The 49,706-nt window shown below is 28.0% G+C and carries 51 protein-coding genes, 3 tRNA genes, 1 other RNA gene and 1 pseudogene; 18 read left to right on the top strand and 38 right to left on the bottom strand.

Annotated features, from left to right (window positions below):
• Window positions 1-268: 268 nt before the first annotated feature.
• Window positions 269-367: pseudogene (locus tag I2A75_RS18200) on the bottom strand (ribosomal protein L7/L12); the annotation flags it as partial.
• Complete coding sequence (locus tag I2A75_RS15245; RefSeq protein WP_195266091.1) at window positions 355-516, bottom strand: hypothetical protein; 162 nt, start codon at window positions 514-516, stop codon at window positions 355-357. The pseudogene I2A75_RS18200 and the gene I2A75_RS15245, both read right to left, overlap by 13 nt.
• A 182-nt stretch (window positions 517-698) precedes the next feature.
• On the opposite strand from I2A75_RS15245, the gene I2A75_RS15240 reads away from it, so the two are divergent.
• The 5 genes from I2A75_RS15240 (at window position 699) to I2A75_RS15220 (ending at window position 3,413) form a co-directional block, all read left to right on the top strand.
• Complete coding sequence (locus tag I2A75_RS15240) at window positions 699-1,244, top strand: thymidylate synthase (protein ID WP_243242189.1); 546 nt, start codon at window positions 699-701, stop codon at window positions 1,242-1,244.
• 115 nt (window positions 1,245-1,359) lie between these two features.
• Complete coding sequence (locus I2A75_RS15235) at window positions 1,360-1,503, top strand: GIY-YIG nuclease family protein (RefSeq protein ID WP_195266089.1); 144 nt, start codon at window positions 1,360-1,362, stop codon at window positions 1,501-1,503.
• Window positions 1,484-2,374: an NUMOD3 domain-containing DNA-binding protein gene (locus I2A75_RS15230; protein WP_195266087.1), complete on the top strand. Its 891-nt coding sequence runs from the start codon at window positions 1,484-1,486 to the stop codon at window positions 2,372-2,374. The genes I2A75_RS15235 and I2A75_RS15230 overlap by 20 nt, the downstream gene beginning before the upstream one ends.
• Before the next feature lie 239 nt (window positions 2,375-2,613).
• The gene (locus I2A75_RS15225) at window positions 2,614-2,928 is read left to right on the top strand and encodes a thymidylate synthase (RefSeq protein ID WP_243242188.1); all 315 of its coding nucleotides are present in this window, start codon (window positions 2,614-2,616) and stop codon (window positions 2,926-2,928) included.
• A gap of 2 nt (window positions 2,929-2,930) precedes the next feature.
• Window positions 2,931-3,413, top strand: a complete 483-nt coding sequence (locus I2A75_RS15220; protein WP_195266085.1) for a dihydrofolate reductase — start codon at window positions 2,931-2,933, stop codon at window positions 3,411-3,413.
• Between the two features lie 261 nt (window positions 3,414-3,674).
• Here the strand turns inward: I2A75_RS15220 and ffs are convergent.
• The 7 genes from ffs to I2A75_RS15185 form a co-directional block, all read right to left on the bottom strand.
• Window positions 3,675-3,936, bottom strand: an RNA gene (gene ffs / locus I2A75_RS15215) — signal recognition particle sRNA large type.
• A 3-nt stretch (window positions 3,937-3,939) separates the two neighbouring features.
• Window positions 3,940-4,029, bottom strand: a tRNA-Ser gene (locus I2A75_RS15210).
• 98 nt (window positions 4,030-4,127) lie between these two features.
• Window positions 4,128-4,895 carry a prolipoprotein diacylglyceryl transferase gene (gene lgt, locus I2A75_RS15205; protein WP_195266083.1) on the bottom strand — a complete coding sequence of 256 codons (768 nt, stop codon included), beginning with the start codon at window positions 4,893-4,895 and terminating at the stop codon, window positions 4,128-4,130.
• 97 nt (window positions 4,896-4,992) lie between these two features.
• Entirely contained in the window at window positions 4,993-5,436 is a 444-nt protein-coding gene (locus I2A75_RS15200) for a nucleoside deaminase (RefSeq protein WP_195266081.1), read from the bottom strand.
• Window positions 5,437-5,521: 85 nt separating this feature from the next.
• Window positions 5,522-6,766 carry a hemolysin family protein gene (locus I2A75_RS15195; RefSeq protein ID WP_195266079.1) on the bottom strand — a complete coding sequence of 415 codons (1,245 nt, stop codon included), beginning with the start codon at window positions 6,764-6,766 and terminating at the stop codon, window positions 5,522-5,524.
• A 457-nt stretch (window positions 6,767-7,223) separates the two neighbouring features.
• Window positions 7,224-7,298: transfer RNA gene (locus I2A75_RS15190), tRNA-Arg, on the bottom strand.
• Window positions 7,299-7,380: 82 nt separating this feature from the next.
• Window positions 7,381-8,205, bottom strand: coding sequence for a staygreen family protein (locus I2A75_RS15185; protein WP_347707769.1), 825 nt, complete (start codon window positions 8,203-8,205; stop codon window positions 7,381-7,383).
• 280 nt (window positions 8,206-8,485) lie between these two features.
• On the opposite strand from I2A75_RS15185, the gene I2A75_RS15180 reads away from it, so the two are divergent.
• Window positions 8,486-9,211: a lysophospholipid acyltransferase family protein gene (locus I2A75_RS15180; RefSeq protein ID WP_195266075.1), complete on the top strand. Its 726-nt coding sequence runs from the start codon at window positions 8,486-8,488 to the stop codon at window positions 9,209-9,211.
• Between the two features lie 307 nt (window positions 9,212-9,518).
• Here the strand turns inward: I2A75_RS15180 and I2A75_RS15175 are convergent, their stop codons facing one another.
• From I2A75_RS15175 to I2A75_RS15165, 3 genes are all read right to left on the bottom strand, one after another.
• Complete coding sequence (locus I2A75_RS15175; RefSeq protein ID WP_195266073.1) at window positions 9,519-10,889, bottom strand: MATE family efflux transporter; 1,371 nt, start codon at window positions 10,887-10,889, stop codon at window positions 9,519-9,521.
• 139 nt (window positions 10,890-11,028) lie between these two features.
• On the bottom strand, window positions 11,029-12,135 hold the full coding sequence (locus tag I2A75_RS15170; protein WP_195266071.1) for a Fic family protein: 1,107 nt from the start codon (window positions 12,133-12,135) through the stop codon (window positions 11,029-11,031).
• Window positions 12,136-12,365: 230 nt separating this feature from the next.
• Complete coding sequence (locus I2A75_RS15165) at window positions 12,366-12,872, bottom strand: methylated-DNA--[protein]-cysteine S-methyltransferase (protein ID WP_195266069.1); 507 nt, start codon at window positions 12,870-12,872, stop codon at window positions 12,366-12,368.
• 286 nt (window positions 12,873-13,158) lie between these two features.
• On the opposite strand from I2A75_RS15165, the gene I2A75_RS15160 reads away from it, so the two are divergent.
• Window positions 13,159-14,739 (top strand): DEAD/DEAH box helicase, encoded by a 1,581-nt coding sequence (locus I2A75_RS15160; protein WP_195266067.1) that lies wholly within the window; start codon window positions 13,159-13,161, stop codon window positions 14,737-14,739.
• A gap of 56 nt (window positions 14,740-14,795) precedes the next feature.
• On the opposite strand, the gene I2A75_RS15155 is transcribed toward I2A75_RS15160, so the two are convergent.
• The gene (locus tag I2A75_RS15155) at window positions 14,796-15,098 is read right to left on the bottom strand and encodes a hypothetical protein (RefSeq protein WP_195266065.1); all 303 of its coding nucleotides are present in this window, start codon (window positions 15,096-15,098) and stop codon (window positions 14,796-14,798) included.
• A 129-nt stretch (window positions 15,099-15,227) separates the two neighbouring features.
• On the opposite strand from I2A75_RS15155, the gene rd reads away from it, so the two are divergent.
• A complete protein-coding gene (gene rd, locus I2A75_RS15150) occupies window positions 15,228-15,392 on the top strand; it encodes a rubredoxin (protein WP_195266063.1) in 165 nt (54 codons plus the stop codon).
• Window positions 15,393-15,425: 33 nt separating this feature from the next.
• Here the strand turns inward: rd and I2A75_RS15145 are convergent, their stop codons facing one another.
• The 5 genes from I2A75_RS15145 to I2A75_RS15125 form a co-directional block, all read right to left on the bottom strand.
• On the bottom strand, window positions 15,426-16,904 hold the full coding sequence (locus I2A75_RS15145; RefSeq protein ID WP_195266061.1) for an N-6 DNA methylase: 1,479 nt from the start codon (window positions 16,902-16,904) through the stop codon (window positions 15,426-15,428).
• A 127-nt stretch (window positions 16,905-17,031) separates the two neighbouring features.
• Window positions 17,032-18,450, bottom strand: a complete 1,419-nt coding sequence (locus tag I2A75_RS15140; protein WP_195266059.1) for a potassium/proton antiporter — start codon at window positions 18,448-18,450, stop codon at window positions 17,032-17,034.
• A gap of 233 nt (window positions 18,451-18,683) precedes the next feature.
• Window positions 18,684-19,808 carry a LysM peptidoglycan-binding domain-containing protein gene (locus I2A75_RS15135; protein ID WP_195266057.1) on the bottom strand — a complete coding sequence of 375 codons (1,125 nt, stop codon included), beginning with the start codon at window positions 19,806-19,808 and terminating at the stop codon, window positions 18,684-18,686.
• Between the two features lie 174 nt (window positions 19,809-19,982).
• Window positions 19,983-21,542: a peptidoglycan-binding protein gene (locus I2A75_RS15130; RefSeq protein ID WP_195266055.1), complete on the bottom strand. Its 1,560-nt coding sequence runs from the start codon at window positions 21,540-21,542 to the stop codon at window positions 19,983-19,985.
• A gap of 96 nt (window positions 21,543-21,638) precedes the next feature.
• The gene (locus I2A75_RS15125; protein ID WP_195266044.1) at window positions 21,639-22,325 is read right to left on the bottom strand and encodes a PHP domain-containing protein; all 687 of its coding nucleotides are present in this window, start codon (window positions 22,323-22,325) and stop codon (window positions 21,639-21,641) included.
• A 150-nt stretch (window positions 22,326-22,475) separates the two neighbouring features.
• Here I2A75_RS15125 and I2A75_RS15120 point away from each other — a divergent pair, with 150 nt between their 5' ends.
• The gene (locus I2A75_RS15120; RefSeq protein WP_195266042.1) at window positions 22,476-23,234 is read left to right on the top strand and encodes a 3'-5' exonuclease; all 759 of its coding nucleotides are present in this window, start codon (window positions 22,476-22,478) and stop codon (window positions 23,232-23,234) included.
• 56 nt (window positions 23,235-23,290) lie between these two features.
• Here I2A75_RS15120 and I2A75_RS18195 read toward each other — a convergent pair whose 3' ends face one another.
• The 4 genes from I2A75_RS18195 to chbG form a co-directional block, all read right to left on the bottom strand.
• Window positions 23,291-24,091, bottom strand: coding sequence for a MurR/RpiR family transcriptional regulator (locus I2A75_RS18195; protein ID WP_195266040.1), 801 nt, complete (start codon window positions 24,089-24,091; stop codon window positions 23,291-23,293).
• Window positions 24,092-24,204: 113 nt separating this feature from the next.
• A complete protein-coding gene (locus tag I2A75_RS15110; RefSeq protein WP_283158576.1) occupies window positions 24,205-24,858 on the bottom strand; it encodes an N-acetylmannosamine-6-phosphate 2-epimerase in 654 nt (217 codons plus the stop codon).
• A 5-nt stretch (window positions 24,859-24,863) separates the two neighbouring features.
• A complete protein-coding gene (locus I2A75_RS15105) occupies window positions 24,864-26,354 on the bottom strand; it encodes a PTS transporter subunit EIIC (protein WP_195266038.1) in 1,491 nt (496 codons plus the stop codon).
• A 238-nt stretch (window positions 26,355-26,592) separates the two neighbouring features.
• Window positions 26,593-27,330 carry a chitin disaccharide deacetylase gene (gene chbG / locus I2A75_RS15100; RefSeq protein ID WP_195266036.1) on the bottom strand — a complete coding sequence of 246 codons (738 nt, stop codon included), beginning with the start codon at window positions 27,328-27,330 and terminating at the stop codon, window positions 26,593-26,595.
• 220 nt (window positions 27,331-27,550) lie between these two features.
• On the opposite strand from chbG, the gene I2A75_RS15095 reads away from it, so the two are divergent.
• Window positions 27,551-29,941 carry a GxGYxYP domain-containing protein gene (locus I2A75_RS15095; RefSeq protein WP_195266034.1) on the top strand — a complete coding sequence of 797 codons (2,391 nt, stop codon included), beginning with the start codon at window positions 27,551-27,553 and terminating at the stop codon, window positions 29,939-29,941.
• Window positions 29,942-30,193: 252 nt separating this feature from the next.
• On the opposite strand, the gene I2A75_RS15090 is transcribed toward I2A75_RS15095, so the two are convergent.
• A complete protein-coding gene (locus I2A75_RS15090; protein ID WP_195266032.1) occupies window positions 30,194-30,952 on the bottom strand; it encodes a MerR family transcriptional regulator in 759 nt (252 codons plus the stop codon).
• 256 nt (window positions 30,953-31,208) lie between these two features.
• Between I2A75_RS15090 and I2A75_RS15085 the strand changes: the two genes are divergently transcribed.
• Window positions 31,209-31,646 carry a globin domain-containing protein gene (locus I2A75_RS15085; RefSeq protein WP_195266030.1) on the top strand — a complete coding sequence of 146 codons (438 nt, stop codon included), beginning with the start codon at window positions 31,209-31,211 and terminating at the stop codon, window positions 31,644-31,646.
• 108 nt (window positions 31,647-31,754) lie between these two features.
• Here I2A75_RS15085 and I2A75_RS15080 read toward each other — a convergent pair whose 3' ends face one another.
• Entirely contained in the window at window positions 31,755-32,459 is a 705-nt protein-coding gene (locus I2A75_RS15080; RefSeq protein WP_195266028.1) for a YjgB family protein, read from the bottom strand.
• A gap of 433 nt (window positions 32,460-32,892) precedes the next feature.
• Here I2A75_RS15080 and cdd point away from each other — a divergent pair, with 433 nt between their 5' ends.
• A complete protein-coding gene (gene cdd, locus I2A75_RS15075; RefSeq protein ID WP_195266026.1) occupies window positions 32,893-33,312 on the top strand; it encodes a cytidine deaminase in 420 nt (139 codons plus the stop codon).
• A gap of 267 nt (window positions 33,313-33,579) precedes the next feature.
• Here the strand turns inward: cdd and I2A75_RS15070 are convergent, their stop codons facing one another.
• From I2A75_RS15070 to I2A75_RS15015, 12 genes are all read right to left on the bottom strand, one after another.
• The gene (locus I2A75_RS15070; protein ID WP_195266025.1) at window positions 33,580-33,852 is read right to left on the bottom strand and encodes a CD3324 family protein; all 273 of its coding nucleotides are present in this window, start codon (window positions 33,850-33,852) and stop codon (window positions 33,580-33,582) included.
• Between the two features lie 155 nt (window positions 33,853-34,007).
• Window positions 34,008-34,754, bottom strand: a complete 747-nt coding sequence (locus tag I2A75_RS15065; RefSeq protein WP_195266023.1) for a hypothetical protein — start codon at window positions 34,752-34,754, stop codon at window positions 34,008-34,010.
• Window positions 34,755-35,097: 343 nt separating this feature from the next.
• Window positions 35,098-35,649 (bottom strand): PepSY domain-containing protein, encoded by a 552-nt coding sequence (locus tag I2A75_RS15060; RefSeq protein ID WP_195266021.1) that lies wholly within the window; start codon window positions 35,647-35,649, stop codon window positions 35,098-35,100.
• 502 nt (window positions 35,650-36,151) lie between these two features.
• Window positions 36,152-37,147, bottom strand: coding sequence for an inorganic phosphate transporter (locus I2A75_RS15055; protein ID WP_195266019.1), 996 nt, complete (start codon window positions 37,145-37,147; stop codon window positions 36,152-36,154).
• Between the two features lie 11 nt (window positions 37,148-37,158).
• Window positions 37,159-37,776, bottom strand: a complete 618-nt coding sequence (locus I2A75_RS15050; protein ID WP_195266017.1) for a DUF47 family protein — start codon at window positions 37,774-37,776, stop codon at window positions 37,159-37,161.
• A 213-nt stretch (window positions 37,777-37,989) separates the two neighbouring features.
• A complete protein-coding gene (gene rlmH / locus I2A75_RS15045) occupies window positions 37,990-38,469 on the bottom strand; it encodes a 23S rRNA (pseudouridine(1915)-N(3))-methyltransferase RlmH (RefSeq protein WP_195266015.1) in 480 nt (159 codons plus the stop codon).
• 30 nt (window positions 38,470-38,499) lie between these two features.
• Window positions 38,500-39,138 carry an Hsp20 family protein gene (locus tag I2A75_RS15040; protein ID WP_243242186.1) on the bottom strand — a complete coding sequence of 213 codons (639 nt, stop codon included), beginning with the start codon at window positions 39,136-39,138 and terminating at the stop codon, window positions 38,500-38,502.
• A gap of 196 nt (window positions 39,139-39,334) precedes the next feature.
• Window positions 39,335-39,976 (bottom strand): lactate utilization protein, encoded by a 642-nt coding sequence (locus I2A75_RS15035; RefSeq protein WP_195266011.1) that lies wholly within the window; start codon window positions 39,974-39,976, stop codon window positions 39,335-39,337.
• 151 nt (window positions 39,977-40,127) lie between these two features.
• A complete protein-coding gene (locus I2A75_RS15030; protein ID WP_195266009.1) occupies window positions 40,128-40,625 on the bottom strand; it encodes an SEC-C metal-binding domain-containing protein in 498 nt (165 codons plus the stop codon).
• A gap of 44 nt (window positions 40,626-40,669) precedes the next feature.
• Entirely contained in the window at window positions 40,670-40,831 is a 162-nt protein-coding gene (locus I2A75_RS15025; RefSeq protein ID WP_195266007.1) for a CxxH/CxxC protein, read from the bottom strand.
• Between the two features lie 24 nt (window positions 40,832-40,855).
• Window positions 40,856-41,647: an MBL fold metallo-hydrolase gene (locus tag I2A75_RS15020; RefSeq protein ID WP_195266005.1), complete on the bottom strand. Its 792-nt coding sequence runs from the start codon at window positions 41,645-41,647 to the stop codon at window positions 40,856-40,858.
• A 22-nt stretch (window positions 41,648-41,669) separates the two neighbouring features.
• Window positions 41,670-42,929: a UDP-N-acetylglucosamine 1-carboxyvinyltransferase gene (locus tag I2A75_RS15015; RefSeq protein WP_195266003.1), complete on the bottom strand. Its 1,260-nt coding sequence runs from the start codon at window positions 42,927-42,929 to the stop codon at window positions 41,670-41,672.
• Window positions 42,930-43,247: 318 nt separating this feature from the next.
• On the opposite strand from I2A75_RS15015, the gene I2A75_RS15010 reads away from it, so the two are divergent.
• From I2A75_RS15010 to I2A75_RS14995, 4 genes are all read left to right on the top strand, one after another.
• Window positions 43,248-43,790, top strand: a complete 543-nt coding sequence (locus I2A75_RS15010) for a hypothetical protein (protein ID WP_195265994.1) — start codon at window positions 43,248-43,250, stop codon at window positions 43,788-43,790.
• Between the two features lie 159 nt (window positions 43,791-43,949).
• A complete protein-coding gene (locus I2A75_RS15005) occupies window positions 43,950-44,399 on the top strand; it encodes a dUTP diphosphatase (RefSeq protein WP_195265992.1) in 450 nt (149 codons plus the stop codon).
• 89 nt (window positions 44,400-44,488) lie between these two features.
• Window positions 44,489-44,920: a DMT family transporter gene (locus I2A75_RS15000; RefSeq protein ID WP_195265990.1), complete on the top strand. Its 432-nt coding sequence runs from the start codon at window positions 44,489-44,491 to the stop codon at window positions 44,918-44,920.
• Window positions 44,921-45,012: 92 nt separating this feature from the next.
• On the top strand, window positions 45,013-46,206 hold the full coding sequence (locus I2A75_RS14995; RefSeq protein ID WP_195265988.1) for a S8 family serine peptidase: 1,194 nt from the start codon (window positions 45,013-45,015) through the stop codon (window positions 46,204-46,206).
• A 54-nt stretch (window positions 46,207-46,260) separates the two neighbouring features.
• Here the strand turns inward: I2A75_RS14995 and I2A75_RS14990 are convergent, their stop codons facing one another.
• Window positions 46,261-47,364, bottom strand: coding sequence for a peptidoglycan DD-metalloendopeptidase family protein (locus I2A75_RS14990; RefSeq protein ID WP_195265986.1), 1,104 nt, complete (start codon window positions 47,362-47,364; stop codon window positions 46,261-46,263).
• A gap of 164 nt (window positions 47,365-47,528) precedes the next feature.
• On the opposite strand from I2A75_RS14990, the gene I2A75_RS14985 reads away from it, so the two are divergent.
• Both I2A75_RS14985 and I2A75_RS14980 read left to right on the top strand, forming a co-directional pair.
• On the top strand, window positions 47,529-48,533 hold the full coding sequence (locus I2A75_RS14985; RefSeq protein WP_195265984.1) for a DnaD domain protein: 1,005 nt from the start codon (window positions 47,529-47,531) through the stop codon (window positions 48,531-48,533).
• A complete protein-coding gene (locus I2A75_RS14980; protein WP_195266093.1) occupies window positions 48,526-49,500 on the top strand; it encodes an ATP-binding protein in 975 nt (324 codons plus the stop codon). The genes I2A75_RS14985 and I2A75_RS14980 overlap by 8 nt, the downstream gene beginning before the upstream one ends.
• Window positions 49,501-49,630: 130 nt before the next feature.
• On the opposite strand, the gene I2A75_RS14975 is transcribed toward I2A75_RS14980, so the two are convergent.
• A tRNA-Thr gene (locus I2A75_RS14975) sits at window positions 49,631-49,705 on the bottom strand.
• Between the last annotated feature and the right edge of the window lies 1 nt (window position 49,706).

Below are 49,706 nucleotides of genomic sequence, written 5' to 3'. Positions count from 1 at the left end.
AAATTAATTATATCAGATACTTTGCAAGACTAACTTCTGTTTAAGTAAAAAAACGGAAGTTACTTTTTCAATTTACACTTATTTTATAATTATTATAATATTAATTCCTTTATTAGTAAAATTTAAAATTTATTTACTTTATAGTGTATTTATCTCTATATCTTTAAATTGCAAAAAGAACCCAAGATAAACTTGAGTTCCTAAATAATTTCTATATTATTTTTTATATAAATTTATTTTCATTACACAGAATCTATTTCTCACATAAATTATCAATATATTCTTTTGATTCCTTAAGTCCTAATCCAGTATGTTCTCTATATCTTTTAATAGCTTTTATTTTTCCTCTTCTTTCTAAAATAATATCCTTAGTTCATCATCAATATTAGAATAATTTTCTATTCCTAAATGCTTAATTACTTTATCTAACTTTTTATTTATTTGTATTACTTCTTCTCTCAATTGTGAAACATAAGTCATTAACGATGCAATAATTACTAATAAAATACAAGTCATAATATCCCCCATATTTATCACCTCTCTTTAAATTTTCACATTTAAAATACCCATATATAATTATACGCCTATTTCCATATTGTGTAATTTAAATGCTGTAATTTATTTTTTATATAACTTTCCTTATGATATAATATACCTGTTCATCCCATGGGGTGAAATTAAGATATAGAGGTGAACCTATGACAACAAATTTTATATCAAAGGCAGATAAGTTATTTAAAGAGACATTAAATGATATTCTTACAAATGGAGTAAGCACAGAAGGTCATAAAGTAAGGCCTAAATATAAAGATGGCACTCCAGCACACACAATATATATAAATCAAGTTGTAGAAAAGTACGATATATCTAAAGGTGAATTCCCTGTTACTACACTAAGACCAGTTGCATGGAAATCAGCAATAAAGGAAATTCTATGGATATATCAAAAAGCTTCAAATGAACTATCAGTGCTAGAAGAAATGGGCATCACTTGGTGGGGCGATTGGGAAGTTAATGGTACAGGAACAATTGGTCAAAGATATGGTGCTACTGTAAAAAAATATGATTTGATGAACAAATTGTTAAATGGCTTAAAAAATGAGCCATATACTAGAAGACATATTATAGATTTATATCAATATGCAGACTTCGAAGAAACACCAGGTTTAAATCCTTGCGCCTTTCTTACTGTTTGGTCTGTTAGAGATGAATATCTAGATATGACCCTTACTCAGCGTTATTAGAGCGCCTGTATATAGTAATACATACAGCAAACCTATCTAAACAGGGAAACTCTTAATATTAAGACAATCCTGTGCTAAAATGCCTATTCTTCTTTAAAAAGGAGATTAATAAAAAATGAATTACATTTATGAAATCAGAAATATAATAACTAATAAAAGATATATAGGAAGAACTAATAATCCTAGGAAAAGAAAGACATTTTCAAGATTTAAGAAAAGGCATTCATCATTGTTATTATTTGCAAAGAAGTTATCATAAGTATAATGAAGAAAATTTTATATTTACAATATTACATGAGATAAAAGATTTCAAGGAAGTATGTGAATTAGAGCTATCTTATCTAAATTCAGATGAAGCGCTATATAACATAAGCAAAGAATCGTCAGGTGGAGATCTTATTTCTTATCATCCGAATAGAGATAAAATAGTAGAGAAAATGAGGAATTCAAGCAAAAATATTTGGGCGAACCTATCAGAAAAAGAAAGATTAGAGCGTATAGAAAAAGTAAAGGGAGAGAATAATCCCAACTTTAAAAATAGGGGCAAAAATAGTCCTCTATATGGAATTCCTCTTTCCGAAGAACATAGCAAAAAAATAAGTGAAGCTAATAAAGGTAAGAAATTATCAGAGGAAACAAGAAATAAGATTAGTGAGATAAATAGAGGTAGGACTCCATGGAATAAGGGAATTCAACTTGGCCCATTATCTCCAGAAACAAAAGCTAGACTTAGTAAGGTATTAACAGGAAGAGAATGTTTAGAAGAACAGAAGCCTATAGTATGTGAAGGATATTATTTTAGAAGTATAAGACTAGCTGCAAAAACTTATAACGTAACATCTACTGCAATAATAACAAGAATTAAATCCAAAACTAATAAATTCAGTGAATTTTATTATTTCGATAAGACTCATGATAATATTAATAATTATACTATATATGAAAATGAATGTAACTTTAATTCAAATCTTATAGGCATTACAAAAGAAAAAAAAGTATATTGTGAAGGGGTAATACTTACTGTGCAAGAAGCTTTAAGTAAATATAATATGAAAAGTTCAAATGCACTAAAATATAGATGTGATTCAAAAAAAGAAAAATGGAAAGATTTTTATTATATAAATCAATAAGAATATGCATAAATGCCAAACGACTATCGAAAACATTTGAATTAAGAAATATAATTCAAAGAAGTGAGTAGAGTAGAGCCTAATGTTATGAGGTAAGGCAATGAGTGAATAAGACCTTTTAAATCGAAACGATAGGGTTCTTAAAAACGGTAAAAGTTTTTAAGAATATGATATAGTCTAAACTATATAGCGATATATAGAAGTTCATAAGAGAACTGTATAAGTAGAAGCGAGCTTATATGAATATTTTGTCAAGCGATTATTGCGTTGCAGGCCATGTTAATAAAATTCAATATGTTTCATTAATGATGATGGTAGCAAGGCATGTTGGTTTAAAACCTGGAGTGTTTATGCACGTTGTTGATAATCTACATATTTATGATAGGCATGTAGAACAAGCAAAAGAATTAATAGCAAGAACTCCTAGTAATAAACAACCTAAATTAATTCTTAAAGACGGTAAAACAAATTTCTATGATTTTACTATTGATGACTTTGAAATGGTAGATTATGAACCTGTTAAACCACAATTAAAATTCGAATTGGGGATATAATTATGATTAGTTTAATAGTAGCTATGGATAAAAATAGAGGAATAGGTAATGGAAATAAACTCCTTGCTCATATTTCTGAAGACTTAAGATATTTTAAAAAAGTAACTGATGGTCATACAATTGTAATGGGCTATAACACATATATGTCATTACCTAAAAGACCATTACCTAATAGAAGAAATATTGTTCTTACTACAAAAGACATAAAATTAGAAGATGCTATAGTAGTTAATTCTATTGAAGAATTATTAAAATTATTAAATTCTAAAGAAGAAACTTTTATATGTGGTGGTGCTAGCATATATAATCAACTGCTTCCATATGCAGATAAACTTTATATTACTCATATTTTTGATGAATTTGAAGCTGATACATATTTCCCGGAAATTACAGATGAATGGGAAATATCAGAAAGTATTTGCCACAAAGAAAATATAAACCATAAGCATCCTCATATATTTACGATTTATACAAAAAAAGATTAATAAAGTAAATCATGGTTTATTAAGTCAGTAATTTGTAATATATATTTGTTTAGTTAGCACATAGATAACATCTTTAAATAATAAAGAAAACGAGGGTATTCCATAAGGAATGCCCTCGCTTTCTTTGTCCTATTGTATGTTAATCCTATTGAAGAGTAACCTTTAATTAAATAAATATTCTATGTAATAATTAAACATTTATTTTCTGCGCTTTACATTAAAAAAACCCTTCTTTTGGTTAGAAAGGCCTAAAAATTAAAACCGTGCACCTAGCTTCGACAGTAATCTATAGGCGTTACTATGTAGTTAGCTCTGACAAGATTGATCCATATCACACGCAGTAATCGCTTATCGCTGCTTCCTTCCGGACCTGACGAGGTTCACGCACTTACGTCGTATGGGACCTTGCCATCAACACCACTTGCATAGGCAGACCCTACAGATTAAAGCCTAGGCTAGGAATTCAACCCCGCTATAGCGGATTGCGGGTTACAGGGCACCGCTGACTCCCCATCTAGCACGGCTATGGCGGAGAGAAGGGGATTTGAACCCCTGATAGAGTTTCCCCTATACACGCTTTCCAGGCGTGCTCCTTCGACCACTCGGACATCTCTCCATAAAATAATATATAGCTATTTAATTTTAACTACTGCTATATATTATCACATACTAATTCATATTGCAACATTTAAAACTTCTATGTAACTATAATACCTAAACAGCCTTATTTTTCTTATTTATCCAAACAATTAAAACTATACCTAGTAGTACTCCAAGTAAGCTTATCATTTGAGCTGTTCTTAGTCCCATAAACATTAAACTATCAGTTCTTAATCCTTCTATAAAGAATCTTCCTATTGAATATAAAATCATATATCCACCAAGAACTATACCGTCTTTTGCTTCCTTTTTCTTATAAACAATATAAACTAAAATTGCACAAACTAAAAGGTTCCATATTGATTCATATAAAAATGTTGGATGATAATAAACTCCATTAATATACATACCCTTTTGAATAAATTCCGGGAACTTACTTATAAATTCTTTAGATACTGGACCTCCATGCGCTTCTTGATTCATGAAGTTACCCCATCTCCCAATTGCTTGAGCTAGTATAACTCCTGGCATTATAACATCTACATATCTTAAGAAGTTTATTTTTCTATATCTTGCAAATATGAAACCTGCTAATAACGCAGCTATAACTCCTCCATGTATTGCCATTCCACCATTTCTTATGTTAATTACATCCATAAATGAATGGTAGTTTTTATATTCAAAAGCTACATAATATAATCTTGCTCCAATAATTGATATTGGAAAAGTTATTAAAAATGCATCTATTATTGTATCATAATCTAATTTTTTCTTCTTAGCCAACATATATATTAATAACATAGCAGCTAATACTCCAAGTGATATTATTATTCCATACCACCTTATTTCTAAACCAAATAATTCAAAAGCTACTGGATTCATTTTATTTCCTCCTCTTATAGTTATTACTTTAATTATATAACTTTATAGATAATTATACCAAATAAATATGTACTATTTATAAAGGAATACATAATTCCTAATTTTTATTCCTTTGTTTTAAGAAAAATGAAGTTAATAAATAACTACATTCCTGATTGTAGCACCACCTAACATCTACATGCCAATTAAATATATTATAGTCTATTAAATTTATAGTAGAGCCACAGGCACCCATATCTTTATTAAAAGTGCCTATAAATAACTTTGAAATTCTGCTTTGTGCTATTGCTGCTGCACACATCGGACAAGGCTCCAAAGTTACATACATCTCGCAACCTGATAACCTCCAATTATTTAACTTTTTGCAAGCATCTTCTATTGCTAATATTTCTGCATGTGCTGTTGGTAACTTTAAACTTTCCTTCAAGTTATGTTGACTTGCTATAACTTCTCCATCTTTAACTATAACTACACCTACTGGAACTTCTCCTTTGTTATATGCACTTTTAGCTTCTTCTATTGCTAAATTCATATAATCCATAAAATACAACCTCTTATTAAGAATCTATCATTTTAAATAAAAATGGAGAACTTAATTTTATATAGTTCTCCATTTTATTTTTAAATTAAGTGTATATTCTAACTTTCTTAATTCTATTTTTATCTACTTCTTCAACTACAAACCTAATATTATTAAGCTTAACTTCCTCTGATTTCTCAGGAAATCTTCCTAATTCACCAATTACTAGTCCTCCTACAGAATCAAACTCCTCTGATTCCATTGTAACCCCTATTAAATCACCTATATGATCTAATCTTGCACTTCCATCAACTATATATTCATCTTCTTTAACAACTACTATATCGTTATCTTCTTCGTCATCATACTCGTCTTCAATTTCTCCAACCACTTCTTCAATTAAATCTTCTATCGTAACTATACCAACATTTCCGCCATATTCATCTAATACAACAGCCATGTGGTTTCTAGTTTTTTTCATTTCATTAAACAGCTCTGTAATTTTCTTAAATTCAAAAGTATAGTAAGCATCTCTCATATAATCAGAGATTTTAAAATTCTCCTTACTTTGAGAAGCTATTATTAAGTCTTTTACATTTAATATTCCTATAACATCATCTATATTCTGATTATAAACTGGTATTCTTGAGAATTGTTCAGTTTTAATAATATTTATAACTTCATCATAGGTAGCATTTATATCTACTGCTACTACATCAACTCTTTGAACCATAACATCCTTAACTTGAGAATCTGCAAATTCGAAAACATTAAATATCATTTCTTTTTCTACATCCTCAAGTACTCCTTCTTCTTCACTAACACCTACCATAGTCTTTAGTTCTTCTTCTGTTATAAATGGTTCTGTTGCCTTTGGATCACCACCTAAAAGTCTTATAAATAAGCTAGATATAGCTGTAAATATAGCTATAAATGGTCTAAATATTTTAACTACAATATTTATAGGCTTACTAACCTTTAAAGCAACACTTTCTGATTTTTGTTTTGCTATAGATTTTGGAGTTATTTCACCAAATATAAGAACTAATATAGTCATCACTATAGTTACAACTCCTACTGCCCCTTCTCCAAAAGCTTTAACAGCAACAGATGTTGCAAGTGCAGATGCTCCTATATTAACTATATTATTACCTATTAGTATCGCTCCTAATAGCCTACTTGGATCTTCAGCAAGCTTCTCAACTAGCTTTGCTCCCTTAACTCCCTCTTCTACCATATGTCTTATTCTAATTTTACTTAGTGCCATTAAGGCTGTTTCTGACATAGAGAAAAATCCTGACATCAACAATAATATTATTAATAATACTATCTGCCACGTATAACTCTCCAAATTTATTCACACTCCTAAATTAAATATTTTTTATTTTATATTATATCATATCTTAAAATTAATATATTAATTTTAAGATAAAATTTAAGTAATAATTCTATAATATATAATATTTACCACAACACATTTATATAATTAAATTTTATAAATTATCTAGTTATCATTTTTCATATATAGGTAAAACATTATCGCTAAGTTATTTTCAAATTTACTTAGTTATGTATCTCTATTGTAGTTACCTTATCTTTTTCTTGGTAACTACATCTTTTGTGGTTACTTTATTATATTTCTTAGTAACTACATAACTTGTAGTTACTCTAATTCATTTATCGGTAACTACACTATATCAATAAACTCTATAAAATATATAATTCCTTAATCTTTTTAATTATATTTTAGTACTTAAAAAAACATAAAACCCTCAAGCCTAATAAAATTAAAGCTTGAGGGTTTTATGTGGTATCCCCAACAGGGATCGAACCTGTATCTGTCCCTTAGGAGGGGACTGTTCTATCCATTGAACTATGGAGACATAAACATCAAGTAAATTGTATAATAATATTAAACACATGTCAATATTATCCTACTTCTATAATATCATCCATAGCAATTATTTATTCTTCCATTCTTTTAATTATTACATTGTTTGGCTTTATGATAAAATCCATAGAAACCTCTCTAAGCTTAGATTTTATCTTCATTTTAACTGATAAAGACACTTCATATATTTTCCCACATCCATCTAATGATTTTATTTCATCAATATCAATTATCTCACATTTATCAATACAGTACCTTATATTATTCCCATATGCAACGCACAATTGATTTTCTATATATGGATTTAAAAGATTAAGTATAATACCTTCTTCCATTCTAATTTTAAAATTTTTTTTCCTAAGTAATTGAGACCTTGTTTTTCCCATTAGCCTACTTTCTTCTGGAGATTTAAGGTCACATTCATCGTAATCATCTTCTATATACTTATAATTTTTTAATTTTCCCCAATGCTCAACTTTATAAAATTCATCAAATCTTGAATTAAACTTTATAAATATATCTGATTCATCTAATTTATTATGTTTTTTTATTAATCCTAAATCTCCCTGTCTTATAGCAGTAATTACTAATGGTAGAACATCTCTAAATATTCTATTTCTTTGTAATACCTTATTTTTATCTCTTTCATTCCCATCTACACTTAACTCGATACACAAAATATACTTATTACCATTTTCGCACCACTTACCATATATTTCATCTCTTTTATCAGTTACACAACTTTTATCATACGTTTTAGCAACTATTACCAATATATTGCCTGCCTCATCTGAATGAGTAACTGTATAATTACGTGGAATTATTGGGCCCTCCTTAGATATCCCATCTTTAAAATCAAATATAAGTTTACTCGGTTCTAGTTTATCCAAACCTCTCACCTCTAAAATACTTTTTATTACTTACTATATGTTTGATATAATTATATAGTTACTTAGATTATAAATTATACTTTTTATACACATATTTAGTGATATATTTTTCAAAAATTTCATCACAACTAGTATTAATACCTATTAAGGTCCTACCGTTTCGTTAGACCCTTAAATATCAAGAAATACCACTTTAAAAGTTATCTATTTATTTACTTTTATATGTAGTAACTTTGTTATATACTTTATTTATGGAATTTTTAATAAATTATTGAAAGGATTTGATTGCATGCTTAGATCTATTGCTTGGTATATAGTTTTCTTCATAGGTTTACTGCTTAGTATACCTAGTATGATAAGAACTAAAAGGCTTGATAAAAAAGGTCTTGAAGATAAAAAGGACCAACTTGTTTATAAGGCGACTACAGCTTGGGCTAATAGTCTTTTAAAAGTTGCTGGAGTTAAAGTTACAGTTCATGGACTAGAAAATCTTCCTGAAGATCAAAATGTATTATTTATAGGAAATCACCAAGGAAATTTTGATATACCAATATATATTACTAAAATTCCTGGAGTAAAAGGATTTGTATCCAAAATAGAAGTAAAGAAAATCCCCGGAGTAAGTACATGGATGGAGTACATGCATTGTATCTTTATGGATAGAAGTAACCTAAGAAAAGCTGGAGAAGCTATAATTCAAGGTGTTAAGGTATTAAAAAACGGTCATTCCCTAGTTATATTTCCAGAAGGAACAAGAAGTAAAGGTGATAAGATGGGTGAATTTAAAGCAGGTAGTTTTAAGTTAGCTACAAAATCTAAAGTACCTATAATACCTGTTACAATGAGCGGATCTTATAAAATAATGGAATCTAGCAAGAAAAAATGGATTGTACAACCTGCTCACGTAGATTTATATATCCACCCAGCTATAGAAACAGCTAATTTAACTAAAGAAGAACAGGATGCTTTGCCTAAAAAAGTTTATGAAATAATACAAAGTAAATTACCTCATTAAAAATGAAGGAATTAAAAAATAGAAAAATATAAAGATAATTCAACTTTTCTGAATTATGAATATATAAAAATTAATAAAAAAGATAGCAGATAGATTATGGAAAACAAATCTATCTGCTATCTTTCTTGCTAAAGGTACAAAACACTTTTTATTTAAAAATCATCTGCAAATTTTTTTCTTAACTGCCTCACTTTTCCCTTTTTACTATTAATTTAAGCGATAAATATAAGTTGTCAAAGATAAATAGAATATTTGGAATGAGCATATAGTTAGCCACGGAATATATCTATTTCTCTTTTCGATTATATTACACTACTAATTCATTTTCTGCTATTACATTTTTAATCCATTTTCCAGATCTCAACCTACTTCTTTCAAAGCAAACTTTAATAAATTCCTCTATACATATTAAGAAATATACAAAAGTTATTGGCAATTTAAAAATTATAGTTGCTAAAAATGCCATTGGAACGGCATAAAACCAAACTGTTCCTAATTGAACTAATGTAGAATAAAGCGTATCTCCACCACCTCTAAAAATCCCAACAATCATAACTACATTATAAGATCTTATAGGACATATTAAAGCCATTATTCTTAAAACTTCTACTGTATCCTTAAAAGTCCCTGCTTCTACATTAAAAGGCTTAACTATTTGAGGAGCTAAAACCCATACTAAAATGCCTATTATTAATCCAAGCACCGGTGCGACTTTTCCTATTTTATGTGAATAATCAACTGCGACATCTTCTTCATTTGCACCTATCTTGTTACCAATCATAATTGCTGCTGCCGAGGCTAGTCCTATACACAACACCATAAACATATTATTTAGTGTAGTTGCAATTTGCATTGTAGCAACAGCACTTGTACCTATTTGCGCATAGGCAATTGAATATGCAGTCATACCTAATGACCATAACAACTCATTTGCTATAACAGCTGTTGATGTATTAAAATACACTTTTACAAAATCTATATCAAAAGCAAATAACTCTTTTGTGCTAGAAGATATAACATTCTTTTTGCCATATATCATAGTAATTATATAAATCATTTCTATTGTACGCGCTATAGTTGTAGCTAAAGCAGCTCCCGCTACTCCCATTGGTGTTACCCCTAAGTTTCCAAAAATAAATACCCAGTTTAAAAATGCATTACTTAATACTCCAATTAAGCTTGCATACATTGGTACCTTTGGCTGCTCTGAACTCCTAAGGGATGAAGAAAATGCTTGTGTAAAATTAGTAAATATAAAGCTTATTGCAATAATTCTTAAATATTGAACACCTAATTCTATAACTTGAAAGTCCCTTGATAAAATCTTCATTATTGGCTCTGCCACAACAAATGCAGCTCCTCCAAATACTAATGAAGCTAAAAATCCAATAGTGATATCTAGTCCTAGTACCTTTTTAATATTGACTACATCTTTTCTTCCCCAATATTGAGACATAAATACACTCGCTCCTGCATTTATACCTGAAATACATAACATAAAAATAAAAAAGTATTGATTTGCTAATCCTACAGCTGCAATAGCTTCTTCTCCTAGCCTACCAACCATCAAATTATCCAAAAGATTTAATGATGACGTAATAAAGTTTTGAAATGTTATTGGTAAAGCTAGTGTAAGCATTGTTTTTATAAATGTCCTATCTTTTAATATCTTTTTCATCTAACTCCTCCCACTTTAGTTAACTTAATTATTTGCATAAAAAAAGAGCCTATGGGTAGTCTGGCCGCCCATCTGCTCGCTAATTAACACTTCATTTTTTCATTAGCTATTTTCTAATAATTATTTAAATTTGTCAACACTATTCCTCAAAGTTATCCACAATTGTAGATATATCATTCTTATAATATTCATATCTCTTTCCCGACTTTGCTATCTTGAAAAACCCTAATGTTACTAAATAATTTAAATCACTTCTAGCAGTTTCATATGAGATATCTAGTTTATTTTTATAGTTTTCTATTGTTACATTATTAATTTTAGATGATAAAATACTGTTAATAAATTTAATTTGCCTTTCTTCTAATTTTATATTATTTCTTTCAACTAACTCTTTTAATATTTTCTTACCAAATTTATAATTTAATTCGCTATTTAAAGCTTCAATTGAATCTCTTAATATACCTATGTAAAATCTTATAAAGTAGGTTATATCACCATTTGAAGATATACTATTTTCAATTGCCGCATTATATTTTTTAAATTTTGAATTTATTAACGTTGATACTGAACAGTATTTTATAACTTCATAGCCATTAACTAATAGATATTTATATGATAAAAGTTCTGAAAATATAGAGTTATATCTTCTAAAAGGCTTATTAACTATTATGTATAAATATATTGTTGCAGCTACTACTAATACACTTTTCCTATCACTTTCATTTATTAAGGAAATTAATGTTTTTATATTATCTGCATTTGATCCATCTCTACTAATACCTTCTATATTATTCTTATTATCCTTTATTCCTTCTCCATCAATAATATTATATAAGTCCAATATAAACGCTTCATCAATATTGCAGTCATTATTAATAGCTAATTTTAAATTTTTTAATATTTCATCTGAAATAACTATATTATCAAAATTATTCAAGCCTAGTAATTCTAATTCTTCAGCTGAATTATTTAACTTCTCCCTTATCTTTGGAGATATATAATTAAATACCCCCAAATTATTTGCTTCATCGATAAACTCAGTATTACAAATAATATCTTCCGTATTATTAAACCAGTAATTTACAAACGGTTTAAATATAGAATTATTTTCCAGAGATGTTTTTATTCTCTCATCTTCAATCGTTTTCCATATTTCTTCCAATTCTTCTTTGTCGAATATTCTTCTTGAAATTTGCTTTTTGCTAAAATATAAATTTTTAAAATCTTGAATAAGTTGCGTATCCATATTTATCTCCTTGTTCATACTACTAAATATATACTATTAAATTACTAAATTAATTTATATTTATAAACAATTTATATACTATACTTTATACTATTGTTTTACTTCTCAATTATATATTAAAATACTTATTCTTATATTACAACAATATTATTTACAAATAAAAAAAGGGAGAGACAAATCCCCTCCCATAATATGTAAATATTAATTTCCTATATATTCCTTTTGATTTTCTATTCAATTATATTCTTTTCTTCAAATTTAATAAGTTTTTCTTGAATATCTGTATGACTTCCTGCATATCCCAACAACCTCCCAGTCTTACCAGCTACTCTATGACATGGAATAACTATAGGAATAGGATTTGCTCTATTAGCTTGACCTATTGCTCTTGCAGCTTTTTCATTTCCAATAGAACTAGCTATATAGCTATAACTTCTTATTTCCCCATATGGAATTTTTATTAGTTCATTCCATACTAGCTTTCTAAAGTCAGTTCCTTCTATATCCACTTTTAAGTCAAAATTTCTTCTTTCTCCAGCAAAATACTCATTCAATTGAATAATTACATCCAAGCATATATTTTTATCCTCTATTAAACTATTTTTTCCCTTAAATTTAATCCACTCTTCTTCTATTAATTCAATCATTCTTAATCCTTTTACACTCTTTACAATATATATAGGACCTATTATGCTATCTATTTTATAAAAATATAATTTTTCTCTACATTCTTCCATATTATACCTCCTATCAAACGTTTACTTATTACTTTTTCAATATTTATTACAAAATAACTTATTTTACTAGTAAATAATACGAGCATATTTTTGAATTATAGTGTATACTGAGTTAGTTAAGAAAAAATACTATATGGTTATAGTAAAAATTTAACATTATTTAAAATCATATTATATTTTTTTATGATTTAAGGAATGTTAAAGTATATAACTAATATAAACTAAAAAAATATATATTATATTTAATTATAAATTATTTTAAATACTAAAAGAAAGAGGATTTTGAATGAACGAAATAAAATTTAGTAACTTAGGGCTTAAGGATACCCTTTTGAAATCTATTAATGATTTAGGTTTTGAAAAACCATCACAAATACAAGCTGAGGCAATACCTGTAGCTATACAAGGATATGATCTTATAGGTCAAGCTCAAACTGGTACTGGTAAAACTGCTGCTTTTGGATGTGGAATTATTAATCATATTTCTAAAAAAAGTGGACTTAGCGCTATAATTTTAGCTCCAACAAGAGAACTAGCTATACAAGTTAATGATGAGCTAAAAAGATTATCAAAATATGATGAGTTAACAATACTACCTGTTTACGGTGGAGATCCAATAACAAACCAAATAAGAGCATTAAAAAGAAATGTTAACATTGTAGTTGGTACTCCTGGTAGAGTTTTAGATCATATAAAAAGAGGAACTATAAAGCTAGATACAATTAAATTCTTAGTTTTAGATGAAGCTGATGAAATGTTAAATATGGGCTTTATAGATGACTTAGAAGATATAATAAAGCAATTACCAAGTGAAAGACAAACTTTATTATTCTCAGCAACTATGCCTGAACAAATAAGAAAATTAGCTAAGAGATATATGAAACCTGATGCAAAACATATATCTATAAAGAAAACTTCTATGACCGTGTCTAAGATAACTCAAAACTTCTTTGAAGTATCTCATAAGACAAGATTTGAAGCGCTTTGTAGAGTTTTAGATTTCGATACTCCATCATCTGCAATTATCTTCTGTAGAACTAAAAAAGGTGTAGATGAATTAGTTGAAGGTATGCAATCAAGAGGATATGTTGTTGAAGGTATGCACGGAGATATGTCTCAAGCACATAGATTAAGAACATTAAAGAAATTTAAAGAAGGTTCTTTAAATTACTTAGTTGCAACAGATGTAGCTGCAAGAGGTATAGATGTTGAAGGGATAACACACGTTATAAACTATGATTTACCTCAAGACGTTGAAAGCTATGTTCATAGAATAGGTAGAACTGGAAGAGCAAATAGAGAAGGTATAGCTTACTCATTAGTTTCTCCAAAAGAATATTCAATGTTAAAACAAATAAAATCAGTAACTAAGAGTGATATAACTAGAAAAAATATCCCAACAGTTAATGATATATTTAATAGTAAATCAAAATCAATATTAGAAGATGTAACTAATACTATTAATGATTCTGATTATTCAAAGTTTATCCCAGTAGCAACAGAATTAACTCAAAAGTATGATTCTGTAGAAATTATTGCTGCATTAATAAAAAACAAATTCAATGATGATTTATTAGAAACTTATACATCTGATGTTTTAGAAGCTCCTAAATCCGAAGACATACGTTTATTCTTATCAATAGGAAGAAGAGATGGAATAAATCCTAAAACTCTAGTTAACTTTATTAAAGATACAGCTAGAATAAAGGCTTCATCAATAGGTGATATAGATATATTAGAAAACTTCTCATTTGTTAATATAGCTCCAGATGTTAAGGATAAGGTTCTTGATAAATGTATCGGTGTTAGGCTTAATAAGAGAAAAGTAAACATCGAAGTCGCAAATAAAAATAGAAAAAGAAAGTAATTAAATAAATATAAGGCTATTTTAAGCTTGAGGTAAGCGTTAAATAGCCTTTTGTGTTATTTACATTTCTTTTTTATTCCTTCATAAAGATATTTTATATATTCTATATCCTTACCTTCTTTTTCAAGAATACTTATTCTATCCTCTACTCTCTTAATAGTTTCCTTAGCTTCATCAAAATCTTTTTGATTTATACATGCACTTGTATATTCTAATAAATAATCTATTTTTAATACTAATTCTGCTAAATCTTCTCTATCTTCATTTACTAAATCTACTAATAAAGAATATATTTTAGGAGATGTATCCTTTCTTACACTACTTAGCAAATCATTATTTTTACTAGTTTTTCTTTTCATATCATCACCTCTATCTATAAATGTATAATTATTTTATATTTTTTTATTATTTATAATAATTTATATCATATTTTTATAATATACCCAATACATTTTTAAATATAAAGGAATTTTAGGAGGTTTATATTAATGCAAAAATACATTTGTGTACCTTGTACTTATGTTTACGATCCAGAATACGGTGATCCAGAAAACGGCATAGATCCAGATACAGCCTTTGAAGATTTACCTGATGATTGGGTTTGCCCAGTTTGTGGTGCTTCCAAAGATGAGTTTGAGCCATTAGATGAATAAATTAAAATAAAAAACAGTCTTACAGACTGTTTTTTATGTTCTCTTAATCAAATCAATTTTAAACTTATTTATATACGATACTGTATCAGTAGATAAATTAGCAGTATCATTAACTATCTTATCTATTTCTTTTAATGTATCTTTAATATCTTTTTTATTTTTAGCATTCTCATATGCTACACTTCCTAAATAAGATAACTTATTCCTTACTTTATTGTCAAAGTCTAAAAGAGGTATTCTTGATACATATCCTGATGTTATCATATTACTTCTATTTAAAACACCTCTAACTAAATAAGTAACTAAAGTAGAGTTCAAATACGCTAGTAACCAAAATAGATCTTTATCCTCACATATAATGCAAGTATTTACGCCAAAAGTACTTTCTTTAGGTAGTTTACACGCTGTAAACTGTACTCCCATTGAGGAGCAAATTATTCCTGTTTTATATAAAAGTTCTTTATTTCTTACTATAAAATTAGGAATACTTTTAGATATATTCATAAAATCCTTATTTATATACATGATTTTATTTGTATAGTATCTATCTTTACCTGGATTCTTATAAAACGGAACTATATAAGGTTCTTTCTTTTCTTTTGAAAGATACAATTTATCATTCCCCGTTGATATTCCAGTTATACACTTAAATTGTTTTCCTAGCCTATAAAGCTTAAATAAATCTTTAATATCATTTGGACATTCTAATATAAATTCACTGTTATCTATTGTATTGTTTAATACTATATCATTTAATTTATATAACTTATTTTTATCCGATTTTAAAATACTAATTAACTCTTCTCTATTTCTACATCTATTATTTATGATTATATTCCCTTGATAATTTAATCCTTTTTGTAGTATAACTATACTAGTCCTTACTTCTGCTCCTTGCTCTAAAAACAAATCAGTTGGACACATAGTTATTTCATGTATAGAGCACACATTCAATATTTTCTTTCTTAGCCCCTCATAGCTTTTAGACGTTAAAAATGAATCATGTGTTATTATTCCTATCACAGCCCCATCATTAGCCATATCCATTATAGCTGAAATAAAAATTCCATACATATTATGAACACCTACATCATTGAAATATTTCTTTAATTCTTTTTTATTATCTCTTATATATTGAACTTCATGACAATTATAAGGTGGATTTAAAACATAATAATCATAATTTAAATTTTTTATTTGATTATTTGAATTAATAAATTCATAATAATATTTTATAAAATCTGTATTTTCAAAATTACAGTTATATTCTTCTTTATATTTAATGATATCTATACCATAAGTTTCTATGTTAAACTTATTGAAAGGATTAAGCATTTCTTCTCTTCCACAACATGGATCGAAAACACTCTTACCATTATTTTTTACATCTATTACTCGCCTTGTAATATAATCACATATAAAACTTGGAGTTGAATAATAACCTATTTGTCTTTTATCTATAGATAAATCATCTATTATTTTTTCCTTTAATACTTTTTCTTTTCTTCCCATAAACGCTTTCTCCAAATTTAATTTTAGATACTATATTACAAAACAAAACTTTTAATTTATATAGTCCCATAACTTATAATAGTATTATAACAATCCAAATAGCATATTTGAATTTAAATAATATATTTTACTTATTTAATAAACTATCAAAATTATTAGCACTTAAAACTAAAATATCACCCTTATTTATGACGGTAGATCCCTTCGGAACTATAACATCATCTCCACGCTTTATCATTACTATTAATACATCTTCGGGGATATCAGAATCCATGATACTCTTATCAACCCACTTGCTATCCTCATATATATTAACTTCTAAAAGCTTTGTACTTTTATCTTCTTTATAATCATTGAATGTTTTTAATACTGGTACACTGTCATCAACTAAATCTAGCTTTTGCGCTACTTTTGGTATTAATGTCCCTTGTATAGCTACTGAGAATAATGCTATAAAGAACATTATATGGAATATATCATTTTGTATATTAACTCCATAAGTCATAGAGAATATAGCAAAAACTATTGATGCAGCTCCTCTAAGTCCAACCCATGATATGAATATCTTTTCCTTAACAGAATAATTGAACTTACTTAAAATTATAAATGTGGCTAATGGTCTTGCTATTAATATCATAAATAATGATATTGCTATAGATATACCAACTACTTGTGGTAATTTAGATGGGAATGATAAAAGCCCTAAAATAAAGAATAAAGCAATTTGCATTATCCATGACACTCCATCAAAGAAATGGAATAAACTCTTCTTATGAGGTATCTTACTATTACCAATTATAATCCCTGCCATATATACGCTTAGATATCCATTTCCTCCAAGCCATTCACTTACTGCATAGGATAATATAGCGATAGCAGTTATAAATATTGTATAGAAACCCTCTACTTCAAAATTAGCGCGCCTAATTACATAGACAGCTCCTTTAGCTAATATGCTTCCTATTAATATTCCAAATAATATTTGCTTTATTATCATTGGAACAATAGAACCTACCCCTGTTCTAGACATAAAGGTTAGAATTATAAGCGTTAACATATATGCAATAGGGTCATTACTACCACTTTCTATCTCTAATAAAGGTGCCAGTGAGCCCTTTAAATTAAGCTTTTGAGAACGTAGTATTGAGAATACTGATGCTGCATCAGTTGATCCAACAACAGAACCTATAAGTAAACCCTCTAATAAACTTGTACCTAATATAAAATAACAAAATAACCCTGTAAGCCCTGCTGTAATTATAACTCCTAAGGTCGACATTAATATAGATGGAACAGCTGATCCTTTAGCCATTTTCCAATTGGTACCGAACCCCCCATAAAACATTATAAATACTAATCCTAACGAACATAGTTTACTAGTTAATTCATAATCATCGAAATATATTCCTACAATTCCATCAGATCCAAATAACATCCCTAACACTATAAAAATTAAAAGCATTGGAACTCCAAATTTGTATAAAATCTTACTGGATGTTATGCAAATTAATAATATTAATCCGCATATAATCATTAATTCAATCATATTACCTCCTTAAAAATATTTATTTTACTCTTTAATTATACACTAAAATTTATAATTATTCTAACTCACTAGGTTTTGTATATTTTTATAAAAAGTTTTTAATAAATATTCATATATCACTAAATATTACATGAAATTCATTTCTAAAATTGTATAAACTCAATTCATAAAAAATAGACTTACTAATAATTTATATTAAAAGTAAGTCTATTATATTTAATTATTGTTTATTTCTAATCTATTCTAATTGTTTCTCCTGGATATATTAAATTAGGGTCGCTTATATTATTTATTTGTGCTAAGTGTTCCCATGTTGTTCCGTATCTTTGTGCTATTTCTGATAAAGTGTCTCCTTCTTTTACTATATAACTTTTTACTGAATTATTTGATGATCCATTGCTTATTACTATTGTTTCTCCTGGGTATATTAAATTGGGGTCACTTATATTATTTATCTGTGCTAGCCTATCAGCTGTTGTTCCATACATTTGTGCTATTCCTGATAGAGTATCTCCATCCTTTACTATATAAGTTATCCTTGTTACTCCTGATGTGCTTCCTGCTGAACTACCTGAACCAATCTTTAGAACTTGTCCTGGATATATCAAATTTGGATCGCTTATATTATTTATTTGTGCTAAATGTTCCCATGTTGTTCCGTATCTTTGTGCTATTCCTGATAGAGTATCTCCAGATTGAACTGTATAAGTTGTAGTTGTTTCCCCTTGATTTGTACCTGGAACATTAGGTGTAACTCCTGATAATAATATCCCATCTGTGAATACATCTAAAGGACAGTACCCACTTATCCCTGGTACAGTTCCTGTTTCAGAATATTGGAATCCTACCCACCTATTCCATATAGGGTTATCACCAGGTGTAGTAACATCATAATTTGCTATCCATAATGGGTATTTTGCTAAACTACTTGTAAGATTTGTCCTTGCGAAGTGAGTATATGTGTACACTACCACATCTCTTCCTGTAAGTCTTTTAACCTCTTCTAAAAATGTCACACACATGCTAGATAACTCAGATGCTCCATACCCATCTGCTACTTCAATATCTAAAGCCAATCTACAATTGAAACTCTTTCCTTTTACATAGCTTGAAAAATAATTAGCTTGAGTCTTTGCATCTACTCTTGGTCTAAAGAAATGGTAAAATCCTATTAACATATTGTTACTTCTAGCCCCTGAATAATACTCATCTGCTCTAGGATTTAAATAATAGTCTCCTTCTGTTGCCTTTATATATACAACTTGAACTCCACTATTACTTACTTGATTAAAATTAACCTCACCTTGCCAACTTGATATATCTATTCCTTTGTATTTTCCAGCGCTTATTGATTGCATATCATCCTCTCCTCTAATGTTAGAATTTAAAATATTTTAAGTTATAATATAATATGCAATTATTCTTATAAATGTAATTGATATACTTCCTGTATCTTTATAATAATCATAAATATTCAGCAATTACGCCATATACCTCTCTGTATTTAGTCATCATTACTTTATTTATATCTATTACATACTTCTCTTTGAAAGTGAATTATATATTTTCAATATTTTATTCCATGTATTTGGTCCAACTATTCCATCCTGTGATAGATCAAATAACCTTTGAAATGCTACAACAGCCGCTCTTGTTCCATCACCAAATATTCCATCAATTGCTATACTAGGTATATTATATTTATTCGAAATATTCCATAAATAATGCTGTAATTCCTTTACCTTATCTCCTTTTAACCCATACTTCAATAAATAGCCTGGATACTTACCATCTAATCCTATATCGCCTGTGTCTCCTGGGGCTCCTGCATTTCCTGGGTCTTCTTCTTCTGGTTCTTGACCTAATTCTGCTAATCTCTTTACTCCAACATAAATACTAGATATTTTATACCAAGTAGCTCTACCTACAACTCCATCTGAAGTCAAATTAAATACTTTTTGAAATACTTTAACAGCATTTTCTGTTTCCTTACCAAATTTTCCGTCTTCAGGATATATCTTAGGAATAGCAGGGAAATTCTTTGATATCCAATTTAATCTTTTTTGTATTGTTTTAATATTCTCATTTATATCATTAAGTCTCATTACATAACCAGGATATGATTCAGGAACTCCTTCAACAAGCTCAGCTCTTACAAGCTCCTTATCCTGTCCAAAATAATACTTTATTATCTCCAATGCAGACATACCCGAATTAGCCAAGTCTACAGTCCCCCATTGTGATAATCCCTCACATTTTACAGTTGTCCCATTACAATACTGAGCAAAAAATGGTGTCTTATTCCCTATTGTTCTAATATACTGATTAAAAATTTCATCTACTATCTTGCTTATATTCTCAAATATATTTCTATCTTTTACAAAAAATTGATCATATGCAGTTGAATTTGTTATTTGAAATGAATATCCCATATTTCTGTACCATTCTGTATATACCCTATTCAATGCAAAAGAAATCTGGCAATATACATTAGCCCTTATTGCCTCTTCAGGCCAGGTAGGATATATCTCAGAAGAAGCCACATTTTTAATATAGTCTATAAACCTTACTGTAACATTTTCTGCATTTACATTAGGTGCTCCTAAATGAACAGTTATAAATTCAGGTATAAATACATTTGAGAAAGTAAAAGGTGTACTTACTAAACTTCTCTGCATATCCCTAGTTGACTTCTCATCCGGTTGTTGCTCCCGCTTAACTGTTTCTCTATAAGATCTCATCATCCCTAGTTCAACACTTTTCTCTTCCATTTCTATATTTTGTATAGAAGTTATTCCTTCAAATACACTAACTCCTTCTACTATAACGTCCTTATATCCATCAGAAGTAACCCTTATATTGTATATTGAATATATATTTTTACTTTCGCCTTCTTCATAAGGTTCCCTTAACATTCCACTATCAGGTGTATCTACTGATATTATCTCACTTCGCCCACTTATATCAAAAGCATCTTCTTTTTCATAAGCTATGTCTTCAGTTTCTGAATTACTAATAACAATATTTCCTTTTGATATTGGTAATAAATCTTTTACTCTGAACAATCTTACTAATATATTTCCTTTTGACAATCTAACACCTTCTAAAATTATTATTATAGTATTTTATTCTCATAAATTTAAAATGTGCTATAAACAAGAACTAATTTTAAAAATCACAGAATACTATTAATTTAAATTTAATATCTTTAAAAAGTTATCTATCTCTTCCTCTTCTAGATATATTTGTCCTAAAGTTCCATGCTTTAAATCAATTTTTTTTAATGAATGAAAATCAGATCCTGCAGTGTATATAATATTTTTTTCTTTTGCTATATTTACAAAATACTCTGTTTCATTTTCCTTATTTCTATAATACTTTGCTTCTATCCCATCGAAATTCAAATTTATTATTTGTTCAAAAATCCTTCTATCAAGTAATGTAGGATGAGCCAAAACTACCTTTGCATTATAATGATGTAAAAAATCTATCCCAGCTGAAGTAGATATCTTCCCACCCTCCGATTTAAAGCTTAGCTTTCCTTTAAAATAAATTTGACATGCCTTGAATTTTCTAGTATTTAAATTATTTAAAATCATTTTAAATTCATCACTTTGATATACTTCATCAGTAAAATAACCTAATATATGAACCTTACTACCCTTAAATCTAGTAGATAACTCTATTCCTGGTATTACTCTTACCCCATGTATTTGACCAACCTTAACAGCTTGTTTATTCCCATTTACAGTATTATGGTCTGTTAATGCAATTATATCTACTCTTCTTTCCTTTGCTAACAATACTATTTCTCCAGGTTTTAGCTCACCATCTGATTCCGTTGAGTGAATATGAAAATCTCCTTTCTTGTACATTCCCTAATCCCTTTTGATTACTTATACTTCATAATATTTAAATATATTAGTTTTTGATATACTCTTTATAGAAATTAATATAATTTACATAATAAAATGGCTACAATATAAATATGTGATAAATACTTATAGATTAAGAAAGGATTTTTAATGAATTATATAGTATATGATTTAGAATTTAATCAAAAATATATATCGAGTAATACTAGTGATAGAAATAATGATAAATCCATCGATGCCACTATGAAGCAACTTCCATTTGAGATAATCCAGATTGGAGCTGTAAAACTTAATGAAAACCTAGAAATAATATCAAAGTTCAACGAGCTAGTAAGACCTATAGTTTATACTGATATTAATCCCTACGTGGAAAACATAACTAAAATTAATAAAGATATGCTATCAAACTGCGAAACATTTTCTAGTGTTTATAAAAGATTTTTAAGCTTTATAGGAAATGAGGAGTCAATTTTATGTGTATGGGGAAAATCAGATATAAAAGAATTTATAAGAAATATAAAGTTTAATAATTTACAAGCTTCATTATTTCCTAGTAGATATATTGATGTTCAAAAATATACCTCTAAGCTCTTCAATCTTCAGAAGGGAACACAAATTGGATTGAAAACTGCTGTTGAACTTTTAAACATAGATTTTGAAGATAACTTTCATGATGCTTTTTATGATGCCTTTTATACATATGAAGTTTATAAAAAAATTTATAACCCTTCAATAACTCCTAAAGTATATAATGATAATAATAGAGGGAATAAATCTAAGGTTAAGCTTGATACTAATGCTTTATTTAATCAATTTAGTAAGATGTATAATAAAGAGCTAACTGTCGAAGAAAAATCTATGATAAAAACTGCATATAACATGGGGAGAACTGGACAGTTTATAAAATAACTTTATGTTAGTATTTATGATAAAAAGCTGCTATTAAATTTGATAGCAGCTTTTTATTAGTTATTAATAATTGCATTAATAGTTGTTTGCATTTTATTACTTAAATTAATATCCTTTAACAATACCATAGATATTAAATCAAGAAGATACATTGCAGAAAACTGAGTATTGATAAATTTACTTCTGTCTACAAAATTAGGATTATACACTATACATTTTATATCTGAATATTTACTTATTGTGCTTCCTTCAAAGCCTGTAATTGAAACTATTTTCGCCCCATTTTCCTTTGATTTTCTTAAAGAGTGTATTACTTCTTGTGTTTCTCCAGATATAGAAATTCCTATAACTAAATCATTTTCCGATACTATAGAGCTATTTATAATCATCATATGAGAATCTGAAATGCAATGTACATTAAATCCCATTCTTAAAAGCCTTTGCATCATTTCTTCCCCTGTTAATCCTGAGCTACCAACACCGTAAATATATATATTCTTAGCTTTCTTTATTTCATTTACAATCTTGAATATTTCTTCTTTATCAATTAACATCTTAGTTCTTTGTATAACTTCATTATAATACTGATATGTATATGCAAATATGCCATCTTCATCATTTATAGGCACTTCTACCTTATTGGATCCAAGCTTTATTTTCATATCTACAAAGCTATCACATCCGATTTTCTTAGCAAATCTTGTTATTGTGGCACCTGATGTTCCTATTTCCTTCGCTAAATCAGTAATATTTATATTTTTAATTTTATCGGCATGTTGCATAATATAGTCTGCTATGTCTTTTTCCTTACCAGAAAATTCATTATACTTTCTTTGTACCTCACATAAAATATCCACTTAATATCCTCCATAATCTGATATACGTATTAATTTATAATTTATATATTTAGAATAACATTAAAATAGACTAAATAAAAGAGGTAGAGATCTATGCCTCTACCTCATAAGTATTATAATGCTTTTAAAATTTCATCATTGAATTTCTTTGTTATTAATTGTGGTCTTGTTATTGCACTACCAACTACAACAGCACAAGCTCCTTTTTCTAAAGCAAGTCTTGCCTTTTCAGGAGTATCGAAGTTTCCTTCTGCTATTACTTCTGATTTACAATCTTTTATTAAAGCTTCTAACACTTCAAAATTATTCATTCCCTTAGAATGCTCTGTATATCCAACCAAAGTAGTTCCAACATAATGGAATCCTAATTCCCCAGCTCTTAAGCCTTCTTCTATAGTTGATATATCTGCCATAAATTTTTGTTCAGGGTACTTTTTAAAGATTTCCTTTAAAAATTCCTCATCTTGATTTATTGTAGCATCTAAAGCTATAACATCAACTCCAGTTTCTACAAGTTCATCAACTTCCTTCATTGTTGGAGTTATATATGGCTTCATATTTTCATAATCTATTTTTATTATACCTATTACAGGTAAATCAACTTCTTTCTTTATAGCAACAATATCTTGAACACTATTGGCTCTTATACCTATAGCTCCACCTTCCTTAGCTGCTACAGCCATTCTACTCATTATATAAGAGCTGTGTAGTGGTTCATTTGCTAGTGCTTGACATGATACGATTAATCCTCTATCTATTACTTTCACTCTTATTACTCTCTCCCTATAATTTCATTTATTTTTTGCTTTAATGGATCTGCTTTTGCTCCAAATATTGCTTGAATTCCGCCTTTAACTTCTAAAACAGCAGTTGCTCCTAAAGCTTTAATCCTATCCTTATCTACTTTACTTACATCTTTTACAGCTACTCTTAATCTTGTTATACATGCATCGACATCATCTAAATTTTCTTCTCCGCCTAATGCTTCTAAAATTTGAGCTGCTGTTTCATTCATACTATCTTTTGTAACAACTTTAACTTCTTCACTATCTTCTTCTCTACCTGGAGTCATAACATTAAACTTAGTTATTAAGAATCTAAATGTGAAGTAGTATAATGCAAACCAAATTACTCCTACTATTAATACATATATCCAGTTTGTTTTATCATTGCCTTGAAGAACTCCAAATAATGTAAAGTCTATTAATCCACCTGAGAATGTATTACCAATTGATATATTTAGTATATCTGCTATAAAGAATGATAATCCATCAAAGAATGCGTGAACTACATATAACCATGGTGCAACGAATAAGAACATGAACTCGATTGGCTCAGTTATACCAGTAACAAATGATGTTATTGCCGCACCTAAGAATAATCCACCAACTAACTTTCTCTTTGCTTTAGGTACACAATGATACATAGCTAAACATGCTCCTGGTAATCCAAACATCATTGTAGCAAAACGTCCTGCAAAGAATCTTGTTCCTTCTGTAAACAATCCAGTATGGTTTGGATCTGCTAATTGTGCAAAGAATATATTTTGCGCTCCTGTAACTGTTTGACCTGCAACTGTTGCAATTCCACCTAATTCTGTGTACCAGAATAGTGGGTAAATCATATGGTGTAATCCGATTGCTCCTGTTAATCTTAACAAGAACCCATATAAGAATGTTCCTATTGGTCCTAATCCAGATATTGCATTACCTGCTGAAACTAACCATCCTTGGAATGTTGGCCATATTAAAAAGAATATAGCGCCAATAAAAATTGCTGAGAATGAAGAAACTATTGGTACAAATCTTGATCCTCCAAAGAATCCTAAAACAGCTGGTAATTGAATATTTCCATATTTATTATGAAGATATGATACCGTTAATCCAATTACTATAGCTCCAACAACACCTGTATCTATTGATTCAACCGCTGGGTTAAAAGCTGTAATCATTCCTTTAATTGATGCATTCATAACTAAGAATGAAACTGCACCTGCAAGTCCTGCAGTACCCTTATCCCTTTTAGCAAGACCTACTGAAAGACCTATACACATAATAAGTGCTAAATTTGAAAATACTACATCTCCTGCAGATGACATAATTGAGAAAATTCCTTGTAACCAAGAAATATTTAAAAATGGATAAGCTTGTACAGTATTAGGGTTTGATAATGCTCCCCCTATACCAAGTAATAAACCAGCTGCTGGTAATATAGCAATTGGTAACATAAAGGCTTTCCCAATTTTTTGTAATTGCTTGAACATTTATATGCCTCCTCTATTATTGAAAAAATTTTTTATTTCTTTTGTTTCTTTAAAATCATTTTCTTCTGAATACATTTACATATTACCATGAAAACAATTTTAATTCAAGTATTTTTTTAAAAATTATTTTCACAACAAATTTATATTCTGTAAACTTCCTTAATTATTATTTGATGTTATACATTGTATTATTCTAAAAAATAAAACCGCATCGAAATTAATGATGCGGTTTTAAGTTCTATTTTAAACTATTCTTATAATTACAAAGCTCTATTCCCATAGACTCAATAAGCTCTTTAAGTTCTTTAGATGTAAGTATTTTTAATTCTTCTGCTCTTTTTATGTTATAAGAGCTTGTTTCCATAATAAAGCTATCAACATACGCTGGATGGCTCATAGTTTCTAAAATTTCATATTTCTCCAGTTTGCTTTTCAATTGCTTAAAGGCATCTATATTAACAGTCTCATTATAAAAAAGTCCATCATAAGGAATTATTTTATCATAATCTAATTCATAACATAGTCCCCCTCTTATAGGAAGATTGTATTTTTCTAATAACTTTTCCATAACAGGCTTCAAAAACTCAAATGTATGAACATGATGATGTGAATCTAAATGAGTTATTTCAATTCCCCTACTTTTAACTTTTTCAATTTGAGCGCAAAACTCTTTGTATATTTCCTCTAGATCAAACCCCTCTACATCCTCATCTGGATTTATCCTCTTATAGAAAAATCCATTTTCATCTACTATTGTTTTATGCGAATCCAATACAGGTTTATATGCAGATAAAGTTAGATGAACCCCACATCCTAGATTGGGACATTCCTCTAATAATTCAACTGCATGATCAAACCCTGGCATTCCTGCCATTATTGAAGTGCTTCTTACAACTCCATTTCTATATGCATCAATTATTCCATAGTTAACTCCCCTACTAAATCCAAAATCATCAGCATTTATAATTAGCTTCATAATATATTCCCCTCTTCATCTATCTTTCCCCTTTTTTCTAGTTTATTTAGCATTTAAAAATAATCGTATATTATACCTTATAAATTATAACATTTTGCACAAATACTTCCAAGGTTGTATTTATCTTTTTTATCCCATCTTACTAATATCGTGAATAAACTAATCTACTCCTACTAATCATAATACATATCAAATAATATTGTATGTGAGGTGCTTACCTATGAAAAAGACTCTTAAGTTTTGTTCCATAATACTCTTAACCATACTCTACTCATTTGTACATATTAGCTATTATCCTAAAGCAGCTTCAGATGTAAATCTAGTAGAAGACTCTGCAAATAATAATTCTTTACCTAATCACTTTCGAAAGATCCCTGATGAAATAACTCTCAAAGAAAATCAGGATATTAATTTAAAAGGTTTAGATAAATTAAATATGTCTGGAAGCGCTCAATTCTCCGAATCTGCTCTTTCTTTAATAAAAGCTTCCATACCTGATAACTTTTCTATAATTTCTGTTGATTTAAGGCAGGAATCTCATGGTTTTATAAATGGAATAGCTGTAAGTTGGAAAAACTCAGATAATAGTGCTAATAAAGGATTAAGCTTACCTGAAGTATTATCTACTGAAAATAAACTTTTAAAATCCATCAAGCTTGATACTCCTATTACCTTTCATAATAATAAAGAAACTGTAGTTCCTAAATCTGTTCAAAGTGAACTTGAGCTTACTAAATCAAAGGAAATCGGATATGTTCGCATTCCTGTAACAGATGGGCAAGTACCTACTGATGATATGGTAGATTATTTCATTGACTTTGTTAATAAATTACCTGATAACGCTTGGCTCCATTTTCATTGCAAAGCAGGAATAGGAAGAACTACTACTTTTATGATAATGTACGATATTATGAAAAATTATAAAGACGTAAGTTTGAATGATATTATTAAACGCCAAGTAGTATTATCAAAAATGAGTGATAAAAATGCTCAAGACTTTTATAGTGGCAATCATTTTAAGTTTTTAAATAATTTTTATAATAATTATGTATCTAAAAATACTCATTCTAGCAATTATCAAAACTTTACAGATAATCTAGATGATTATTACATTAAAAAATCTATTATACCTGAACATTTATATGTAATTTCTGAAACTAATATGAGTAAAGAAGAGCAGACTATGATTTCTGCTCTTCAAGGCATTATATCAAGCAAATCTGAATTTCAAATTTATATTCTTCCTACTAATGAACCTGACTACAAATTATGGTTAGATAATCTAAATAAAAATTATAATATTAGTTATGAAAATATTTTAGACCCCTGGAGGCTATTAAATATATTTAAATCTAATATCACTGGTTACATATTATATAATAATTCAAATCCCTACTCCATTAACAATGCCTGTTCTCTTGCATCATTAAAAAACTCATTACCTATTGATGAATCTCTAGAATCTAAAGTTAAAACTTATGGGATAGATAATCTAATTGAAGATTGCAGGAATACAGATAAATACTGGGCTTATAAAAACCTATGGAATTCAGGACTAAATCATACTACAGTTATAGAACTATCTCCTGAAAAGTCTATGGCTTTAAGAGATTATGCAATAATGTCAAAATCACTTATATTCTATGAAAATAACGTAAATGATTTTTCATTAAGAAAAGATATATTTAGCTCCATGGATAATATTGCTCGTTGCTTAGGATGGGGACCTGATGAATTTAATAACGTAAGTATAGCATCAAAATATGGGGTAGATACCATCGCTGCAGATTGGTCTTGTAATCTATCCGTATTGAGCTCATTTCCTATTACCACACAAACTCAAAAAACTCACAATGAATTTCCTGAAGAAAATAATGTTCATTATGTAACTTTTATTATGTCTGATGGAGATAACCAACAATGGCTATTAGGAAGCAATTATGGTTCAAAAAAATGGTATGGTTCAAAAAATAGAGGAAATTTTAATTTAGGTTGGTCACTAAGCCCTTCTCTTTATTATTTAGCACCAACAGTATTTAAAAAGTATTATGAAAGTGCAAGTTCATCAAAGTATTCAGATTATTATCTTGTTTCTCCTTCTGGGAATGGATATATATATCCTAGTAAATTTCCTGAATACAAATTAGATAATTATATCCAAAGGCTAAATAACTACATGAAACAAGTTGATCAAGAATATGTATTAGTAATCGATGATAACTCTTTATATAATGAACCTTTATGGGACAAATATACTACTTGTTCAAATATCGATGGTTTGTTCTATCTTGATTATAAAAAAAATAATAATTATGAAAGTAAAATAATTTGGTCTAATAATAAACCTGTAGTATCTTGTCGTGATTTACTTTGGGAAGGCTTAGAAGATGAGGAAGAACTAATTAATAAAATTAATTCTAGAGTTGAATTAGGTTATACAAATATTAAAGATCCAGAATCATATACATTTGTTTATGTTCATGTATGGAGTAAAACTATGGATAATGTTCAACATGTTGTTAATAAAATAAATAGTAATCCCAAGGTTAGAATTGTTACTCCAGATACTTTTATGAAATTAATTAAAAATAATTTGTCTGCCACTTATTAATAACTTTATTATTATTAAAGAAAATTTGATGAAAGCTATATAAATAATCCCACATTCAGTATTGTCTCACTTAAATTTAAAATAATATTTCTTCATATAAATTTCTGGAATTCTTAAGGGGCTCGCGAAACGCGAGCCCCTTTTAATCCATTGATTTTACTTGCTTATAGATTAAAATACGTAACTATTACCATTTCTACGTCCTCAATATTTCATTTATATATTGAAGTAAATTTACAATGCTAATACTAATTATCTTGCATACTTCACAATAATATCTCTTAGCGTAGTAACTACTTCCCTACCAGCTCTATCATTATAATATTTTGCAAACCTTTCATCGGCAACATACATTTCTGCTAATCCAATATGAGCTTCTTTTGAGTAACTAGACCAAGAAAAGCTTAACCAAGCTTTATGCTTTTCATAAACACTTTTAGCTTTTTCCGAATCTAAATCTCCTGTATTTAAAACTTCAAGCAAATCCTCAAACATTTCATTTTCTATACTTTGCATCTTTTTAAAATTTTCTTCAGTCATATTCATAAACTTTTTATTTGATTCTTCTACAATTTCAGAACCGTACTTTTCTCTAATTTCTTTTCCGTATTTACTTTCATTTTCTTGTAGTTTTTCCTTTTTAAAACCCTCAAATTTCTCTTTATTTGACATTTCTATCTCTCCCTTATTATATTCTAATGTTTTTTCTACAGTTAAAATCAATTGATCAAGTTGATTTCGTCTAGAAATAAGTCTTTGGTGATGTTCAATTAAAGATTGGCAAATATCAAAATCAGGATTAGTTATTATTTCTTGTATATCTTCTAATTTCATATCTAATGACCTATAAAGTAAAATCTGTTGTAATAAATCCACTTCTTTCTGTGCATAAATACGATATCCAGAAGAATTAACTCTACAAGGCTTTAATAATCCTATTTCATCATAATATCTAAGGGTTCTAGTACTTACCCCTGCCAATTCAGCTAGCTTTTTAATTGTATATTCCATATCATTACCTCCTGACAATTTAATAATAAAGGATTACGTAGCGTTAATGTCAATACAAAAATATAATACTTTTAATTTTATAATCTTAAGCATAAAAAAGCTTAATCCATATGTTTTAAAATTTTATAAAAATATTAAGTTAATTAAGCTTTTATGATATTTGAATATATTTTTTTATAGTGCTAAAATTTAGTTAAACAATAGATGTTATTTATTAATAATATCTATTAATATTTTTTATTGAAGGTGAATTAATATGTTAGATCAAAAAACAATTGATATAATTAAAAGTACAGTACCAGTATTAAAAACTCATGGAGTAGAAATAACTACAACATTTTATAAAAATATGTTTGAAAAAAATCCAGAAATTAAATCACTATTTAATATGGACAAACAAGAATCAGGTGAACAACCTAAGGCTCTAGCTATGGCAATATTAGCTTCTGCACAAAACATAGATAACTTACCAGCAATTATGCCTGTAGTAAATAGAATTTCAGAAATTCACTGTAATGCAGGCGTTAAAGAAGAACATTACCCAATAATAGGAAGTAACCTATTATTTGCAATCAAACAAGTTTTAGGTGATGCTGCAACAGATGAAATCATGGAAGCTTGGGAAAAAACATATGGAGTTCTAGCAGGTATCTTTATAGATGTAGAAAAGAAACTATATCTTTCAAGACAATAATTTATGTATTTACTAAGTTATGATATATTTATATGAGAATAAAAGGATTATGGTAGGCCATAATCCTTTTATTTTATTTAATATATTATATAATCCAAGATTGATGTACTACCACTCTCTTCCTGGATCATCGGCCATACTATTAACAGTTCCACGAGGATATAAAACTGAATAGTGATCTAAAACAGCCTTTTCATTTTTACTATCTGAAAAAACAAATAATAATTTGAAATCATCATTTACCTTATACCCAATTATTCTTTCGTTTAAATCTGTTATAACTTCATACTGTGGTTCTCCAAAATATGATATTATATCTTGTAAGTTTAAATCTTTTAATGATTTATCAAAAGATCTTACTTCAAATATTTGAGCTCCTTTATTGCATCCAAATGCTAAGTTTTTACTTTCAAAAGTATAATAAACCCCTTTAGCTTCAGCTATATAGTTTGAAGCATCTTCCTTACCATAAGCATTATTAACTTCATCGATAACACCATCTTTTGCTTTAAATTCACTGTTTATAACCATTCCACTTTGGGCCTTATTTTTTATATTATTTAATAAGTCACCTTTATAATTATCTACATTTTTAGTATTACTCTCACCTAAGTTTCCATTATCAGACTCTCTGTCCTTAGGCGAAGTATTCTTAGATGAGTCTTTACTTATATCTTTGCTCGTATCTTTGTCAATATCTATAGACTCACTGCCATTGCTTTTATTATCATTAGATGGCTTCTTATATCCACATGCTGTAAGTGAAATCACAAAAGTTGCTATGATAGTAATAATTAGTATTCTTTTCTTCATTCTACTTCCTCCTTAATAAAACTTTATATATTTATATTGTACTCATTTTTAATATATATTTTCATTTTCACGTAAAACTTCATATTAATATCACTATATATTTATTTGCCTCAAGTTCTTACTTGCAAAATTCACTATATTATCATTATAGTTATGACTTATCATTCTAAAATTAAATATACTTATATTATTTAAAAAAGCTCTATTGCACTCAATTTTATATTTTATAAACACCTTTAATCTCCCTATCACTAATATACTATACATATAAAATATGGTGAAAATATGACTTTTTATATAATAAAACCGTTCAATTTACAAAGTATTATATACATCCTAAATTTTAAATGCTATAATAATAATCCATTTATTGATACATACTATTTATAGGTACTGATAAATGAATTATTATGGAAAGTGTCAGGTGAAATTTATGATTGATGCAAAATTATTAGTTGAAAAGGCTTATGAAGCTCAAAAGTTTGCTTATACTCCTTACTCTAACTTTAATGTTGGTGCAGCATTACTTGGTACAAACGGTAAAATATATTTAGGTTGTAATATAGAAAATGCGGCTTTTACTCCGACAAACTGTGCTGAAAGAACTGCTTTTTTTAAAGCTGTATCTGAAGGACAACATGAATTCCAAGCAATTGCAATAGTAGGTAATATGGCAGATGCCGAAGAAACTGAATACTGTGCTCCTTGTGGAGTATGTAGACAAGTAATTGCAGAGTTTTGTGATCCAAAGACTTTTAAAATTTATCTTGCTAAAAATAAAGAAGAATTTAAAGAATATACATTAGAAGAACTTTTACCCCTAGGATTTACTGGGAAGGACTTGAATAAATAAATCATTTGATTAATTTCTTAATAATAAAAGGAATATAAGGGTAATCACCTCTATATTCCTTTTATTATTTGCTTTTTATCTAATTTCTTAATTTTATTTTAGATTATTTCAATCTTATTTTCACCCTTACAACTTACAAATCACTACTTTTCTTATTTTCGTTCTTTATTAATTTCTTGACTATTTCCTTTTATTTGTAACAATTTCACTTTCTCGCTAATTTTACTATTATATCTTACTTTTTAATAAGCATAATTTCCTAGGTAATTACTTAATATTTTCTTTTAAAATTATTCTATCAATACTCTTTTTTGATAAAAAGTACTTTTCAGCAAGGTCCTTCCTGCTTACCCCATTAGTATACTCCTTAAAAATATTAGAGTTTCTTGAATTAATTTCATCTCTACTAGTTGTATTGCTTCCCCATTGCTGTCTATTACATTCTTTCTTTGGAATATAAATATATTCTCCATCTATATATTTTTGAATTAACTCGATTATTTCTAGAGGTAATACCTCTTTTGCTTTTATATAGCACATAATGCCCTCCTAAATTTATATTTTATTTAGGTTTAAGCAAAGGCTATTCATTTATCTTATTATTTAATGCAATAGCCTTGCTATGCATTATTAGCAGGTGTTGTCATAAAATCCCCTCCTTTTTATTACATTATATCTATCATTTTACTTTTTAATTATCTAAAATGCAATTTATTAATAAATCCAATCATATTACTTTTATTATCTTTTAATTGCGTTATTCTATTTACGTTAGCACCTGAAGGATGAGGAAAGTCTTTCAGTATTTGTTCCTTATTTATAACCCCCTTGCTTTCTAATTCAAGTAAAACCTCTTCTACCGCTTTACCTAATGGTATTAATAAAATTTCTTCATGGTTATCCAAACTATTAAATTCATCAATAAAATTATCATAAACATATTTCATTAAAAAACCACTTTTTATTAATTTAGGTGTATGACCAGAATAATTTTGCTTTTTCACAAAAACAGGGTAAGGTATTAGTGATACTGTATGTAATAAATAATCCTTTTCATTAAATAACTCGCTACAACTTTCAATATTTAAGGCTTTATTTAATGTTATTTCATCTAGCATACTTATTATGTTTTTTCTTATTACTCCACTAAATCTTCCTGCTACCTTACACTTATATTGAATCTCTTTAATATCTCTCCCTAATTCAAACTCTTTCCTAGCAGTTGCAATAGCTGTACTCATTTGCTGAAAACCTGGAGTTATCCCAATGATAAATACTTTAGCCTTTGGATTTAAATATTCATTATGTGTTGCATAATATATTTCTATATTATTTTCCTTATCTACTAAAAAATCATCAATCAATAACTCCTCTTTAGTATATTTATCTTTTAATGGTAATTTCATTATTTTATCTTTATATTCGTATAAAGTCTTTTTCATATATTTTCTCCTAAAACAAAGCCTCTAGTAACACTCTTATATAAAACACTCATACTATTGACTAGAATTTATTATATATATATTTAAGCAAACTATATAATTAATAAGCAACATACATTCAGTATATAATCCTTTCCTTAAAAATATACTTATCTCTAATAACCTATAATAGTGAAGATTTTTATATTAAATTTGAACTATATAAAAAATCAAGTAGTTACTTGATATAAATCTCTAGTAACTACTTTAAGTTATTTCCTTATTTTATTCCTTATACTATTTTAATAAATGCTTCATAGCATAAAATTTTAATATTTATAAGTAAACTCTAAAATACCAAGCTTTAATCCTGCTCATATTTTAGTATATCTCCAGAATTAGCATCTACTTCATAATTATATTCCTTATTATTAAAGTAAAATTCTATATCATATTTTTTAATACCATCATCATAATCTAACTCTACTTTTTTAAATGAAACTTGATCACTTGTTAGATTTGAATGCTTCAATACTATTTCTTTCGCTTTATCTACAGTTATTTCACTTATGTTTGAATTCTGCTCTTGTTTTTGAGGTATATCATAATTTTCTACCTCATAGTCATATTCAATTATTTGCCCATCAGTTGCATTTATTTCATAATCATATTCCTTATTTTCATGATAAAATTCTATATCATATTTTTCTATTCCATTATCCGTATCTTTTTTAGATCTAATGAAGGAAACTTGATCACTTGTTAAATTTGCATGCTTTAAAGCTATTTCCTTAGCTTCTTCAATTGTTATTTTCTTATTGGTTTCGTCTACATTATTTAACTTTGCTGAATTATTACAACCTCCTAAACTTATACCAATGATAATTATAATTGTTGCTAATGCTACTTTTTTCATTTTATCCTCCGGTTTATAGTATTTTTTTATTTACATAAAAAGTTTTTGTAAAATAATTAACCTCTTAATATCTAGGTTGCTCATAAATGATTAAAAAATTACACCTATTAATGCATATTTATCTAACTCACTTTTTATATGAACCTCAGCATTATAATTATTTGAGTTGTCATAATCAAATTTAACTAATTGAAAATAAAAAAACATAGTTGATTATCTGTGTTATTATTTAATCCCTAAACAAAATTCAGCACTGATGATAATCACTATATAGTAAAATCTCATTAAACAAATCTGAACACATTAATTTTATATTCATTTACACACGTAATAATTCTCTAAAAAGCTTCAATATCTTATCAATATTTATCTATTTAAAACTTTAGTAAAACCCTAACTTATTTATGGCATGGTTCTCCTTATCAATTTTAAATGCGACTTTTTTATATAATAAAATAGCACAGTGTAGCTATATTCTACTATACTGTGCCATTTTAAAGAATTATAAAAATATTTTTATTATACTAAATACTATTGCTGAAATTGTAGCTGATATTGGAAGTGTAATAAACCAAGTAATTACCATTCTCTTACCTGTATCCCAATTTACTCCTTTAACTCTATGAGCAGAACCAACGCCCATTATTGAGGATGAAATAACATGAGTTGTACTTACAGGTAGTCCAATTTTTGATGCCCCGAATATAATTATTGCTGAAGATAAGTCCGCAGCAACACCATTAACAGGCCTTATTTTCATAATTTGTGTTCCGACAGTTTTTATTATTCTCCATCCTCCAATTGAAGTTCCAAGTGCCATAGCTGCGGCGCAGGAAACTTGAACCCAAAATGGAATACTTCCTGATTTAGCTAGTCCACAACTTACTAAAGCCATTGATATTATCCCCATTGATTTCTGTGCATCATTAGTTCCATGAGCAAAAGATTGAATTGCTGCTGTAACAACTTGAATTCTTCTAAAACCTCTATTTGCCTTTGAAAGATTTAAGTTTTTAAATAAATATTTAAAAATAGTAAACACTATATATCCTACAACAAGAGCAAGTATAGGTGATATAATCAATGATTTAATTATGTTTAAGAATCCTTTTAAATTTATGCATCCAAATCCTGCTGCTACTATTGCCGCTCCTGCTATTGAACCAATAAGTGCATGAGATGAACTACTAGGTATTCCAAAGTACCAAGTAATAAGATTCCAAGCTATTGCTGAAATAAGTGCAGCAATTATAACTACTGTTAAATCAGGTATATTTGCAACATCTACTATATCCTTAGCAATTGTTTTCGCAACACCTGTAAAAAGTATTGCACCAAGAAAATTCATACACGAAGCAGTGATTATTGCACGTTTTGGACTTAATGCTTTAGTTGAAACTGCAGTTGCAATTGCATTTGCAGTATCGTGAAATCCATTAATAAAATCAAAAAGTAATGCAAGAATAACAGTCAAACCAACTAATAAATATGATGTCATTTTAAATCTCCTTATGCATTTTTCATTATTACTGTTTCAAGAACTTTTCCAACCTTTTGACACTCATCAGCAATGTTCTCAAGAATTTCGTAAATCTCTTTATATTGAATAAGCGTAAAAAGATTTTTTTCGTTTTCAAAAAGTTCCTTTATTGCATTTCTTTCAATAACATCACATTTTTTCTCATATTCTTTAATTTTAATTGTGTGTTGTCTTATTTCTGTAAGCCTTTTTTGTGAAAGTAATTCTACAGCATTATATATTTCAATTACACACTTATTTAATAAATCACTAAATTCTAACATATAACTGTCTATTTTATATATTTTATATATGTAAAATCGAGATGCACATTCTTCAAATCCATTAAGAATTTGATCTATATGAGTTGCAAGTTCTAAAGCATCCTCACGTTCAATTGGAGTAATAAAAAGGTTAATTAATTCCTTAGTTAATTCATCAAGTAATTCATCACCTTTATCCTCAAATTCTTTCATTTTTAATCTAAACACATCAAGATCTTTCTCTTCATTAATTTTATAATCATAAAAATATTTTCCTCCATCTTTTAAGTTATTAGAAATATTTAAAAGCATTAAAAATAATTTATGCATTTTCTTATTACTCATTAGTATATCTCCCTTCAAATAGATATATATATTACACCTTAAATATTTTATCACAATTTATCTTAATGTTTTGTCTTCTATTATGTTAAATTTATGTTAAACACATAATGATTTTACTTCAACTGCATAAATATATTTAATACTGTAGATATTTCCCCCTATAAAAAATAGTCTTAACTAAGTAATTTCAATAGTTAAGACTAAAAACATCATTTACTTGTGATATGGTTCATTCTTCATTATCCTAAATGCTCTATAAATTTGCTCTAATAGCATAACTCTAAATAATTGATGAGGAAAAGTCATCTTAGAAAAACAAAGCTTATAGTTAGCTCTTTTTATAACTCTTTGTGATATCCCTAAGCTTCCACCTATTATAAAAGCAATATTAGAATTGCCCATAACGCCACAGTTTTCTATGTAGTTTGCAAATTGCTCTGAAGTTAAATTTTCTCCTTTTAAATCCATTGCAATTACAAACATATTATCTTTTATTTTAGATAGTATAAGTTCTCCCTCTTTATCTTTTATTTGTAACTCTTCCTTTTCAGATGCATTATCTGGAGTTTTTTCGTCTGGAAGCTCTATAATATCTAATTTACAATATCTGCTTAACCTCTTTGAGTATTCATCAATAGCTTGCTTTAGGTATTTTTCCTTTAATTTACCTACTGAAATTATTGTTATATTCATACTATTTTCTCCTCATATGTGTTTATTTTATTATTTTGAATCTATATAGGTATCTATTTCTATAATATCATCTGCATCAGTAAAATTTTCTACATCTATAATTGTTGTATCTTTATCTACAGGTGGTCTCTTCTTTAAATAAATTCTTAGAACATCTGCATTATAAACAGCTTGAATTTTATTTGCTTCAACATTTGGCACATAATAGCTCTTTTCTAGATTAGATCCTTCTTGAAAGATTGCAACCATTGAATTTCCATTATTGAAAACTTGATTTCTCTTAATCTTTATTCTTATGTGGTCATCTTCATAATCTATATCTATATCTTTCTTATCTAGTCCAACTAATTTTCCTTCTATTAAGTACCTATCACCATAATCAATAAAATCTAAATCTAGCTCATCATCCTCTATGCTCTCTAAAACAGAATTTACAACATCACTATTTAAAACTGTATCAACTATGTTATTTATTAAATCCTCATTTGTGATTAATGTTGTGAAAACTTGATTGAATACACTATTAAACGTTCCTCCCAAAATACCAATCATATCACTTCCGTTACTAAAACTAGTATATCCATAACCATTATTATAATTATTATTTATATTATTATTTCCACTACTTGTACTTCCATTAAACATGCCACCCATCATGTTATTAATCAAAAAAGGGAACATATTAAACATATATATCTCCTACCTTATAAATTCTTATAATATAATTTTATTTAATACAAGAATTTTTGACACAAAAATTAAGAAATGATGTGTTTTAAAACTAAATTTTAAATATACACTTTCACTTCTTAACTTCCAATTTCATTATAATTAATTGTTCCCTAGTTTTATAAATTACTGCTCTCTAATATCCTATGTTTTCATTCATAAATATTACATGCATTCTGTCCTTATTGCTTTGACTTGCTATAACAGTAAACTCTCTACATATCTTTTCATTACTTTTACAATCCATGCAATATCCAACCTTAGCACATGGAGTCTTTTTATTTAATCTCTTTGCATTAGATGGCGCACTTATTTCCCTATTTCTTTTAACAGCTTCATCAATATCTTTAACAATCTTATTTACACCAACTAAAAGAATAACTTTATCAGGCCCAAATAACATTGCTGCAACTCTATTTCCATTGCCATCAACATTATATAACTTTCCATCTTCAGTTACTGCATTACTACTTGCAAAGTATGCATCTGCTAAAAAGCTTTCTTTGAATATTCTAGTAATTTCTTCTGAAGTTAGTCCCTCTTTATATCTATCTAGAAACTCATATCTTCCGCTTCTTAAATGATCTATAACTCCATACTCAAAAAGAGACATAGATCCTCCACAAGACACTACTGCTCCCTCTTTAACAATCTCAGTTATCTTTTTTATTAATTCATCCTTTGTATTTACTAAATATCCGTTTATATTATTATTATTTAATGCTTCTATAGTTCTATTTATCTTTTGCTCATTAACCCATTTTAAATTATTGTCCATATATAACTCCCCCAAATATTTATAATATAGATTAAATATTAATAGTTTAAATATCCTTTATAACTATTATAAACTTATTAAATAGATATTTAAATATACCTATTTGCAGCAAAAAAAGACCTATTTAAATATAGGCCTCTTTTATTTTAAACTATTTTCCACAGCACTTTTTATATTTCTTTCCACTTCCACATGTGCAAGGATCATTTCTTCCTATTTTATTTTCATTTCTTACCATAACAGATTCTCTATATTTCTTTTGAATTTCTTTTCTCTTTTCTGGTGAGAATATTCCTTCCCATTGAGGTAAAGAGTATAGATATTCTGCTTTTGCATCTAACATATTGTAATATAATTTCTCTAAATCTACATCTAATGTTATTTCATCTGTAGCTGTTAAAGCTTCTAAATCAAGGCCATTCTTTAAACTATCGTTTATTCCGTCAACGAATCCCATAATAAATTCTGGAGTTGTATTATGCTTATTAGCTAAATCATTAATTGTAAAAGTATAATTTTCCTTGTGCTTTGCTAATATATCTTTGTATATAGCCTTTTCAATTTCCATATACTCATTCCAAAAAGCTTGTTCTCCCTTTGTCTTAACATACTCAACTACCATATCTGTCCATTGTTTATATAAACTCATAAGTTCCTTCTCCTTTTTAATGGTTTTATATTAATTTATTATTTTTACTCATTCGCTTTAATTATGTACTCTGCATTTTCACTACAATAACTGCATTTTCCATCTTTAACCTTTTCCATAATAGGAAAAGTTTCCTCATAGTTAATTAAATCATCCATTGCATCATCAATGTGAACCTTACATGCATATATTTCCTTACTATTCATAATAATTCATCTTCTTCCTTATAACTAAACTTCTATTAGATTACTTGGGCTATGTCTATTAGCCATAGTTAAGTCAATATCCTCTTTAGGTATTATACCATGCTCCTTCAATACAGAACTAACTGTTTCTAGAGCTAAATCTGGATGATTATTAGTTCCACTTAAATGTCCTAATATCAATTTTTTGTTTGGCTTATATCTAATTAAGTCTACTATTGCCTTACCACAATCCTCATTAGATAAATGCCCAACCTCACTTAGTATTCTTCTTTTTAAACTATAAGGATATGGTCCAAACTTTAGCATATTTACATCATGATTACTCTCTAATAATATGACTTCTGAATCCTTTATATTATCTCGTATTTCTTCTGTATATATTCCAAAGTCTGTAGTAACACTAACTTTTTTACCATTATGGTGCATAGTATATCCAACTGGAGCAACTGCATCATGAGGTATGTTAAATGATATTATATCTAAATCATTTATAGACAGTGTTGACCTTCTATCCATTATTCTTATATTATGCTCTTTTATTTTTCCTATATTTCCTTCCATAGCCATCCATGTATCTGCATTGCTATATATAGGAATATCGTATTTGCGAGATAATACCCCTATTCCCTTTATGTGATCAGAGTGTTCATGGGTTACAAATATTCCATCTATCTCGCTTGGATTTTCTCCAATACTCCTTAAGGCATCATCTATCTTCTTTCCTGGTAAACCCGCATCTATTAATATCTTTGCATGTTCTGAAGCAACAAATATACTGTTGCCGCTGCTCCCACTGTATAATGAGCAAAACTTCATTTTACTATCCCCCATGCAGATATTATTCCGCTACTCTCATTATGTCTGCGCCTAATGCAGTAAACTTATTTTCAATATGCGGATATCCTCTATCTATATGTTCTATTTCTAATATTTCAGTTACTCCTTCTGCAACTAAACCTGCTATTACCATAGCTGCTCCAGCTCTTAAGTCAGTAGCTATAACTTTAGCTCCTACTAGCTTTTCACAACCCTCTATTATAGCTGTTCTTTCTTCTACTTTTATAGTAGCTCCCATTTTCTTAAGCTCATCTATATGCTTATGTCTACTTTCCCATATACTTTCAGCTATTAAACTTTTACCAGGTACTATACTTAATAAAGCTGACATTGGTTGTTGAACATCTGTTGGGAATCCTGGATATGGAGCAGTCTTTACATTAACTCCTTTTAGATCTCCTTCAACATATACTCTAACACTATCATCACCTTCTTCAACCATAGCTCCCATTTCTATAAGCTTTGCTGCAATTGATTCTAAGTGCTTTGGTATAACATTCTTTATAGTTACATCCCCCTTAGTTGCTGCTGCTGCTATCATAAATGTACCAGCTTCTATTTGATCTGGTATAACGCTATAATTGCATCCTGTTAACTTTTCTACACCTCTTATTCTAATTACATCCGTTCCAGCACCTTTTATATCTGCTCCCATAGAGTTTAAGAAGTTAGCAACATCTACTACATGAGGTTCTTTTGCAACATTTTCAAGTACAGTTGTCCCGTCTGCTAAAGTTGCTGCTATCATAACATTTATAGTTGCTCCAACTGTAACAACATCGAAAAATATATTTGCTCCGTGAAGATGCTCTGCTTCAACGATAACTGCTCCATGCTCTATAGTAACATTTGCTCCTAATGCTTCAAATCCCTTTATATGTTGATCTATAGGTCTAACCCCTATAGGACATCCTCCTGGAAGTTCAACTCTTGCTCTCTTAAATCTTGATAATAAAGCCCCAATAAAGTAATATGACGCTCTCATTCTTCTTACATCATCAGTGCAAGCTTCTACACTTCTCACATCAGTAGCATCTATCTCTAAAGTATTATTATCTATCTTATTTACTGAACAACCAAGGCTGGTTAATATCCTTTCTAAACAATGTACATCTTCTATATCAGGCACGTTATCAATTATGCACTTTCCTTCGCTAGCCATTATAGCTGCTGGTAATATTGCTACAGCCGAATTTTTAGCACCATTTATATCAACTGATCCTTTTAAGACTTTGCCTCCATTTATAACTAATTTTTCCATCCATTTCACCCTTATCATAATTTATATATATATTAATCTTTCCTATTATTTCAACTATTATCCATTGTTAAATTTCATTCTTAATTTACATTCTTAAAAAACTTACAATACTCATTATAACATAAAAATAATTTTAGGAAATAGAGTTTTTTATTCCAATTACCATTTTCCCTAACCTTTATAATATTTGAACTTTTCTTTATATTATCTTTTTTAATTTATTTTAATATGTTATAATTTATAACAAAGTTTGTATTCATTTAAAATACATAAAATAAAATGAAAATATAAACTAATTTGATATGAGAGGCTAAAGCTATGAAATATTATTTAGTGGCATTATTTGATGAAGAATCTTATAAAAACTTGAATCCTATACAAAGAAATCTATCTAAAAAATTTAGAGCTAATAGGAATTCTCCAACACCTTACATTCCATTAGAGATAATAGAAAATCCTAATATAGATAAATTGGATGTTGTTGTAGACAAAATAGTTAAACCCTACAAAAATTTCAAGGTTCAACTCTCTACTGAAGTATCAGTTTCAGAGGCAAGCAAAACTTTAAATATGAAGATAGAAGATGTAGGATATATAAAGAGACTTACAAGATTAATGAGTGATACATTAAAATTACATGGATTTAATATACAGAATTTCAATAGCGAACCATCGATGCATATATCTTTAGCTAATCTTAATTACCTTCCAAAGGATATGAAAAAATTTGATGGTGGAGTTAATTTTAAATCTAATTGTGAAACTCTTAAAGTTGATAGAATAGAGCTATGGAAATTCTCTGCTAACAAAAGAGAAACATTAATAAAAAGTTATCCTTTAAAAAAGAACCTTTATTTATGATTATTAAATATCAGAAAGTGTTTAATTATTTTAAACACTTTTTTTATTTTCTTAATATATAAAAAATTTATTTTTTTGTATTCGTTTACCGCACTTTTCATTTGTAAAATATTTTTGTAAAATATATTATAGTAAATCCTTAAAAGCAGGAGGATATTTATGAATATTGTATCTTTTTTTGAATCGCAAAAAGAAAAAAATAAAAAAATCATTATTGATAATAACTTAAGCGAATATAAAATTTGGGCTAGAAAACACCTAGAATTACATACAAAATTAAGCTATCTAGCAGATGAAACTAAATGTTATAAGTATTGGATATCAGAAGATGAACCAATGAATAAATCAATATTATTTGAGAAATATTTAGATTGTTTTGCTCATATAATTAATCTTGGTATAGATAGACATTACGATCATATCGAAGAAGTCCTTATTAAACCAAATGATTATTGTTTGAGCGATCAATTTTTAAATCTATTTATAGATTTAAATGACTTAATAATATCACCTTCTGAAGATCATTATATAACACTTGTTGAAGATTTTATCAGCTTAGGAATTACTTTAGGTTATTCAGAATCTAAAATTAAAGAATCATTTATTTAGTATATAATTAAAAACCTTCTATAAATAATAGAAGGTTTTTTTAATATTTCTCTTCTTTAAGTGGCATACTATTCCTGAGGTGATTTAATATGCTAGCAATCATATATGCAATAATATCAGGGATATCTATGACACTACAAGGCGTATTCAATACTAAATTAGAAGAAAAAGTTGGAACTTGGGAAACAAACGTTATAGTTCAAGGCACTGCATTAGTTTTAACCTTAATTATAGTGATGTTCTTTGGAAAAGGTAGCTTTAAAGAAATAAAAGAAGTAAACAAACTCTATTTACTTGGTGGTGTCCTTGGAGTCATAATTACTTTTACTGTTATGAGGAGCATTGGCGCTATGGGTGCTACATGTGGGATTGGCATAATCCTAGTTGCTCAATTAGCTTCTGCAGGGCTTATAGATGCATTCGGATTATTCGGAGCTGAAAAAATATCATTCCATATTAAAGAGTTTATTGGAATATCTATAATGATATTAGGAATAGTTATATTTAAATGGAGAGGTTAGCACTTCTCCTTTTTTTATATAATAAATTATAATATTAACAAAATTGAAACTTTTAATATACTATATAATGTAATTAATTTTAGGAGTATATTATGTTCTCTTCTAATAAAAAGTTAGATACAAATTTAAAGAGTTGTATGTTATCAAAGCCCTATAATAATTATAGGATACTTATTAAATATAAAAGATTTCAGGATAGTATCATAAAGAAAATCGCATCTTATAAAGGGGAAGTTATGAGCAATATAAAACATTGCAAGATAATATCCGCTAGATTAAATTCCAGAGGTATTCAAAGATTATTAGAATATCCTGAGGTTGAATATATTTGCTTTGATGAATATCTATTTTTATGTGGCATGAGTGTTAGCACTGCTAATAAAGTAAGAATATCTAGTAAAACTAAAAGTAAGGGACAAGGAATAGGTGTTGCAATCATAGATACTGGAGTTTACCCTCATCCTGATTTAGTTACTCCATATAATAGAATATCTATGTTTGTTGATTTAATAAATGGGCTTAAATATCCGTATGATGATAATGGTCACGGTACTTGTACCGCTGGAATAATTGCAGGAAATGGTGAAAAATCAAATGGTATGTATCGTGGAGTTGCTCCTGGATGTAATATATATTGCTACAAAGCATTTGATAAGAGTGGTAAAGGATATATATCTGATATACTTTATTCAATGGAAATGGTTTCCGAAGAGTCTGAAAAACATAATATTAAGCTGTTATGTTTACCATTTGAGCTTCTACATTATAATATATTTCTACAAAAGTGTTTTGATATAATGGTTTCATTAGTAAATAGTAAAAACATAACTTGTATAGTTCCAAGTGGAAGCAATAAAAATTTAGATGGATCAATTACAGGAATTGCTTTATGTCCTGATTGCATAACAGTCTCAGGATATGATTCTACATCAAAGGTTAAGCCTTATACTTATTCATCTATAGGATCACTAAAAAAAGATTCAAAACCTAATTTATGTGCAGCATGTGTTGATATAGTTTCTTTAAACTCTAATACTAATTATATTTCCGAAAAAGATGGTATTAAACTTTATCCATCAAAACTTGATAGTTCATATAAAACATTTAGTGGTACCTCTCTAGCTGCTGCTTATGTAACTGGTATTTGTGCTTTAATTTATGAGAATAATGAAGATTTAACTCCAAAAGATATAATTTCACTTTTAAAAGTCTCTTGTGAACAACTTGATATGCCAAAGAATTGCCAAGGCGATGGAAAAATAAATATAAACTCTATATTAAAATGAAAGGTACTAATTTAAGCACCTTTCATTTTATAATTTTTTATATTAACTATTAAATTATTGTACAATATAGTTGGTAGGATCTACAGGATCATTATCTACTCTAAGTTCAAAATGTAAATGGGGACCAGTACTAAATCCAGTATTTCCAATAGCACCTATTATATCTCCTTTTTTAACCTTATCTCCTACCTTAACGTAAAAGTCACTTAAATGACCATAATATGTAACCATATTATCTTCATGCTTAACCATTATTAAATTTCCATAACCACCGTCATTATACTGTGCGTAAGTAATCTCTCCATCCATTGCAACTAATACATCATCTCCTATATTACCTGCAATATCTATTCCCTTATGGAAAGAGTTCCATCGCTCTCCATATCCAGAGGTCATGTATCCCCCCCTAGTTGGGCTACTTAAAAAAGCAACTCCATAATCATAAGGATTTTTTGTTCCTCTGTATATCTTTTTACTAATTTGCTCTTTTATTACTTCTTCACTGACAACCTTAGTTTCTATTAGTTTATTGTTTTCATAAGTAACTTCTTTAACTTGCTTCTTTAATCCAACTTCTCCATATTCAACCTTACTTTCTCCTAAATACATTGAATCACTTGGTATTATTATTGTATTAGGCTGAATTTTTACATTTTCCTCAGTAGTATATTTCACATTTAATTTAATCTTACTTGATTCTTCTTGTGATAATTTATATATATAATTAGCTAGTTCATCATTTGTCTGTAATAAACCTAAGTCAAATCTACTTTCTTGTAAATCTATATCTCCATTTATTTCAAATGATAATACTGAGTCTTCATTGATATTCATTTCGTCTATAACTTTCCTCAAAACTAAATCTTTTATATTAGTTAGATTATTTTCTATTGAAGTATATCCTATAACTTTATTATCCAATTTAACTTCATAGCCATTTATTTTACCCGTTAATGCAACAATTAAATTTTCAAATATATTATCATCAGATATTTTATCATATAAAGAATATCTTGAGTTATTTAAGTCAATATTATTTAATGCATCATTTGTATTAGCACTAACCTTAATACAATTAATATTTATAGTTAGAATAACACTAAATATTGATAATATAACATATTTAATTATTATTCCCGAGTCTCCTTTTGTATCCATAAAATCTCCTTTCATATTAATAATGTTAAGCAACACATCTATTAGTTTTGCCAAATTTAGAAATAATATTCTTTTTATATATTCAATAGTTTTGTTGAGCCTAATTCACCACTTTGTTATAATTATCTTACTATACAATTAATTTTAGAAAGGTAGATGTAAATATGAGCACTTTTATGCTTAAATCAAAGCCTTTAAAATTTACTCCTGTCAGTAATGCATTTATTGAAAAATATATGCCTAAAGCTAGAGGAGAATTTATTAAAGTATATCTTCTTATGCTTAAATATAATTTTACAGGCGAAATCGGTGTTAATGCATCAATCTTAGCTACATCATTGAACTTATTAGAGTCAGATATAATAAACGCCCTTAACTACTGGAATGAAGAAGGAGTAATTAAACTAGTTCCAATAGATAAAATGGGAAACTTTGATATAGAATTTATAGATCTTTCATCTGAAAATATTGTTAATAGAGAAGAAATCAATATATTAGCTGAACTTTCGGATGAATCTAACAATGGTATGCTAAAAGATATAGAAAAACTGTTAGGTAGACCACTATCCCCTAGTGAATTCACAACCTATATAAGTTGGAAAAAAGATTTTAAGTTTTCTTCAGAACTTATACTACTGCTTATAGAGTACTGTGTTTCTAAAGGAAAAACAAATCATAGATATATCGAAAAGGTTGCTTTAGCTTGGCATGAGATGAATATAAAAACAATTGATGACGCTCAAAATTATATAAGAAAAACTGAAGATAAATGGGGTACTTATAGAGAAATTTTAAAATTCTTAGGAATTAGAAATACTGATATAATGAAACCCCAAGAAGATATGTTAGAGAAATGGACTACATCGTACAACTTTTCATTAGATATAATAAAAAAAGCATGTGATATTTGTTTCCAAAGGTTAAATAGAGCTGATTTTAAGTATATAGATGGAATATTGTCCAGTTGGAATAAAGATAACTTAAGAACATTAAAACAAATTGAAGAAAAAGAAACCTCTTATAAAAATTCATCTTCTAAAAAGAATTTTAACACTCAAAAATCAAATTCATATGAAAAACCTAAATTAAGATTCAATAACTTTAAAGGCCGTGACTATGATTATGATGATTTAGAAAAGAAATTATTAGGATGGGATAATGATGATTAAAGGATATGAAAAAGAATTAACATTAATATATGAAAACATACGACTTGAAGAGGAAAAAAACTTAGAAAAAAGACGTAAAGAAATAAAGGAGAATCATCCAGATATCTTAGAATTAGATAACTTAATTCAGAAAAAATCACTTAATTTAGCTATGTCAATTTTAAAAGGCATAAATGAATTAGAACTTAAAAGTCTGAAAGAAGAAATAGTTGAACTTAGATTTAAAAAGTATGAAGCTCTCGTAGCCAATGGATATGATCCAGAATATTTAGCACTTCATCATAGATGTAGTAAATGTAAAGATCAGGGATACATTGGTAGTACAAAATGTATTTGCTATAAAAATAAATTAGTTAACCTTTACTATAAAGACTCTGATTTACAAGATTCACTAAGAGTAAATAACTTCAATAACTTTGATTTATCTTTATTTGCTAATTATAAAATAAGCGATGATAAGTACACCCCTAGGAAAAACATTGAAAATATTCTTGAGTATATAAATGGAGATTTTATTCCGAACTTTTCTAAAAATAATGATAATATGTTATTTTATGGTGATTCGGGGACTGGAAAAACCTTCCTAAGTTGTTGCGTAGCAAAAGAACTTCTTGATAAAGGCTATTTAGTCGTTTATAGAAGTATAGATGAACTTATTAAAAATTTAAGAGAAATAAGATTTGAAAATAATTATAATTTAGAAGACCTTTTAATAAATTGTGATCTACTAATAATAGATGACTTAGGCGCAGAACAACTTACAGAATTCTCTGCAACAGAATTTTTTAATTTTTTAAATAAAAAGTTATTAAAGAAGAAAAAAATGCTAATTTCTACAAACTTATCTTTACCTGATATAAGTAAAAATTATTCTGAAAGAATTTCTTCCAGACTCCTAGGGAATTTTAAGTTATATAAGTTTTATTCTGAAGACATAAGAATTCAATTAAATTTGAAGAAAAAATAAAAAGAAGTGTAATATTGAATGTTAAAAATTTAATGTTACACTTTTTTATTTATGTTCTATTTCTTTATTTATGTTCTATAAAGTATAATTTTATATACAAAAAAGACTTTAGATAAATCTAAAGTCTTTCTGGAGCTGGCAATAGGAATCGAACCTACAACCTGCTGATTACAAGTCAGCTGCTCTACCGTTGAGCCATGCCAGCA

Source organism: Clostridium sp. 1001275B_160808_H3 (assembly GCF_015550425.1).
Lineage (GTDB): Bacteria > Bacillota > Clostridia > Clostridiales > Clostridiaceae > Clostridium.
This window is presented reverse-complemented; position numbering and strand designations above follow the sequence as displayed.

What these genes read in the sequence shown, in the direction of transcription:
- lgt (WP_195266083.1), bottom strand. Translation starts at nt 4,895, where the DNA reads ATGAATCCAGTAGCTTTTGAATTATTTGGTTTAGAAATAAGGTGGTAT.
- I2A75_RS15060 (WP_195266021.1), bottom strand. Translation starts at nt 35,649, where the DNA reads ATGAAAAAAGTAGCATTAGCAACAATTATAATTATCATTGGTATAAGT.
- I2A75_RS15105 (WP_195266038.1), bottom strand. Translation starts at nt 26,354, where the DNA reads ATGTTCAAGCAATTACAAAAAATTGGGAAAGCCTTTATGTTACCAATT.
- I2A75_RS15095 (WP_195266034.1), top strand. Translation starts at nt 27,551, where the DNA reads ATGAAAAAGACTCTTAAGTTTTGTTCCATAATACTCTTAACCATACTC.
- I2A75_RS15125 (WP_195266044.1), bottom strand. Translation starts at nt 22,325, where the DNA reads ATGTACAAGAAAGGAGATTTTCATATTCACTCAACGGAATCAGATGGT.
- I2A75_RS15015 (WP_195266003.1), bottom strand. Translation starts at nt 42,929, where the DNA reads ATGGAAAAATTAGTTATAAATGGAGGCAAAGTCTTAAAAGGATCAGTT.
- I2A75_RS15085 (WP_195266030.1), top strand. Translation starts at nt 31,209, where the DNA reads ATGTTAGATCAAAAAACAATTGATATAATTAAAAGTACAGTACCAGTA.
- I2A75_RS15180 (WP_195266075.1), top strand. Translation starts at nt 8,486, where the DNA reads ATGCTTAGATCTATTGCTTGGTATATAGTTTTCTTCATAGGTTTACTG.
- I2A75_RS15160 (WP_195266067.1), top strand. Translation starts at nt 13,159, where the DNA reads ATGAACGAAATAAAATTTAGTAACTTAGGGCTTAAGGATACCCTTTTG.
- rd (WP_195266063.1), top strand. Translation starts at nt 15,228, where the DNA reads ATGCAAAAATACATTTGTGTACCTTGTACTTATGTTTACGATCCAGAA.
- I2A75_RS15025 (WP_195266007.1), bottom strand. Translation starts at nt 40,831, where the DNA reads ATGAATAGTAAGGAAATATATGCATGTAAGGTTCACATTGATGATGCA.
- I2A75_RS15175 (WP_195266073.1), bottom strand. Translation starts at nt 10,889, where the DNA reads ATGAAAAAGATATTAAAAGATAGGACATTTATAAAAACAATGCTTACA.
- I2A75_RS15070 (WP_195266025.1), bottom strand. Translation starts at nt 33,852, where the DNA reads ATGTGCTATATAAAAGCAAAAGAGGTATTACCTCTAGAAATAATCGAG.
- I2A75_RS15220 (WP_195266085.1), top strand. Translation starts at nt 2,931, where the DNA reads ATGATTAGTTTAATAGTAGCTATGGATAAAAATAGAGGAATAGGTAAT.
- I2A75_RS15165 (WP_195266069.1), bottom strand. Translation starts at nt 12,872, where the DNA reads ATGGAAGAATGTAGAGAAAAATTATATTTTTATAAAATAGATAGCATA.
- I2A75_RS15155 (WP_195266065.1), bottom strand. Translation starts at nt 15,098, where the DNA reads ATGAAAAGAAAAACTAGTAAAAATAATGATTTGCTAAGTAGTGTAAGA.
- I2A75_RS15145 (WP_195266061.1), bottom strand. Translation starts at nt 16,904, where the DNA reads ATGGGAAGAAAAGAAAAAGTATTAAAGGAAAAAATAATAGATGATTTA.
- I2A75_RS15235 (WP_195266089.1), top strand. Translation starts at nt 1,360, where the DNA reads ATGAATTACATTTATGAAATCAGAAATATAATAACTAATAAAAGATAT.
- I2A75_RS15140 (WP_195266059.1), bottom strand. Translation starts at nt 18,450, where the DNA reads ATGATTGAATTAATGATTATATGCGGATTAATATTATTAATTTGCATA.
- I2A75_RS15080 (WP_195266028.1), bottom strand. Translation starts at nt 32,459, where the DNA reads ATGAAGAAAAGAATACTAATTATTACTATCATAGCAACTTTTGTGATT.
- cdd (WP_195266026.1), top strand. Translation starts at nt 32,893, where the DNA reads ATGATTGATGCAAAATTATTAGTTGAAAAGGCTTATGAAGCTCAAAAG.
- I2A75_RS15000 (WP_195265990.1), top strand. Translation starts at nt 44,489, where the DNA reads ATGCTAGCAATCATATATGCAATAATATCAGGGATATCTATGACACTA.
- I2A75_RS15030 (WP_195266009.1), bottom strand. Translation starts at nt 40,625, where the DNA reads ATGAGTTTATATAAACAATGGACAGATATGGTAGTTGAGTATGTTAAG.
- I2A75_RS15225 (WP_243242188.1), top strand. Translation starts at nt 2,614, where the DNA reads ATGAATATTTTGTCAAGCGATTATTGCGTTGCAGGCCATGTTAATAAA.
- I2A75_RS14980 (WP_195266093.1), top strand. Translation starts at nt 48,526, where the DNA reads ATGATTAAAGGATATGAAAAAGAATTAACATTAATATATGAAAACATA.
- I2A75_RS14985 (WP_195265984.1), top strand. Translation starts at nt 47,529, where the DNA reads ATGAGCACTTTTATGCTTAAATCAAAGCCTTTAAAATTTACTCCTGTC.
- I2A75_RS15005 (WP_195265992.1), top strand. Translation starts at nt 43,950, where the DNA reads ATGAATATTGTATCTTTTTTTGAATCGCAAAAAGAAAAAAATAAAAAA.
- I2A75_RS15020 (WP_195266005.1), bottom strand. Translation starts at nt 41,647, where the DNA reads ATGAAGTTTTGCTCATTATACAGTGGGAGCAGCGGCAACAGTATATTT.
- I2A75_RS15120 (WP_195266042.1), top strand. Translation starts at nt 22,476, where the DNA reads ATGAATTATATAGTATATGATTTAGAATTTAATCAAAAATATATATCG.
- I2A75_RS15200 (WP_195266081.1), bottom strand. Translation starts at nt 5,436, where the DNA reads ATGGATTATATGAATTTAGCAATAGAAGAAGCTAAAAGTGCATATAAC.
- I2A75_RS14995 (WP_195265988.1), top strand. Translation starts at nt 45,013, where the DNA reads ATGTTCTCTTCTAATAAAAAGTTAGATACAAATTTAAAGAGTTGTATG.
- I2A75_RS14990 (WP_195265986.1), bottom strand. Translation starts at nt 47,364, where the DNA reads ATGGATACAAAAGGAGACTCGGGAATAATAATTAAATATGTTATATTA.
- I2A75_RS15135 (WP_195266057.1), bottom strand. Translation starts at nt 19,808, where the DNA reads ATGCAATCAATAAGCGCTGGAAAATACAAAGGAATAGATATATCAAGT.
- I2A75_RS15240 (WP_243242189.1), top strand. Translation starts at nt 699, where the DNA reads ATGACAACAAATTTTATATCAAAGGCAGATAAGTTATTTAAAGAGACA.
- chbG (WP_195266036.1), bottom strand. Translation starts at nt 27,330, where the DNA reads ATGAAGCTAATTATAAATGCTGATGATTTTGGATTTAGTAGGGGAGTT.
- I2A75_RS15010 (WP_195265994.1), top strand. Translation starts at nt 43,248, where the DNA reads ATGAAATATTATTTAGTGGCATTATTTGATGAAGAATCTTATAAAAAC.
- I2A75_RS15065 (WP_195266023.1), bottom strand. Translation starts at nt 34,754, where the DNA reads ATGAAAAAGACTTTATACGAATATAAAGATAAAATAATGAAATTACCA.
- I2A75_RS15090 (WP_195266032.1), bottom strand. Translation starts at nt 30,952, where the DNA reads ATGGAATATACAATTAAAAAGCTAGCTGAATTGGCAGGGGTAAGTACT.
- I2A75_RS15170 (WP_195266071.1), bottom strand. Translation starts at nt 12,135, where the DNA reads ATGGATACGCAACTTATTCAAGATTTTAAAAATTTATATTTTAGCAAA.
- rlmH (WP_195266015.1), bottom strand. Translation starts at nt 38,469, where the DNA reads ATGAATATAACAATAATTTCAGTAGGTAAATTAAAGGAAAAATACCTA.
- I2A75_RS15055 (WP_195266019.1), bottom strand. Translation starts at nt 37,147, where the DNA reads ATGACATCATATTTATTAGTTGGTTTGACTGTTATTCTTGCATTACTT.
- I2A75_RS15035 (WP_195266011.1), bottom strand. Translation starts at nt 39,976, where the DNA reads ATGGACAATAATTTAAAATGGGTTAATGAGCAAAAGATAAATAGAACT.
- I2A75_RS15050 (WP_195266017.1), bottom strand. Translation starts at nt 37,776, where the DNA reads ATGAGTAATAAGAAAATGCATAAATTATTTTTAATGCTTTTAAATATT.
- I2A75_RS15245 (WP_195266091.1), bottom strand. Translation starts at nt 516, where the DNA reads ATGACTTGTATTTTATTAGTAATTATTGCATCGTTAATGACTTATGTT.